47 protein-coding genes and 8 pseudogenes (1 of these 55 cut by a window edge) are annotated in these 50482 nt (G+C 46.6%); 20 read left to right on the plus strand and 35 right to left on the minus strand.

Annotated elements, in window-relative coordinates; all coding sequences use genetic code 11:
- From K5I40_RS18845 to K5I40_RS18855, 3 genes are all read left to right on the plus strand, one after another.
- A protein-coding gene (locus K5I40_RS18845) for a general secretion pathway protein GspB (RefSeq protein ID WP_223075242.1) crosses the window boundary here: on the plus strand, positions 1–517 show its 3' portion. 35 nt of this gene lie to the left of the window's left edge; 517 of the gene's 552 nt are visible here — the last part of the coding sequence; the start codon falls outside the window, past its left edge; the stop codon is at positions 515–517.
- Positions 518–519: 2 nt separating this feature from the next.
- The gene (locus K5I40_RS18850) at positions 520–1365 is read left to right on the plus strand and encodes an A24 family peptidase (RefSeq protein ID WP_251929756.1); all 846 of its coding nucleotides are present in this window, start codon (positions 520–522) and stop codon (positions 1363–1365) included.
- A 242-nt stretch (positions 1366–1607) separates the two neighbouring features.
- Entirely contained in the window at positions 1608–2954 is a 1347-nt protein-coding gene (locus tag K5I40_RS18855) for an ISNCY family transposase (RefSeq protein WP_223075243.1), read from the plus strand.
- Here K5I40_RS18855 and K5I40_RS18860 read toward each other — a convergent pair.
- Positions 2951–5935 carry a Tn3 family transposase gene (locus tag K5I40_RS18860; RefSeq protein WP_223075244.1) on the minus strand — a complete coding sequence of 995 codons (2985 nt, stop codon included), beginning with the start codon at positions 5933–5935 and terminating at the stop codon, positions 2951–2953. The genes K5I40_RS18855 and K5I40_RS18860 overlap by 4 nt on opposite strands.
- A 159-nt stretch (positions 5936–6094) precedes the next feature.
- On the opposite strand from K5I40_RS18860, the gene K5I40_RS18865 reads away from it, so the two are divergent.
- The gene (locus K5I40_RS18865; protein ID WP_223075245.1) at positions 6095–6673 is read left to right on the plus strand and encodes a recombinase family protein; all 579 of its coding nucleotides are present in this window, start codon (positions 6095–6097) and stop codon (positions 6671–6673) included.
- Positions 6674–6803: 130 nt separating this feature from the next.
- Here K5I40_RS18865 and marA read toward each other — a convergent pair.
- From marA to K5I40_RS18880, 3 genes and pseudogenes are all read right to left on the minus strand, one after another.
- Positions 6804–7183 (minus strand): annotated as a pseudogene (gene marA, locus K5I40_RS18870) (MDR efflux pump AcrAB transcriptional activator MarA).
- Between the two features lie 160 nt (positions 7184–7343).
- Positions 7344–7843, minus strand: a pseudogene (locus K5I40_RS24170) (DUF1993 family protein).
- A 173-nt stretch (positions 7844–8016) separates the two neighbouring features.
- Entirely contained in the window at positions 8017–8694 is a 678-nt protein-coding gene (locus tag K5I40_RS18880; protein WP_223075247.1) for a nitroreductase, read from the minus strand.
- A gap of 308 nt (positions 8695–9002) precedes the next feature.
- Here K5I40_RS18880 and K5I40_RS18885 point away from each other — a divergent pair, with 308 nt between their 5' ends.
- Positions 9003–9872: a LysR family transcriptional regulator gene (locus K5I40_RS18885; RefSeq protein WP_223075248.1), complete on the plus strand. Its 870-nt coding sequence runs from the start codon at positions 9003–9005 to the stop codon at positions 9870–9872.
- A 199-nt stretch (positions 9873–10071) separates the two neighbouring features.
- Here K5I40_RS18885 and K5I40_RS18890 read toward each other — a convergent pair whose 3' ends face one another.
- Together K5I40_RS18890 and K5I40_RS18895 are read right to left on the minus strand one after the other, a co-directional pair.
- Positions 10072–10482 (minus strand): hypothetical protein, encoded by a 411-nt coding sequence (locus K5I40_RS18890; protein WP_223075249.1) that lies wholly within the window; start codon positions 10480–10482, stop codon positions 10072–10074.
- A gap of 670 nt (positions 10483–11152) precedes the next feature.
- On the minus strand, positions 11153–11359 hold the full coding sequence (locus K5I40_RS18895; RefSeq protein WP_223075250.1) for a helix-turn-helix domain-containing protein: 207 nt from the start codon (positions 11357–11359) through the stop codon (positions 11153–11155).
- 100 nt (positions 11360–11459) lie between these two features.
- Between K5I40_RS18895 and K5I40_RS18900 the strand changes: the two genes are divergently transcribed.
- The 3 genes from K5I40_RS18900 to K5I40_RS18910 all read left to right on the plus strand — a co-directional run bounded on the left by K5I40_RS18900 (position 11460) and on the right by K5I40_RS18910 (position 14296).
- Positions 11460–12029, plus strand: a complete 570-nt coding sequence (locus tag K5I40_RS18900; RefSeq protein ID WP_223075251.1) for a hypothetical protein — start codon at positions 11460–11462, stop codon at positions 12027–12029.
- Positions 12026–13435: a DEAD/DEAH box helicase gene (locus K5I40_RS18905; protein ID WP_223075252.1), complete on the plus strand. Its 1410-nt coding sequence runs from the start codon at positions 12026–12028 to the stop codon at positions 13433–13435. Before K5I40_RS18900 ends, K5I40_RS18905 begins: the two co-directional genes overlap by 4 nt.
- A gap of 501 nt (positions 13436–13936) precedes the next feature.
- Positions 13937–14296: a hypothetical protein gene (locus K5I40_RS18910; RefSeq protein ID WP_223075253.1), complete on the plus strand. Its 360-nt coding sequence runs from the start codon at positions 13937–13939 to the stop codon at positions 14294–14296.
- A 2368-nt stretch (positions 14297–16664) separates the two neighbouring features.
- Here the strand turns inward: K5I40_RS18910 and yecR are convergent.
- The 20 genes and pseudogenes from yecR to K5I40_RS19005 form a co-directional block, all read right to left on the minus strand.
- A complete protein-coding gene (gene yecR, locus K5I40_RS18915) occupies positions 16665–17021 on the minus strand; it encodes a YecR family lipoprotein (RefSeq protein WP_223075254.1) in 357 nt (118 codons plus the stop codon).
- A 26-nt stretch (positions 17022–17047) separates the two neighbouring features.
- On the minus strand, positions 17048–17560 hold the full coding sequence (locus K5I40_RS18920) for an Ail/Lom family outer membrane beta-barrel protein (protein WP_223075255.1): 513 nt from the start codon (positions 17558–17560) through the stop codon (positions 17048–17050).
- Between the two features lie 64 nt (positions 17561–17624).
- Positions 17625–17891: a hypothetical protein gene (locus K5I40_RS18925; RefSeq protein ID WP_223075256.1), complete on the minus strand. Its 267-nt coding sequence runs from the start codon at positions 17889–17891 to the stop codon at positions 17625–17627.
- Positions 17892–18415: 524 nt separating this feature from the next.
- A complete protein-coding gene (locus tag K5I40_RS18930; RefSeq protein WP_223075257.1) occupies positions 18416–18934 on the minus strand; it encodes a hypothetical protein in 519 nt (172 codons plus the stop codon).
- A 336-nt stretch (positions 18935–19270) separates the two neighbouring features.
- Complete coding sequence (locus tag K5I40_RS18935; protein ID WP_223075258.1) at positions 19271–19741, minus strand: hypothetical protein; 471 nt, start codon at positions 19739–19741, stop codon at positions 19271–19273.
- A 99-nt stretch (positions 19742–19840) separates the two neighbouring features.
- Entirely contained in the window at positions 19841–20110 is a 270-nt protein-coding gene (locus K5I40_RS18940) for a hypothetical protein (protein WP_223075259.1), read from the minus strand.
- Between the two features lie 99 nt (positions 20111–20209).
- Positions 20210–20743: a hypothetical protein gene (locus tag K5I40_RS18945; protein WP_223075260.1), complete on the minus strand. Its 534-nt coding sequence runs from the start codon at positions 20741–20743 to the stop codon at positions 20210–20212.
- A complete protein-coding gene (locus K5I40_RS18950; RefSeq protein WP_223075261.1) occupies positions 20740–21060 on the minus strand; it encodes a hypothetical protein in 321 nt (106 codons plus the stop codon). Before K5I40_RS18950 ends, K5I40_RS18945 begins: the two co-directional genes overlap by 4 nt.
- Complete coding sequence (locus tag K5I40_RS18955; RefSeq protein WP_223075262.1) at positions 21057–21443, minus strand: hypothetical protein; 387 nt, start codon at positions 21441–21443, stop codon at positions 21057–21059. Before K5I40_RS18955 ends, K5I40_RS18950 begins: the two co-directional genes overlap by 4 nt.
- Positions 21443–21718, minus strand: a complete 276-nt coding sequence (locus tag K5I40_RS18960) for a hypothetical protein (RefSeq protein WP_223075263.1) — start codon at positions 21716–21718, stop codon at positions 21443–21445. The genes K5I40_RS18955 and K5I40_RS18960 overlap by 1 nt, the downstream gene beginning before the upstream one ends.
- Positions 21715–22173 carry a hypothetical protein gene (locus tag K5I40_RS18965; protein WP_223075264.1) on the minus strand — a complete coding sequence of 153 codons (459 nt, stop codon included), beginning with the start codon at positions 22171–22173 and terminating at the stop codon, positions 21715–21717. The genes K5I40_RS18960 and K5I40_RS18965 overlap by 4 nt, the downstream gene beginning before the upstream one ends.
- A 185-nt stretch (positions 22174–22358) precedes the next feature.
- A complete protein-coding gene (locus tag K5I40_RS18970; RefSeq protein ID WP_223075265.1) occupies positions 22359–23000 on the minus strand; it encodes a hypothetical protein in 642 nt (213 codons plus the stop codon).
- A gap of 160 nt (positions 23001–23160) precedes the next feature.
- Positions 23161–23532: a hypothetical protein gene (locus K5I40_RS18975; RefSeq protein WP_223075266.1), complete on the minus strand. Its 372-nt coding sequence runs from the start codon at positions 23530–23532 to the stop codon at positions 23161–23163.
- A 44-nt stretch (positions 23533–23576) separates the two neighbouring features.
- Complete coding sequence (locus tag K5I40_RS18980; RefSeq protein WP_223075267.1) at positions 23577–23816, minus strand: chaperonin; 240 nt, start codon at positions 23814–23816, stop codon at positions 23577–23579.
- 323 nt (positions 23817–24139) lie between these two features.
- Positions 24140–24271 (minus strand): hypothetical protein, encoded by a 132-nt coding sequence (locus K5I40_RS23955; protein ID WP_255589005.1) that lies wholly within the window; start codon positions 24269–24271, stop codon positions 24140–24142.
- Positions 24272–24615: 344 nt separating this feature from the next.
- The gene (locus tag K5I40_RS18985; RefSeq protein ID WP_223075268.1) at positions 24616–24957 is read right to left on the minus strand and encodes a hypothetical protein; all 342 of its coding nucleotides are present in this window, start codon (positions 24955–24957) and stop codon (positions 24616–24618) included.
- Between the two features lie 5 nt (positions 24958–24962).
- Positions 24963–25355, minus strand: a complete 393-nt coding sequence (locus K5I40_RS18990; protein ID WP_223075269.1) for a hypothetical protein — start codon at positions 25353–25355, stop codon at positions 24963–24965.
- Positions 25339–25536, minus strand: a complete 198-nt coding sequence (locus K5I40_RS18995) for a type II toxin-antitoxin system Phd/YefM family antitoxin (protein ID WP_223075270.1) — start codon at positions 25534–25536, stop codon at positions 25339–25341. Before K5I40_RS18995 ends, K5I40_RS18990 begins: the two co-directional genes overlap by 17 nt.
- Positions 25537–25542: 6 nt before the next feature.
- Complete coding sequence (locus K5I40_RS19000; RefSeq protein ID WP_251929754.1) at positions 25543–25797, minus strand: hypothetical protein; 255 nt, start codon at positions 25795–25797, stop codon at positions 25543–25545.
- 1080 nt (positions 25798–26877) lie between these two features.
- Positions 26878–27127 (minus strand): annotated as a pseudogene (locus tag K5I40_RS19005) (IS3 family transposase); the annotation flags it as partial.
- Between the two features lie 3503 nt (positions 27128–30630).
- Between K5I40_RS19005 and K5I40_RS19010 the strand changes: the two are divergent.
- Positions 30631–31272 carry a DNA-binding protein gene (locus K5I40_RS19010; protein WP_223075271.1) on the plus strand — a complete coding sequence of 214 codons (642 nt, stop codon included), beginning with the start codon at positions 30631–30633 and terminating at the stop codon, positions 31270–31272.
- A gap of 411 nt (positions 31273–31683) precedes the next feature.
- Here the strand turns inward: K5I40_RS19010 and K5I40_RS24045 are convergent.
- Positions 31684–31827: pseudogene (locus tag K5I40_RS24045) on the minus strand (IS256 family transposase); the annotation flags it as partial.
- An 823-nt stretch (positions 31828–32650) separates the two neighbouring features.
- Between K5I40_RS24045 and vapB the strand changes: the two are divergent.
- The 5 genes and pseudogenes from vapB to K5I40_RS19035 all read left to right on the plus strand — a co-directional run bounded on the left by vapB (position 32651) and on the right by K5I40_RS19035 (position 35021).
- Positions 32651–32881, plus strand: a pseudogene (gene vapB, locus K5I40_RS19015) (type II toxin-antitoxin system VapB family antitoxin).
- Between the two features lie 65 nt (positions 32882–32946).
- A pseudogene (locus K5I40_RS19020) lies at positions 32947–33176 on the plus strand (hypothetical protein).
- Between the two features lie 187 nt (positions 33177–33363).
- Positions 33364–33489 (plus strand): annotated as a pseudogene (locus tag K5I40_RS19025) (IS30 family transposase); the annotation flags it as partial.
- 1012 nt (positions 33490–34501) lie between these two features.
- A complete protein-coding gene (locus tag K5I40_RS19030) occupies positions 34502–34840 on the plus strand; it encodes a hypothetical protein (RefSeq protein ID WP_223075272.1) in 339 nt (112 codons plus the stop codon).
- Position 34841: 1 nt separating this feature from the next.
- Positions 34842–35021: a hypothetical protein gene (locus K5I40_RS19035; protein ID WP_223075273.1), complete on the plus strand. Its 180-nt coding sequence runs from the start codon at positions 34842–34844 to the stop codon at positions 35019–35021.
- A gap of 1432 nt (positions 35022–36453) precedes the next feature.
- On the opposite strand, the gene K5I40_RS19040 is transcribed toward K5I40_RS19035, so the two are convergent.
- From K5I40_RS19040 to K5I40_RS19065, 6 genes are all read right to left on the minus strand, one after another.
- Entirely contained in the window at positions 36454–36852 is a 399-nt protein-coding gene (locus K5I40_RS19040; protein ID WP_223075274.1) for a hypothetical protein, read from the minus strand.
- A gap of 1230 nt (positions 36853–38082) precedes the next feature.
- Positions 38083–38298, minus strand: a complete 216-nt coding sequence (locus K5I40_RS19045) for a hypothetical protein (RefSeq protein ID WP_223075275.1) — start codon at positions 38296–38298, stop codon at positions 38083–38085.
- Positions 38299–38412: 114 nt separating this feature from the next.
- The gene (locus K5I40_RS19050) at positions 38413–38859 is read right to left on the minus strand and encodes a hypothetical protein (protein ID WP_223075276.1); all 447 of its coding nucleotides are present in this window, start codon (positions 38857–38859) and stop codon (positions 38413–38415) included.
- 1645 nt (positions 38860–40504) lie between these two features.
- On the minus strand, positions 40505–40702 hold the full coding sequence (locus K5I40_RS19055) for a hypothetical protein (protein ID WP_223075277.1): 198 nt from the start codon (positions 40700–40702) through the stop codon (positions 40505–40507).
- A gap of 2238 nt (positions 40703–42940) precedes the next feature.
- Positions 42941–43342: a hypothetical protein gene (locus K5I40_RS19060; RefSeq protein WP_223075278.1), complete on the minus strand. Its 402-nt coding sequence runs from the start codon at positions 43340–43342 to the stop codon at positions 42941–42943.
- Between the two features lie 14 nt (positions 43343–43356).
- Positions 43357–43659 (minus strand): hypothetical protein, encoded by a 303-nt coding sequence (locus K5I40_RS19065; protein ID WP_223075294.1) that lies wholly within the window; start codon positions 43657–43659, stop codon positions 43357–43359.
- A 691-nt stretch (positions 43660–44350) separates the two neighbouring features.
- Here K5I40_RS19065 and K5I40_RS19070 point away from each other — a divergent pair.
- The gene (locus K5I40_RS19070; RefSeq protein ID WP_223075279.1) at positions 44351–44752 is read left to right on the plus strand and encodes a hypothetical protein; all 402 of its coding nucleotides are present in this window, start codon (positions 44351–44353) and stop codon (positions 44750–44752) included.
- Positions 44753–44988: 236 nt separating this feature from the next.
- On the opposite strand, the gene K5I40_RS19075 is transcribed toward K5I40_RS19070, so the two are convergent.
- On the minus strand, positions 44989–45168 hold the full coding sequence (locus K5I40_RS19075) for a hypothetical protein (RefSeq protein ID WP_223075280.1): 180 nt from the start codon (positions 45166–45168) through the stop codon (positions 44989–44991).
- 12 nt (positions 45169–45180) lie between these two features.
- Positions 45181–45546 (minus strand): DUF1870 family protein, encoded by a 366-nt coding sequence (locus K5I40_RS19080; protein WP_223075281.1) that lies wholly within the window; start codon positions 45544–45546, stop codon positions 45181–45183.
- Positions 45547–46170: 624 nt separating this feature from the next.
- Here K5I40_RS19080 and K5I40_RS19085 point away from each other — a divergent pair.
- The 5 genes and pseudogenes from K5I40_RS19085 to K5I40_RS19105 form a co-directional block, all read left to right on the plus strand.
- Complete coding sequence (locus K5I40_RS19085) at positions 46171–46527, plus strand: hypothetical protein (RefSeq protein WP_223075282.1); 357 nt, start codon at positions 46171–46173, stop codon at positions 46525–46527.
- A gap of 955 nt (positions 46528–47482) precedes the next feature.
- On the plus strand, positions 47483–47893 hold the full coding sequence (locus K5I40_RS19090; protein ID WP_223075283.1) for a hypothetical protein: 411 nt from the start codon (positions 47483–47485) through the stop codon (positions 47891–47893).
- Positions 47894–48228: 335 nt separating this feature from the next.
- The gene (locus K5I40_RS19095) at positions 48229–48567 is read left to right on the plus strand and encodes a hypothetical protein (RefSeq protein ID WP_223075284.1); all 339 of its coding nucleotides are present in this window, start codon (positions 48229–48231) and stop codon (positions 48565–48567) included.
- A 926-nt stretch (positions 48568–49493) separates the two neighbouring features.
- Positions 49494–49682 (plus strand): hypothetical protein, encoded by a 189-nt coding sequence (locus K5I40_RS19100; protein WP_223075285.1) that lies wholly within the window; start codon positions 49494–49496, stop codon positions 49680–49682.
- A gap of 50 nt (positions 49683–49732) precedes the next feature.
- A pseudogene (locus tag K5I40_RS19105) lies at positions 49733–50482 on the plus strand (hypothetical protein); the annotation flags it as partial.

Genomic DNA, 50482 nt, shown 5'->3' on the forward strand with positions numbered 1-50482 from the left:
CTCCCGACTGTCCGCCAGGCTGATCCTGGCTCTGGCTGGCGGCTGCGGCGTAATACTGGCGCTCCTGGCAGGAGCCGCGATCAGTTACGGCTGGCACAGCCTGCATAATCCGCCCGTGGTCAAAAAGGTGGAAGTAACTCACTCCACTCAACAGCCCTGGCGCAACCTTAGCCCAAAGGTGATCTTTAACGTGCAGCCCCTGACTGTCGAAACGGAAGAGTTTGTTCAGGAGGCGGAGCCAGAGGCTGAAGCGCCAGTTGCCGACGCTGAGTCTGAACACATAGCCGACCTTGCACAGCTTCCAGATGAGCTGCGCCGCCGCCTGCCTGTGATCAAGTACGAGGCGCATATCTATTCAAGCGAAACAGGTAGAAGTGTGATTAATCTTAACGGTACCGACTACTCAGAAGGAGCCGAAATCAGCGGCGGGGTGCGGGTGGAAAAAATTGAACCCGACAGCGCCATTTTCGCCTATGACGGACACCTCTTCCGTGTTGCTGCGCTGGCGGACTGGTGAACATGATGACACTAGTTGATATGGCGTACGCCTTTCCCGTCGGCTGGGTCGTTATGCTGGGTATTCTCGGGTTATTGGTCGGCAGCTTTTTAAATGTCGTTATCTGCCGTCTACCGGCGAGCCTTATGGCCCGCTGGCAGAATGAAGCCTGCCAGATCCTGAATATGCCGCAGCCTGTCCGGGCAACCTATAACCTCTGTTGGCCCCCTTCGGCCTGCGCGTCATGCCAGCGGCCTTTGCTGCGTCGCGATCTGGTTCCGGTGTTCAGCTGGTGCCTGTTGCGGGGGAAAAGCCGCTGCTGCTCGCAACCGATCTCCCGGCGTTACCCCCTGGTCGAGCTGGCCTGCGGGATACTGTTTGCCAGCGCCGGAATGCTCTGGCCCCCGGGTGTAAGGCTCGCGGCAATCCTGGTGTTACTTTCCATACTCCTGACGCTGGCGGTGATTGACGCCCGGACCCTGTTGTTGCCCGACGTCCTGACAATTCCGTTAATCTGGATCGGCCTGTTGGTAAATATTGACGGCAGCTTCGCCTCACTCCCTGATGCCGTTTGCGGCGCCGCCGTAAGCTATTTGATATTCAGCGGCCTGGCGCTGATGTTCCGGTACCTGACGGGTAAAGAGGGGCTGGGTGGCGGCGATGCCAAGCTGCTGGCGGCGTTTGGCGCCTGGTTTGGCTGGACGATACTTCCACACTTGGTGACAATTGCCGCTTGTGGCGCTTTAATCGCAGGGATCAGCATGCGCTTATTTTGGAGACGTTCTCTGACCCAGCCGATTCCCTTTGGGCCTTGGTTAATTATGGCGGGTGGGGTGTCTATATTTATGTCGTATGGATTCCCTGCATAATAATATTGTAACCTGGGAGATTATGGCAAAAAGAGGTAATCTCTTTGTTTGGAGTAAAAGAAATTTCTTTAAATGATTGATTATTATCATAATATTTTTTAATTTAACATAATCTTTGTTATGCGCATTGAAGGTGTAGCTCCCATATTCTAATGTCACTTTTAACCCATTTAGTGATGTCACTTTTTCTGGCATAAAGGATCTAATCCTCAGGCCATGGAGACATCAGGATGCTTGTGACCATGTCAGATAAAGAACTCAGCCGGATCAACGTCATTCAATCAGTTGTTGAAAAACGTATGCGCCGTCGTGATGCTGCTCATCAGCTTGCTTTGACCGAACGTCAGACACAGCGGTTAATGAACCGCTTTCGTGAGTCTGGCGCTGCAGGACTGGCAAATCTTCAGCGTGGACGCCCAGGTAATCACAGGCTTCCTGAGTCACTGAAGCTGCGAGTACTTTCGTTACTTCACGATCATTACAGCGACTTTGGACCAACGCTGGCCGCAGAAAAATTGCGCGAACGTCACGACATAACGGTGTCTGTTGAAACCCTCAGAAAATGGATGACGGCTGATGGGCTCTGGGTTCCTTACTCACGTCGCAGGCCTCGGGTTCATCAGCCCAGATACCGGCGTGACTGCCTCGGAGAACTGGTTCAGATTGATGGTTCCCCGCACGACTGGTTTGAAGGACGCGCCCCCAAATGCTGTCTGCTTGTCTTTATTGATGACGCAACCGGTCGCCAGATGCACCTCCGTTTTGGTGAGACTGAATCAGCCTTTGATTACATGATGGCCACCCGTGAGTATCTTGAGCAACACGGCAAGCCCCTGGCGTTCTACAGCGACAAGCACGGCATTTTCAGGGTCAACAATGGTGGTTCCACCACAACCGGTATCACACAGTTTGGTCGTGTACTTTCTGAACTTGGGATCGAGCTGATTTGTGCCAACAGTCCACAGGCTAAAGGTCGCGTGGAGCGAGCAAATCAGACACTTCAGGACCGGCTTATCAAGGAAATGCGTCTTGAAGGAATCAGTGGCATCGAAGCAGCGAACGCCTGGCTGGATACCTTTATCGCTGACTTCAATCGTCGCTTCGCAAGACCTGCAAAATACCCTAAAGATCTGCACCGATCCGTGGCTGAAAGCAACGAAGAGCTGGATGATATCTTTGCTTGGCAGGAACTGCGTAAGCTGTCTAAAACACTGACTTTCCGCTATGACAAGATGATATATCTGGTTGAACCTACAGAAGAAAACACCCGTATCGCTGGCGAAAAAATCACAGTCTACGACTATCCGGACGGTACACTGGCATTCAAATATGGTTACCGTTCACTCAAATATCAGGTGTTCGACAAACTGGAATGTGTCGACCAAGGGCAAATCGTTGATAACAAACGTCTTGGGGCTGTTTTAAAACTGGCGCAAAGCAAAATGGATGAACTCGAACGCGATGGTAAGCGTGATCGGAGCAAAAAGATGCCCAAGAGACGGGCTCAGGCAAGAGTTCAGGAACAACTCAGGGCGATTAATCCGGTTCTGATGGGGTCCGCTTGGAAAACGGAAAATATCCTACGCTAAGCCTGTTTTTTGTACAGACTGCTGTCTACTGAGCGTAACGAACGGTATTTCCCCTGTCCCAGCTTGAGGTTTGTTCGCCAAACGTAATCTCCGCTCAGGTTGATGTGTTCCCATCCCAGAGGGGACAGATGAGAAATCAGCTGGTCATTGAATGGGATCCCTTTTCGCTTCAGAGAATCTATAGCTCTTTCTATATATACCGTATTCCAGAGGGAGATCGCCGCAGTCAGCAAGGTGAGCCCACTTGCCCGATAACTCTGGTTTTCCAGTCCCCGATCTCTGATTTCACCCAGCCGGTGCATAAAGACTGCGCGCGCAAGGGCATTCCGCGCCTCACCTTTATTCAGCCCTGCCTGTACGCGTCGACGCAGGGAAGGATCCCGGAACCAGTCCAGCATAAACAATGACCTTTCGATGCGACCAATTTCCCTCAGCGCTTTTGCCAGACCATTTTGTTTCGGATAGCTGGCCAGCTTTTTCATCATCAGTGATGCTGTTACCGTTCCATGTTTTATAGAGCTCGCCAGACGTAGCACCTCACTCCAGTGGGTTTCAATGTCCTTTAGATTCAGGCTGGTTGTGGAAATAATTGACTGAAGCCCTGGATACAAATCGGATTTCCCATGAATAAACAGTCTCTTGTCATGAAGATCCCGGATCCTTGGCGCAAAAGCGAATCCGAGCAGATGCATCAGCGCGAAAACATGCTCAGTGAAACCTGCTGTGTCGGTGTAATGCTCTGTAATCTCCAGCTCGCTTTCGTGATACAGCAAGCCGTCAAGTACATGAGTAGAATCGCGCACGCGGCTGATGACTTTGGTGTAAAACGGGCTGTACTGGTCCGAAATATGTGTGTAAATCTGAACGCCTGGCTCCTGACCGTACTTCAGATTGACCTGACCCGCATAACGCCCATGACTGCCCACCCGAAAATTTTGCCCATCAGAAGAGGAGGTTGTCCCATCGCCCCATAATGCCGCCAGAGGCCGTTTTTTCTGGGCATTGACCAACTCAGCCAGTGCTGCTGAATAGGTTTCATCCCTGATGTACCAGGCCTGAGTGCCCTCAAGTGATGATTTGGTTGTTCCCGGACAGGATTCAGCCATTTTTGTCAGCCCAAGATTGATGCCATCAGCCAGGATGGTGGTCAGTAACAACTTTCTGTCTTTAGGTCTGACGTGATGATTTTTGAGATGAGTGAAATGGCGGGTAAAACCGGTCCAGCCATCCACTTCATCCAGCATTTCAGTAATTTTAGGATGAGGCAGCATGCCATAAACCAGATCGGCAAACGGGGATACTGCTGAAGGGACGCTGTTGTCCAGCGGGGTAATTTTCACGCCTTTGTCCGATATATCAACATCGGGCAAATCACCGGCCAATGCCATCGCATTAACTTCCTCCAGGCGCGATGCCAGAAGCGTCATACGGTTCTCGATGTATTCATTGCAGTCGGTCGGAATAGCAAGGGGTAGCTGGTTATTCAGGAGTGATTTTTCAAAATCACCAGATGGGATCAGATAATCATCGAAATTCCTGTAACGGCGAGATCCCTTTACCCAGATGTCACCAGAACGTAGGGCTCCCTTCAGCTCATTCAGCACGCAAAATTCATAATATTTTCGATCAATGCCGGAGGGCGTGATCACCACCTTTCTCCAGCTTTCCGGGATGAACCCGGTTGGCGCGGAAGGCGGTACTTTTCGGAGTTGTTTTCGATACATCTCTCTGACGATATCCAGCGCGTCACTGAGTTGCATTGCGGCGGGTGCCGCCATGAACTGCAACGCGGCCAGCATCCGGGGGGCGTATTTACGCAGCGTACTGTATTTTTCTGTGATCAGATGCAACGGGTCGAAGTTGTCCTTACGTGACAGGAACCGCGTCTCTTCCACGCTGTTGATGAACTCCTGCCAGGGAAGGACGTCTTCTATTGCGGCCCAGGGATCTTCACCGGATTCTCTGGCGTTCAGCAATGCCTGCCCGACGGTAACGTATTGCTTCAGCTTACTCTGAATCAGCTTTCCCGTTTGCTGAAGTCGCTCGGCCTGTGTGCGTTTTGCCCTGCTGAACAAACTGCCCAGAATACGCTCGTGCAGCTCAATAACTTCGTCTGTCAGGGTGGCCCTGGCTTCCGATATGACACAAACCAGCGTGGCATAACGGCGAACATCAGTGAATTTTGCCAGGTCACGGCTACTCATTTTCCTGCCTTCGCGTGCGAGTTTCAGGAGCCGGTTCTGGTGAACGGAAAACGCAATGCCGTCAGGCAGTGCCAGTGACTCAATCGAATTTAACCGGTCGATATGTTGCAGGACATTTTTACCATTAATTTTTCCCGGAGGCTGAAGCAGCCAGGCCAGCCGTGAAGATAGCTCACCCTCAGAGATCAGCAGACGATCCAGCGCCGCTTTATGTCTTGGCTCAAGTTGCGCGGTAAGCGCAGAAAAGACCGCTCTGTCTGCAAGAGTTGTTGCTTCGGCCAGGGTTCGCTCGACAACATCAACAGAAGGGAAAATCACCTTATTGAGTTGGAGCCAGGAGAGCATTTCCTCCGCAAGCAAAAAGCCTCTGTCTGTCCGCATAGCATGGGGATAAAGGTGGCGAATGCAGGTTTTTTGTAGCGCCCGGTTGAAGGGGGATAATTCCAGATAGCGGTAGAGTTCGGCCAGATGCTCCCAGCGGGTGACTTCTCTTGAGGCATACTCGGCCCACAAATCAGGCTGAATTTTCAAATGAGCCGCAAGCCGGGAAATAACTCCGCCGTGAGGGGACGTATTTTTGTCGGGAGGAAACCCTGGCCCTCGCAAATAGCAGAGTGAAACAGCAAAGCCCAGGCGGTTTGCGGGTCTGCGGTGTTTATTAATAAGCGCGAGGTCATGTTCACTCAAAAAGCACATACGTGTCAGAAGAACGTCATCATCCGGCACAACCAACAAGCGTTCTTTTTCTTCACTGCTGAGTATTTGTCTCCGTGGCATAGATGCTTCCTCTGCATATAATTTATTTTTGTTATCACTTTGCACTGACCGAAACTGGTCGGTTTCGTACACTACCTTGAGAATCTGTACGAAAATAGGGCAAAATGATTTCGTACATGCATTATAATTCGGACATCTATTTCGTACGGAAAGTTTCATATGTCACGAGTTTTTGCTTACTGCCGGGTCTCCACTCTGGAGCAAACAACTGAGAACCAGCGCAGAGAAATCGAAACAGCCGGTTTTGCTGTCAGACCACAGCGAATAATTGAGGAACACATCAGTGGGTCAGTCGCGGCCAGCGAAAGACCAGGATTTATCAGACTGCTTGATCGCATGGAAAATGGTGATGTACTGATTGTCACCAAACTTGACCGTCTTGGTCGTAATGCGATGGATATAAGAAAAACCGTCGAACAACTTGCAGTGTCTGACATTCGGGTACATTGCCTGGCGCTGGGTGGCGTGGACCTGACCAGTCCGGCAGGGAAAATGACCATGCAGGTGATTTCAGCCGTGGCTGAGTTTGAGCGAGATTTGCTGCTAGAACGTACGCACTCTGGTATTGTGCGGGCAAAAGCAGCCGGAAAGCGGTTTGGACGTCCTTCAGTGCTGAATGAAGAGCAGAAAACTACGGTGATTGAACGGATTAACGCTGGGATCAGCATCAGCGCCATTGCGCGGGAATTTAATACTACTCGGCAAACCATACTCAGAGTAAAGACTGGGCAGTCATGACCCTGAGTTCTCAACTGGACGGTCTGCTATGTACCAGGAGTGGACATTGGTCTAAAAAATTTACCTCAATAGCACTGGCTAGAACAAAGTCTGTCGATTTCATAATGCACGTCAATCATCTGCGGGACCATTAATTACAGTGTGTCAGAGGTAATAGATAGCGGCTTTCGCCATGTACGCTGTCGACCCTGAACTTATGTGGCGGCACGTCAAAATATTTTTTAAACATACGCGTAAGGGTTTGTTGCGATTCAAACCCATAACGTTCTGCCAGATACTGGACCGGCTCGTTGCTCTCTTTCAGCTTCTGAGCAATTACCGTTAGCTTACGACTGCGGATGTATTTCCCTAATGAAAAACCCGTCTCTTTTTTGAACATCCTTGCAGATGCCATTTTGAATAACCTGAACGCCTGGACACTTTTTCAAGGGAGAGCGGTGATTCCAGGTTATCTTCAATCCAGTCCAGAATGCTATGAATGGTAATGGCGTCATTATTGCGGTTGATCATCGCAACACCTCTTTCTGTTTATGACACTTCATGGAGTGAATATGCAAAAAACAATAACTAGATCTATTGATGAGTTTTTAGTATTTCAGCAGGGTATATCCAGTCCGGTCACGATATACCCATACGAAGTTTTAGAAATAACGGGTAGCGTGCTCGTTCATTATTTCAGAAACGGCAGGTGCCCAATATAATCCATTTTCCCGATCTGAACGCCTTTATGACGAAGGATCGCGTATGCGGTCACCACGTGGAAGTAAAAATTCGGGACTCCGTGCTGATAAAAGTAATCCTTTCCAATAAAGGCTCCGGCCCAGCCTGAAGGTGCAACGATTCTTTCCTCCCAGCCGTTAAAGTCGCCTTCTTTCATTGATGCTATATAGCCGATAGTCTTTTCAATGCGTACCTTAAGTTCCGGGATTGTTTTCTCAGTGTCTTCAAAAATGGTACTTGATTACCCGTCAGGACTGAGACGCTAAGCTTCGCCGTGTCACATGCCATTTGTACCTGGCGTATGAGCGGGAGCATATCCGGTGACAGACGGGCATTCAGAAGAGCTGCAGATTCAGATTTAGTTGCCTCAGCGTGCCTTTGTGCTTTATCAAGCAGGTGAGAAAGGGTGTGGAGCATTTTTATGAACTGTATGATCTGTTCGTACATCATATGGGCCCTTTTGTTAGGATCGTGGTTTACTGAAATTAAAATCTTTTCCGGCGACTATGCCATTGCCGGAATAAGGGAGTTCTAAAGAGTGTGAAGCGAACACAGGCTTACACAAAATTATTCCCACATACATCCATAGTTACGTGGGCTGCGGATCTCAAAAAGTACTTACGTTACTGATGAAATGTGACACTTTCCCCGAGGGAGGCTTTATTAATCCTGTATTGATTTGCAGGGTGAGTCATATCCGGATAACCGAGAGAGATACCGAATAGTAATTTCAATGACGGGTCTATACCGAGCTCTTTACGGATAGTTTCGCCATAAAAACCCAGACTGGTTTGCGGAACGCCACCTAAGCCATGAGCGGTCAGAGACAGCAGAAGAGTCTGGGCGTACATACCAATATCACCAGCCACACGAACGTTATCGCCCACTTCCGGCATAAAAAGCAGTGCAACATGGGGAGCACCAAAGAATTCCAGGTTACGGCGTGAAGCTTCACGACGCAGATCCTTGTCATCGCGTTTAACACCGATAGCCTGATAATAGGCTGCACCCTGTTCTTTATAACGTTCACGGTAGACGCCCGAAAAATCATTGATGCCAAAACTGAAGTCTGGCGTCAACTGCCCTGCATCATCCGCCGCGAGAATGGCCTTGCTAAGTGCATCCTTTTTTGAATCTGAGACAATATGCGTTTGCCAGGGTTGAGTATTACAGTTTGAAGGTGAATGCTGCGCATCCTCCAGTACCGAACGGAGAATGTCTTCCGGAACCGGATGAGGAAGAAAACTACGCATTGAATGTCGTTCACGCACGACATCCCGAAAAAGCATTGAATCAGACATTATGTGCCTCTTTTAGAATCTCTGTATCTGTCCGGAGACTGAAGATGCTGCCGGTCAAATGGATTTGAAAACAAAAATACCCGTATCTGTCGACATGACGAGCGGTGTAAGACCGTCGTACCTCATGGCCAGGTAGCCGTCATGAGATTAAATCGGTGCACTGCCCATCTGGCGAATGTTTACGATTTTGATGACACGGTTTTCATTTTCAGAGTCTGCAGAAAATGACTTAGTAGAAATTTAATTCTTTGCGAAATGGAATGGAATCGACAAAAATAAGAAATTGATTCTCAATAATGGAAATCATCATGGATTTTAACGCCACGAAATTGTTCATCGCAGTAGTGAATGCCGGTAGCTTTTCTGCGGCAAGTGACAGAACGGGGGTACCGATTGCCACGATAAGCCGGAAAGTGAATGAGCTCGAGCAGGGGTTAAACGTACTGCTACTGGAGCGTTCGCGGCAGGGGGTTAAACCCACCTATAAAGGGCAACAGTTCTTTGAACAGGCCCGTTTGGGTATTGAGTTACTGGAGGATGCACAAAAGTCCGTCACCTCTGCCCACACGCTACAGGGCAAATTACGTCTGTCTGTTCCGCCTAATTTCTCGCTTTGGTGGGATTTATTGATCGAGTTCCAGCAACAGTACCCTGATATCACTGTATTTTGTCATTCCGGTGAAAGGGTCGTTGATTTATTCGCGGATGGAATCGATGTGGCACTCAGACTGGGTGATCTGAATACGGATGACGTTATTGCTAAACCTCTTATAACTTTGAATACGTTGTTTGTCGCCAGCCCAGAGTTATTAGCACATTATGATACGCCTGAGACGCTGACAGAAATGGCTCGGCTCCCGGTTGCTGCCTGGGAGAGCCTGAATCAGGGGCTTTTTGAATGGAATTCGGGAACCGAACAAGTTAAATACAAACCTGTCTTTTCCTCTAACAATTTACAGGGACTCATGCATTACGCCCTGAGGGGTAAGGCGGTTGTCGAGTTGCTCGATTTTTCAGCCAGACCCTGGCTTGAAAGCGGAGAGCTGGTACAGCTTTTACCTCATCTTCCCCCGAAAAAAGTCACTTTACACCAGGTTTATGCACGGCATAAATATCCTTCAGCACTGGTGCGGGCATACCTGGAATTTTGTACAAAATGGGTGAAAAACCTGCGTTAAAATTGCGACAGCAACGTCTGCTGTTCACTCATAGCTGCCCGTCATGCCTGCTCAAAAAACAGGCTTAACGTAGGATATTTTCCGTTTTCCAAGCGGACCCCTCTGATCAATCCAGAGGAGTTCAGGGCCAGCTTAAAACGCTAGTCCCCTGCTCTTTTGGGTTTAAGAATTGAATTTATCTTGAGCGATTCACTGGTTACTATTTCCACCTTTGCTCTTCCAGTGAATCGAATTTCTCAATCACTTCCCATGGAACCAATTTCAACTTGTCCAATTCCTCTAAAATTTCTAACGCCTGAGATGTTGGAGGGGTAATGCACGGAAGCGTACTTTTAACCCAGTCAATTACGCGACACTTTAGCTCATCATTACTGGCTAAAAGCCGGTTCTGATATGCTCGGATATCACCGAGAATCACGTGCTCTGCCTGAGACTGGAAGGTGGTTCCAGCTTTGGGGTCATCCAGTTGTTCAAGCAACTCACAAAGCGCTTGTCGCGCACAACTTTCGCTCACTGGAGGGCGAGTTGTAAACCATAGTTCGCATATGGAATCAGGCAGAATGATTGTAGTTCTTTTTCCACTTTGCTTACGGAAGTAGTTAATTTTCACGTGTTTCTACCAGATAATTGATGATGAGTTAATATATACTCAAGTTGATATTTTGAGTCAATATATACTCATTGTCATGCCGTAGAAATCACCCATTCCAGTCATCCGGTGCCTAGCCTCATTATCTCCTCGCCTTTACCTCACTTAAGGTGACATTTCAAAACTGGGGAAATCGGGTGACTTTTTAAGCTTGCAATAACATGCACTGTAATAGCTAAATTGAGATGTCCGTATCTGACCAGATAGACATGTACGCGCTATAGTCTCACCACAGCGATCGCCGCTTTCTGAGGATGAGACCAATGACGGCATACGGAGTTTTTCTCGATGAACGATGAAACCGACTCCGGATACTGCAGGACGAGATTGACCGGCGTCTTACTACTCGTCTTGCCGATCTTGAAAGGCTTATAGAGCGGATTAACATGTATGGGGAAACTCGTACTTCAATCGTAATGTCAACACCAATAGCCGCCCAGGGTCTGCCGCCCTTTCACGCGCATAAGTTGACCGAAGGTATTAGCATGTAAGCATATGCGTGATGTAATGACACCAAGATCGTTGAACGCCAATTTTTATGCCTTCATCATTCGGGATATTTAGCATACAAGTCGTTAAATAAATTCGAATTTTTAATTAAAATTGAAGACATAACTATTTGAACAAGAAACTATGGCAGGAGGTCACGAACATCACATTGAAGCACCTCAGAAAATTGATACAGCTTCTCAAGCGTAATATTAACCTCACCACGCTCAATCCTTCCCACATAACTTCTATCTATTTCAGTAAGCAAAGCCAACTTTTCTTGAGATATTCCAAGAGCTTTGCGTTTTGCTCGAAGTTTTCTTCCAAAAAGAACAGATAAGTCTTTCATCTTCATCTCGTTAAAGAGAAGACTATCCAGGGTTGAGGATTTTAGTTCCACGGATTATAATCCGTTTTTATTACCTCAAGTCACTAATGTCGAGTTACTAATGTCCCAACTGAAGCACAAAAACTACTTTCAGATACAATTCGCATTATCTACCGATGACTTTGATGGCTTTACGGTTAAATCACTAAGAAACAAGCTATTACATCAAAATGATGAGGCCAGGCTTTATGCAGAAGATCGTAGAGCAATCTACAGAACCCTCATAGCTATGGTTAACAGTGGTGAACTACATAAGAAGGTAGCGCCGAATCCACAACAATCTACATTTCATAAAACGTCGCTCTTTATCCCAGAGCATACTATGGCTATAAAAGAACCTGTAATATTGTCAGACAAAAAGATTGATGAAAACTCGTCAGCTAATTTTGATACTTGTTCAGATAGAAGCTCAATCAAATACCTTGAGTCTCAGCTGAAGGAATATCAAATTTCATTGATAATAAGCGTTGGTGAATCGGAAGAATACAAATCCCTTTTCGCTCATCTCCCTGACATGCGATCTGAACTCGAAATGCTCTATATGAAATCACGAGAAAAAAGCTCCACGCTAATGGGGCAGATTACTGCTATCAATAATGTACTATCTTATTGTAAAAGCAGTTCTTTATGAAATTAAGACAATGGCAGCAAGATTGTGTCAACGATGCACTTAAAATTTACCAGAATGCGCGACATTTTTTGTGCCTGGCAACACCCGGCGCAGGCAAAACACGCATGGCAGCAGAACTGGCGTTTCGACTATATAAATCAGGAAAAATTGATTTTGTTCTCTGCTTTTCTCCTTCAGTTTCAGTGTCGAAGTCTATTCACGATACTTTCAGCCAACGTTTCGGTGCGCGTTTCGATGGTGTCATCGGCGCAGTGGGTTGTTCTTACACTTATCAAAGTCTGCTTTTCTTCAATGAAGATTTCTGGAGTCTGTTGAAGCTGAACCGCGTGCTGGTTATTTTTGACGAAGTTCACCATTGCTCTGGAACCTCTGTTGAAAACGCAAATAGCTGGGGCGAAGAGATTATCCTGAACATCCAGAAGCATGCTGCATTCACGCTGGCATTAACAGGCACGCCTTGGCGTTCTGATAAGGCCCCTATTGTCATGGCGCGCTACAGCGATCCTGAAGGACGAATTCAGTGTGACTTTGCCTATGGCCTGAAAGAAGCAACTCGCGACCAGGTCTGCCGAGTACCTAATATTGTTCTGGTTGATAATGAGCAATTAGTTGTCTCTGACAACGATGAAGAACAAAAAGCATTCAAAAATTTACAGGAATTACTGAGCCATTCCGACATCACTTATCAAGATGTCATTACTAATGACATGGCAATGAAACATGTACTCAATCTGGCGATTTCCCGGCTTGAATCTATCCGCGAAAAAAATCCGGAAGCCGGTGGGTTGATAGTGGCGTCATCAGTGCAACATGCTTTGCTCATCTTGCATATCCTCAAGGGCACCTTTAACCAGTCAGCAGTGCTTGTATCCTATAAAGACCCTAGGGCAGCAAAAACGATTGAACACTTCAGGACTAACTCGATACAGTGGATTGTCAGTGTAGGGATGGTTAGTGAAGGTACTGATATTCCAAGACTACAGGTTTGTTGCCATTTGAGTAGAGTTAAAACCGAGCTCTATTTCCGTCAAGTCTTGGGCCGAATTTTAAGAATCAGCAAATCGGCTAACCAGGAAGCGTGGTTATATACTTTTGCTGAACCAAAATTGACTGAATTTGCAAAGCGACTTAAAAATGATGTCCCTGAATGTGAAGTGATTTTTGAAGCTGTTGAGAAAAAAGATGATCATAATGTTCAAGGCCTCCCTCTTAACCGTCCCAGCTTAACACCATCTCACAACAGAGATTCTCAGCAGCTTATCTTCTCCTATAGTGACTCCAAAAACGACACAGTTATGGCAACTTCTCTTACGCTTTCCGAGCATTCAAATACTGAGGTGTTACAGTTCTTGGGGCGTTTCAGAGAAAAAATGGTAAATGTGTTTGATTCTCCATTTCAGACTTAATTAGCTTAAAGATGCCAATGAAGGCATACGGAACGGAGCTTTTCTCTAAAATCGATGTTAAGCGACTCAGGATCCTGCGCGACTTGATTAACCGTCGCTGCGGGCAACCCGGTAATCGCCATCTGATGCCTGGCCTCGCAGCTCGTGCACTACGCATTATCTTCGAATGTTACGCCGCTTTTTGTCCGACATTAGCCTGCATGAAGCTTGCAGAGGTTCATGATCTTTATCTGCCTAAAGAGACCGTGCGTCCGTTGATGACCCGGGCCGGTTTATGGATCTCTCGCAAGCTACGACCACCTCGTGTGCATCTGCCACGTCTGCGGCGTGCCTGCACAGGAGAGCTGATTAATGTTTTGGTTTATTGAACAAAAAGCCATTAACGTATGTAACCGTTCCGTTGAGCGTCAAACCCCATGCAAGTATCGCCAAATAGCGATAACGTTACGCCATCAAGCAACCTTTGCACCGGGGCGCGGAAGCTCCCCAACAGGACATAGCATGAGAACTAAAGCCATCATAGCTGCAACGATTCTCACCGCAGCAAGTACCGCAACAGCAACTCCTATAGCAACCAGCTATCTGTGCAATGACGGTACGTTCGTCCACATCAGCGAGCAGAACGGCAGACTGAACATTACATGGCGCGGGGAGAGCTATCCTATAACCCAGATCGAAACAATGATCGACGGTGCACGTCTTATGGGCGGCACGCCAGGGAAAATAGCAGTCGATTTCACTCCCCCGTGGCTTGATGGGGACACAACCGCAACGGCCACTATCGACGTGTCGAAGGTCGACAGCCCGTCAACCAGCCAGGATTGCCGACCAGACAAGCAATCCAGACATATGGACCTGTAACGCAAGGAGAGATGAAAACATCGACCGTCGGTTTGATGTTTGATGTTGGTTTTCCTGATACCAGCTTACGGTATGGAGGCGCCAGTCATTGCTGAATATGGCATAATCGTTAAGTGACGTCGTGACCCAGCGAAGTTGGCGGGCTGATATAAAATCCCCCCTCCCTGATAAGCCAAAACCCATTATCAGCAATACAGAACCTTCTGTACGCGGTCGGAGTGGTCACAACAAGGCGAAGCCGCAGTTGTGGCGTATCTCCGCGTTAGCGGCCCTTTGGGGCGCTTACGAGTGAGTACTCAAATTTCCCAGCGACACAGCGTACAGCAAAGAAGAATCTAGTTACAACATCCATAATTAATAACGACACAACTCCCGGGCTTCGCCCGGGGGCGGCGGCGCTTTTCAGGGTGAGCTTGGCTCAGGAGTTCCCGCTGTGCACGGAATGTGTCTGGGGTAAGGGATGGGCATTGTGGTTCAGGCCTACGCTGAAGTTTCAGGTATGAGAAGTACTAATATTTATTTGTATGTTGTAACTATTTTGAATCATTAACAGGTCTTTTAGGGGTCCGGTTGAACACTTCAACGGCTGCAGCTTTCAATAGAATGTTCTCTTCGCTAAGGGGATCAGGCTGTCGCTGGTCCTGTACACTACGCCCGCACTCACCAGTGGCGCAAGCCGTCGTTCGTCGGCAAGTACTAGTTCACGTTCTCCGGGTGCAAATACTGCTGGCCGTTCTGGCCTTGCCGCCATTTAATTTCATCAAATTTAATATTGATGCAATTAAATCTTTAGCGTGTTTTGTGGGTGAGAGCAAAAATGATAGTTTTTGTTAAAACTTACTTTCATTCGGTGCTATCATCCGCCTATCGACTGCAAACAAATTCCTGTGTCTGTGGTTGTGTGACTCTCCACGCGTCGCGGCGTGGGGAGTTTTTTATGGGCGCTATTCTGCAGCTGCGCGGTGCTCTCGGATTATAGCGCGGGTAGTGGTTAGCCTACGCGATCTCCGCCTGGGTGGACTCGTCGCGCTCGTAAAGCTTGATGACCTTCGCGTGCTTCCACGCCTGCGCCGCTCGGCCAGCGTAAAATCCTTTACTCTTCGCGACGTCTATTCCATGGCGTTGCTGTTGTGCTCGATGTAGTCCGGGTCGAAGTCTTCAGCCAGTACAACGGCGTGCGAATTGTTCTCCTTGATAAGCTCGATAGTCGCTACCGTTACGCCCATTTTTGCACGTAGGGTGTGGGGTCGGTGGGGGCTATTGCTGATGGTTGACTACATAAAACTCCGCCGGATTAATCCGGTCGGTTATACGTAAAAACCAGTGGGGACATTCACTACGTCACGTAGTGACAGGGTGGCCCTTGCGAGGAAAAATCGCCGCGTACCTCACGCGAAAAGCCTTTTTCGTCCTGCCATTGCGCATCATATCCCGTCGGCTGCGTTTTGGATGTGTTTCAACGCGGCCAGAAGATAGCTTCAAAGATGTGCCCTTTCGGGCACTGGAATTTTGTTTTGGCCTTCCTTGATATGTACTCGTCAACAAGAGCAATCCCGCGCCCGTCGGCCTTCAGCCTGGCCGCTTCGGGCGGGCAGTGATTCTTTTGGTCATGCGTTGACCTGCATTACTTCGACAATATCCAGGCCCCGTAGAAGCGCCATGCGTAGGGCTTCCAGCAAGTCGCGGGGCGCTGCGCCTTAGTCGCCTGCTGCTCAGCCTGCGTGATCTCGAGCCAATCTAAAACGTCGTGTTGATAGCAGTTAACTAAATGCGTTTTGAAGATGTCGCATACGGTATCACGGTCTGCCGTGAGGCGGCTTTGATCACGGCCAATCAGGGCCAGAAACGCGCGGGCGGCTGGCGTTGATAGCGCGAAGGGCAGGCAATGAAATATCTTTCTTTCTCAGTTCGTGGCGTACAGTACTGGCAATCATGGATACGGCTTCAACTTCTGCTTAAGTCATTGCAGCCGGGCCTGCGGCCTGCGGTTCCACCGACGAGCCTCCTCTTCATAGGTGTTGTAGTTGAAGACCTGCACGTCATATTTATCGCGGCTGGCTGCCATGGCCTGCGCTTCGCGAAAAGAGTTTGCGCGATTTAATGCGGTGTTGTTGTGCTCAAAGCGCCCGATCTCGTAAGGGGCTGAATGGGCAAGCTCTTTCCAGCATTTCCTAGCCTAAGCCGGCACGTTTGGTATTTTTCAGATCGGTAGGTGGATAGTCATTGTCGCGGTTACCTCTATCTGTATCCTTTCGATGAAGGCAAGATAACCGACATCGGATTTAATTGCGTTGATATTTTTAAAATTTGTGCAATTAAATTTATGAAGGGTACAAAAAAGCCCGCGCGGCGGCGGGCTTCAGGCGTGTTAGCTTTTGGTTACTGCTTCGGGCTGGCCGCCCGCACACTGGTAGACCTTCGAAAATACCGCCGTTACACATCTCATATATGGATCAGCTTTCAAGCATTGGATATTAACCATATTCGCGTCCAACTCTTGCGCGCTGGTATAGCCCCATACCTTGCAAGCCTGCTCTGCTTTCGGGTTGCCCGCTACAAAACTCGGCTGGTGATTATCCGCGCCGATCCCCATGACTTTATATCCCAGTGTTACCGTACCATCTGCGCGACTGGCATGCATGGTTCCCAGGGGGGATACCTTAGGGGCGCAACCGGCAAGTAATACGGCGGCTGCAATGATGGCGGCATTTAATATTTTTTTCATTTACTCGCGTTCTCTGACAATTCTATTTAGAAGCGCCAGCCAGCGCCGAGCACAAAAGTATTAATGTCTGACTCAAATACTTTTGTATGTTCATATGAGGTGTCGATAGTAAAGCCAGCAAACGGAGTAAATTGAATGCCTGCGCCATAAACAAAGCCGTTTTCATTCTCTTCCGCGTCGCCGTAATAGGTCGCCGCTTTAATTGTGCCTTTACCGCTGCCGATCATCACGTAAGGTTTCGCCCAATCGGTCACGGCATATGACGCGCCCAAGGCTGCGGAGAAGTATTCCCCCTTAACCTTCACCGGAATATAGCCGTTTATTGTTTCTTCATGCTCAGTCGCCGTGACTGACGCGATCAGGCCAAAAGGCGAATTATCAAAGGTGTAATTGTATTTAACGTTCACACCTTTTAAATCTGTATCCAGAGTTTTAACGTTAGTATTTGCGTAACCGCCTGTTATGGTGTGCTGTGCGGCTGCGGCAGTGAAAGAGGCGGCGGCAAATATTGCTGCTATAGTCAGAGATATAATTTTCATAAATCATTTCCTTATATAAAAAACCCGCTAACTGGCGGAAAAAAATAAATACTTTCACAAATAGTTAATGCAATAACGATTTCAATTTTTGGAGAGTTGGCACTAGAGGTAATAAATTCTTGCGGCGAAAAGGTTCAATACCGGCACGCTTGCAGTCGTGGCGGTATCCTTCCAGCGCATCGCGGGCGGCGATCTTCAGTTCTTTGCAGTCGCTGGCCATAAATCGCGCTTCGCCTTTGGTATTCAGGAAAACGCCACGCATCATTCCTATAATCGGATCATAGCGCACAGTTGCTTTGTGACCATCGATGTAAAGAGTGCTGTTTTTCATGTAGCGTTTTCCTTTTAAATTTTGCCGTCCATGGTGGCAATTCGTTACCTGCTATTTGGTCACACTTATACAAGTCACTTTCGTAACGGTAGTGATCCTACTCCCTACGGATTATTCTGAAAAGGTGTTTTTAAATTAAAGAAACTACGTTCCTTGTCAGGGTTTATTTACATGATGTAATAATATGTAACCACGAAAACGATTAACTGTGGGAAATAAAGCACGTACTGTGGCGGGCTTGAGAATTAATAACTTTCTTCACCTGACGCGTTATCAGCCTGTGCACATGCATACGGTTATCGGGTAATCGCGATCAGCCATACGCCGGATGAGCGCTTACAGTGCTGCCGTGTAAGCAGATCACCAGCGCACTTATCCCGAACGGCGGGCAGCGCTTCAGGGTTGCGGCAGTGCCTTAGCTATTAACTAGCCAGGCAACGTTAACGGCTAAGGCGGCGGCCGCTTCTATCTGTGAAAGCCAGACTTTAATGCGTGAGACGATCCCCATTACTTCACCAATTGCCCTAACATGATTTAGAAGCCAGCGCCGATGACCGCGCCCCCAGGATGCAAGTCCAGGTAGCAGGGTGGTCTAACGTTGCCGGTGATTGAAGAGTGTTTAACAGCTGTTTGCCATAATCCTTTTCGCGCCTGTTGTACATTTGCAAACGGCGCGAGGTGGCTTCAGCTGCTTTGACGTTTGCCAGCTCGTCACCTTCTAACAGCTTGAGCCCGCAACGCGCGGCCAGGTTGGCACGCATGACACTGCGCATCGGTTCAAAATAAAGGTGCTCCGACTGCCAGTAGTTGCCCTCGCTGTACAGCGTTTCGTGGTGTACTTCGTGAGAGTTCAGTTCCAGGGTCGCTAACACTTCGTGGCCCAGCGTGACTCCTTTGTGGCGCTCGGTGGCATCAATCGCGGCGATCATTGGCATCGGGTCGGCTTGGATAATCAGCACATCCCGCCGTCCATCTATATCGTCGTATTCTTTGACTGTGACAAAGTTTGCCTGTGCGTGAAGCATGCTATAGAACGCTTTCACTCTGGCTCGCCTCCGATAGCCTCATAAATGAGTTGCGCTTCTTCGTTCGCGCGGGGTGCACACGCCGTGATCTTGAACGTGTGCAACAAAGGCGCCCCAGTTAGCGGCGATGAAGCGATACACGCTACGACATAGCCCAGAATGAGCCAGCTAAAAAAGACTGATGATAATTCACCTATGATTGTTTAGTTACAGCGCGTTGTGCCAGAAGAGTCAGTGCGGCAAGTACAGGCTTGCGCTGCGGCTGCCATCATAAGTGCGGCTACTGCGCTAATGATTTTACGCTTCATTGCTTATGTTCCTGTGTCTGGTTAGCGTGTCCACTAGTGTTAAGGGTTACTCGTAGTCGTCGTCTTCTTCGCTGTCGTTGATCGCATTGCCTTGCAGGTCTTCGCCTTTCAGGCTGGCTTTGCCAACGTCGCAACCATAAGCGTAAGCGGCGTTATTCTCCGCGAATACGTCATGATCCTGGCCGATGTGGCTCAGTTGCTCTTTCGTGTAGCTCTCCAGGCGGCGGGTGCATAATTCCTCACCGTGCTTTTTGAGCGCGTCGCGTACGCCAATCTTGCACATCTTCAACGCGGCTTCTTCAGACGTGTTGTGTACGTTCGCCGCGAACATGCCGCACTCTTTTTTGAGGTGCGGGCTAAGCGCCGGTGCCGGTTTGGTTTCGGCCTTGCCGCCTGGCAAAGATAAGCCCGCGCCCAGACCTAAACCCCCGCCCGTACCGGTGCCGATATCCACGTCACCATTAGCTGCACAACTTGCCAGCACAAGCACTGCGGCGATAACTGCTAATCTCTTCATCTTCGGTTTCCTGTGTCTATGGTGTTGCGTTTCAAATATCCATTACATACACATTAGATATCTATTGTATATACAAAAGATATCCATGGCATATCTTTATTATTTCCGCCAGGCGTAAAACATATCGTGCATTAACACAGCTCCGGCGGCGGCTCGGAGGATGAACAACGGCAACAATGCGCCGAAAAGCGCCAGCCATGCCGCACCGAAAGCGCGGGTAAATTGGTTCTTGCTGCGGATCATGCGCACGCCTGGTTTGTTTATCGCCTTAATAGTCGCGGCGGCGATACCGGTCAGCGCGTCAAACATTGCCGATCCGGGGCGTAACAATAGCGGCGCTTTGTGCGCCGTCATTTTTGGTTTTTTCATAGTCTTCACATACTTTTTCAGGAGTTCTAACTTCTTCTCGGCTTCGCTCTCATCGTCTTGCGCGTCAGATAAAGATTGCGGTAAGACTCTTTATCCCTTTTAAGCCGCCTGGCCTCGGCTAACAGCTTGGCCGCCTTCTGCTGGCTCATGTTGGCGCCCTGGGGTAAAGTCGGCATGGTTGCCGCATCGTTTCCCTATGCAATGGATATATAACAGGCGCTGCACGTCGGCGGGGATATCCGCCCAGGCAACAAGGGTGATCCCCAGGCTTTCGTATGTCGCATCCTTCTGGCTAAGTGCGGCATTCTCCAGGCGGGTAGCGATGTTCACCGTGCTAAGGCGTCTTACTTCCCGCTCGAAAGCGTCGTAGTCGTTCAGCACATTATCGCGTACCCAATCCGTTAAGCCTCGTTGCATCTTCTCCGGGTGCTCAACAATTAACGTATGCCCCACGTATTCGCCCCGCATCGTGCGTGCGGCTTCAATGGCAGCTGCGGTAACGTTGCCGCTGAAGATGGTATAAGGCTTTAACAGGCGGGCGTTCGCGTGCGTCAGAATCCCGCGAGTGGCCGTCGGGGTAAAGCCGTTCGCTTGCGCGTATGCCATAACATCAAAAACTGTCTTCAGGTTCACCGGCGTTGCTCCGATTTGATTTCGTTATGCGCTTCACACATCAGCAATATGGCGGCGTGTTTCATTTCGCCCAGCTTGGCCGCTGCGGCGTTCGCCTGCCGTGAGATACCGTCCATAAGCTCGGGGCGGGTATCGAAAAAGTCGTAATGCTGGCGCATATACAAATTGCCTTCGAAGTTTGAAGGCGCGCCGATGGCGGCCAGGCGTAAGCCCTGCGGCGTTTCGCGACGTACCTCGCGAGGCTGCGTCAGCTGGTCAATGGTTGGGATCTCGCCAGGCTTAACGGCGGTTTTCTTCAGGGGGTAAATGATTTTCATTCTGTAAGCTCCTGCGTTAAGTGGCGCTGAATATCTGCCATTACGGCGGCGGCGTTCTGGCGCTGCTGCTCTATTTCATCAAGCCGGGTTTGAATTACTTCGACGGCATACTCCAGCGCATCGACATAGCTCAAAAAAACTTCATGCGCGGAGAAGGTGCAAAACACGCCCTCGCCGGTGAAGTCCTTCACGCCCGGCCCCATTACGATTACGCGGATTCCGTTCAGCTGCACGCGGCGCGTATAGCATTTGCTGATAAGCGCGGGCAACTCTGGCACACAGTTGGGGCGGGTCAGCTGTTTACGGATCACGTAAACCGTTTCGCCCGGAACGGGGCGGCGTGGCCGTGCTGCCGCCTGTAAAATATCGTCGGCGAGGCTCATTATTTTTTACGCTCAAAAATCACGACGAAAGGCACGCCCTGAAAAGTGCGTTCTACCGGTTTTGTTTTGTCGCCAATCTTCATTGAAAGGCCGCCGTTGTCTTTGATGATCTGCGAACGGATAACCGGGGCGACTTTGTGCCCGGTTTGCCGCTCGAATGCGCCTGCGCTTTCGTAGCGTGTGAAGGTCTTGCCGCCGTCGCGGCTGGCGTGCATGTAATTGGCGCGTCGAGCCATGATTTCCCCATCTTTCAGGGTGTAAAGTGCTTTAGTCATATGCCCGCCCTCTCCGCTTCCAGCACTGTCAGTGTCATTTCGTCGTCCAGGTGCTCCATTTCGTCAAGCTGCTTATATAGGCGGTTGGCTAACGCGTCAGACGCGTTTAATTTTCTAAGCGCATTTTCCGTCGCGCCGCCACGCGCGCCCAGCGATAGCACACTGCCTGCCGCCCTTATTAAGCGCCCCGCTTCTTGATCAGTCGCATACGGCTTGATAATGTCCAGTAAATTACCGACGGTATACACCGCATCCGAAGGGGCGTGGGTGATGGTTCCTTTTGTGCCGTCGGGGTCGGCGTTGGGATTGGCGGCGTACTCAAAGCTATCAAGCTGCGTTTGCATGTTAGATAGGCGGGCTTTCCATTCGGTAATTTGCTTTGTGTACTGGTGCGCCTGCGCGCCGGTGCTGATCAGAAGTGCGGCGACCAGCGCCGCTAGGGTGAAGCGGTTCATATTTATTTTCCTGTGTCTGTGTTAATTGCCCGCGTCGCGTGCGGGGTGTTACTTACTAGCCAAACAATTTTTTAAACGCGTTATCTTTGGGCTTTCCCAGTTCGATTTGCAACGCGTCGCGGTCGCTGCAAAATGTGGCTATCTCTCTGGCCTGCCCGCTTATGGTCGCGCGTAATGTCAGGCATTCAGCCAGGGTGGCGGTCAAGGCTTCCGCCGTCGCAATTCTGAGTGCGGTCACGTTTCCAGGCGGTCAACTGGCGGGCTAACTCCACTTTATCCTTCTCCTGTTGTAACAGGCGGTCATGTTGCTTGCCGTTTTCGCTGCTCAACTGGCGACGGCGGGTCGTCATTTCTATTAGTTCCGCGCGGGTCTTCCCCAGGTCTGCATACTTGGCGCGCTCGCGCTCTTCCGAACATGAAAGGCGCATTCTCATCTTATAATCGCCGTCGTTTTTGCTGCCACTTATCTTCTGTTTAAGGCGTGCGATCTCATTCAGAGCAGCTTTATGCAATGCTGGGGATACGCTGTTTGCTCGGTAGCTGCGTAATTCAGCTAACTGCCGTTCTAAGTATTCGACGTGCGCTGTGGCCTCGTCTGTACGCTCAAGATATTCGCCCGCCACGCTAAAATATTCCTCCCTGCGATTTTCAGCTGTCGCCAGTTTCGCCGCTAACTCCTTCCCACACTTTAACGTGGCTTTGTACTTGTCGATTAACTCGCACTCGCGCTTCGGGTCGATACTGCCGCCGCTTTTAACTTCGACTATTTCGACGCGGTGAATCGTGGAAAGGCGAATACCTGCGCGTTCTGCATAGGTAAACGCCATGCCAAACGAGTTATCGCTTCTTCTTTGCTGCTGTTATCCAGCGCTTTCGCTAAGAGTTTATCAGCCTTTGCGTTGCTCATTTTTCGCCCTTCCTGCGGAGTGGTGATATCTAACGTATATACCTATGATATCTTTTGTGTATATTTATCTGTGGTGATACTTAATATTTAGCGTGCTGGCATGCTTCAAATATGCGTAGCGCTTCGCTCGCTTCGTCGTGTACCACCAGTATCTCAGCGCGGCGGCGCTCCAGCTCGGCGGCGATTTGCGCTGCCTGCTGCACGACGTGGGCTAGTGCTTTGTCTTTGCCGCTAAAGAAGTAATACCGGCTGTTTGGAAGGGTTCTAACTTTGCCGTCAGGGCATAACAGGCGCATCCCTTTTGCGGTCGCGCCTAAACCGCCACATATGCTGATAAGGTCAGCGAAACGGGGCGGGAAGTCTTTATTGATAGGATTGCGGAGAACTACAAAAACCGGGGACGGCTCGACGTTATAAATGATCGCCGTGTCGTGGGTAGCCGTCTTGCTCATATTGGTAAGCCTCTTACTTTAAAAACCGCCTTCCGGCGGTCTTGTTACTTCTTCTCGTTCTGCTCCAGCTTCTCGCGAATGGCTTCAACGATGAAAGAAGAAAAGTCCAGGGTAGTTAAACCCGCTTTGCGCAATGATTCGTGACGGTAGAAAAAGTCAGCCGGTAGGTTGCGAAGAAGTTTAGGACGCATCGTAACGCCTTCTCTGCTCCTCGCGGTCTTCAACGGTGCGCCGTTGTCTACGCCCTGCGCTGCGGCGAAAATATCTACAGGTGGTTTTCTCATGTTGGGTACTCCAAAGATCTAATAATGCGGACCAGGTGGATATACATTATATACCTTTTATATATCTACATTATATCTTTTATACTTTTAAGCGCGCGGATTTTTTTGGCCAGCGCGGCTATCTATTTGCCCGCTTCGGTGTGCCGGGTCGTCAATCTCTTTGTTACGCCGCGCCCTTAGTCGTGGCTGTTAAAGTGATCCATGCCGTTGGCGATCACCGCGTTTAAGCGCTTTATGTGCCGCAAACATTCTAGAATCGTGTCGATTTTCGCGAGGTGCTTTTTACTGTGGTGCATATTGCACATGAGTAAATGCGCGCTCAGCTAGCGCCCGATTTTCTCGCTAACGTCGGTCAGCGACTGGTCAAAGATGGCCAGTTCGATCCGCTCGGTCGGCGTGCCTGCCGCCGGTACGATTATGACATCGGCAACGCGCCGCCTAGGCGTGGAATACACGCTACTACATGGCAAAGCTTCAATACCGAAGGCGTAATAAAAAATACCTGGGCTCGGCGGATAATCAGCTTTCATCGTTACGGTCGTATTGTGTGCTTCTTACATCAATCTTTGCGGGCCAGCGCCTTGTATATCTCTTTGCGGGTGGGTTCGTCTAAACCGTCCAGCGCGGCGGTAAGTTTCCGCAGTTGCTGGGTTATCGACTCAAGTTGGGCGAATCCGATTAGGGCGCACGCGCCACTGTTGCCGCTCCTAATAATCTTCACTGCCTGGCCTGAATCCGCAACGTATCGCATCAGTTCAGGCAGTGAGCGCCCCGCGTCTTGGTGGGTTAGTGTGCGCATTTAACTATCTAGTTTATGGGGTTTTATCGTTTCGCTGACGTCGGAGTCGTATATATTCACGCTTTGCGTGTCCGGCTTCAGCTTGCCGCTTCGGACTCCCTGCATAATATCGCCGATCATCGGGAAAAGGTTCTCTATGATCTCGAACATTTTAGGCGGTGTTTCCTGCGCGTGCGCGGCATCCATGTCGGTAAAAATTACGCCATGATCTGCGATCGTTCCTGTTACAGATACCTGCACTAACGCGCGGGTCTTCATCGGCATCAGATTATTCTCATGATCCGGGTCTACAAGGTTCACGCTGAAAACAAGTTTCATCGGCTTAGAGGCATGGCGCATCATCACGATTACTCCTGCTCTAACGGGATAACTTCGCCATCATTCAGCCAGCCAACGTGGCACGCTTTCGGATTTACTTCGAACTTGTCACCGGTGGCTGCGGTAACTAATACCTTGCCGTGCTTGCGCTCGAAACGCTTCGGCACAAAGCCGTTGATCCGCATTACCTTGCACTGGCTATCGGTGATTACCTCAAACATGTTGTTATCGCCGCCGGTGAATTTCTTCCCGGTGCGGTCTGCGGGGTGGCGGTTCGCGTCGTCAATATCGCTCAGCTCTGTTTTGTGCTCAAGCTGTAGCTGGCGGCGGTAGGCTTCGCTGATAGCGTGCGCAGGGGATACCATCGCTACGATAAGCGCGAATGTTGCTGCGGTGGTGGCTATCTTAAAAATCTTGCTCATGTTCTATTGTCTCATCGGGAATGCTCAGGGCTTCGCAAAGCTGCCGCCATGTATCGATACTGATCAATACAGCACGATGGCGGCCAGGGTCGACAATCTGCACCGGCGCGCCGGTCTTATCGACGCTCGCCAGTAACGCTGCGATCATGCGCGCGGCGGTCGCGTGGTTGACTGTCTGCACGGTCGATTACTCGTCGTCGTAATCGTCTTCGTGGTGCTTGCGGTGTTTGTGTGTTTCGGTGCCTTTCGGCCCGTAAAGCCCTGCGGCGTTTTCAAGCGCCTGTTTTTCAGCTGCGCCGTTGATCGTGGCCTTGCGGTTCTGCTCTGCCACGTAGCACGCATCGCGGCTTACGCCTTGCGATTCGCATTCATACATTCTTTCCGCCGATGAAGTACAACCGGCCAGCGCCATTACAGCACCTACAACTAACAATTTTTTCATAGCCCTGGTTCCTGTGTCTGTGGTTATTGGGTCATTAGCACGCAAGCCGCTTTGCCTTTTCGTGTTTTCCGGATAAGCCGTCGCGGTGGCTTCGCCGTGAAAAGGTAATGCGCCCTTGTTTAGCCAGAAGAGTACTTGAAGCCGATAAGGCTCCAGCGGTACACGCTCACGCGTCAGCGTTGTAGACGACTGCCCAGTTAATGCGCATATCTCAAGCCTAAAAAACGCCATCTTCGGCGGGCAGTTAAATAACAAAGCAATGAAAAAGTATGACTCTCACAACCTGAATAAATCGCAGTCATCGTCAAATCATCCGGGTCTGATACTGGGGCACGATTTGGAACAGTGTTTTGATCGCGATCACAAAAAATTTAGCTCTGCGTACTGTCGCTTTTTCGCAAGCCAGTCGCGGCGCGGCTTAGGTCCATATCCGCCTCCATACCTGGCCGAGTGGTTTAGGAGGATTCCGACGCCTCCGCCGGGCAGTCAGCACCTGAAGATGTAACACCAGTTTGCTCCCACGATATACCCGGTTGAACCGTTCGCATTGGGTGACGAACTGATGTCGGAAGGCATAGATTTTGCCCGACATTGTTTGCCCTGCTCGTTCCCTGGTTCCCACTGCATTTATGTGTACGCAAAACCATTATCAGAATATATTATCGTCAAGCCCCTGAAAAAATAAAATTATTGGCATGAAAACTATCAGGTAATGCATCATTCAGCTAAAGCCAACCGTTAATCGGTTCTCCTGTGTATCAAATGATGATCTGGGATCAAGATTGAAAGTACTGTAAAGCTAAGTTTGAAACAAGTAACCCTTTAGATGTGGGACTAAGGTTTCCATCTTTTTTCAGGCCATTCAATCCCTTGCCATATTTGAATAAGCTTAGCGTCTTTCGCTGTATCGGCGTATGTATTTACCATACTGAAGATCAACGCGTTATAGCCATGGTTGCTTAGTTCAGACGTGGACTCATGTTTAAGTTAGACTGATACTTTTCTTTGATGATAGAAACTGGATATATTTTTATACAAATTCCATAGGAATAAATTACCTGAGAAAATAAAGATACATCCGAGCCGGTGGTAATATTGGTTTTCATATTCAGTCAGTGGCATTAGATCACTCGAACCGAGTCGACGTCTAAAGCTATAAGACATCTCAATTTCATCAAAAACATCGCTAAGTACTTCTTTTCATATTCCGTTATGTCTTATTCTTTATCCGTTTACGTTTCAGTAGATGCAGAAACCCTGCAACCGCATTGTAGTGACAGTTACCGCGACGACTCATGCTACCTTCCATACCGTCTGATTTAATGAATGACTACGAACCATTGCTTGTATATTGACACTGTTGGACGCCGTTCTAAAAGTCAATTCGTTATCTGAGTACTTTTATTATTGCGTAGCTGTGCATAATCCCAGGAGGGATATAGCACTATATGAAACGAATCGCTTTCATTTTTGATATAACTCACCGACATAACTGACTACATATTTCTGTGATTTTGTATCGGTACATAATCATCCTATCGCCTAATAAAAAGAACTCTTTACAAATTAGTATTTCCACTTGCACTTTGAGGATGTGTAAAAAATACCTTTAGTAGTTAGTTTTAGTTAAACTTTACTTTTAAATTTATTTCTTCTATCACATAAATGAAGTTGAACAAATAAGAATCAACTCCCTGTTGCGAACCGGAAACCTGATAATAATAACGAAGCAGTTCAGGCATGTATTTCTATACACATATTGTGGAGACATTAAATAATATCTTATAGACCTAAGTGGAAAACTTTCGGACTGACACACCAGATCATCAGACATTATAACCTGCAGATGAACGATGCTAAAAACAGTACTCAACAATGAAGGTTCACCAAAGACAGTATATTCTATTTTTGAACACAGGTAATATTCCACATAGAACCGCCACATATAAGAATGTAAATCTTGAAAATAACCGGACATAATAATAAGTTTAATCAGACGAATAATTTGAGTCTCAATGATTTGCTCATGGAACAACCTAATCTTTGTAAGTTATAATCAATCAATAACTCACTAAATAATTTATCCCTATCGACTTCATTGAAGTTTAACCTAATAAAACCATCTACACCAGCGAGGTGTTTTAATATTTAACGGACCAGGAAAGATATTAACACGAAATCTGGCGCTGCCCTGCATAAGAATTGAGTATGTTGCAAAATTTTATCAAGCCGTGAATAATTATTTTACGACTACCTAGACTCAATGTGATTAACTGAGTTTGAGAAGAACTGGACTCGAGAAGATTATACAAACATCGAATCACTAACACTTCAACCTGTAAAACTTGGTTGAGTGTCTGTGGTAAATCGTGTTTTGATTCAGAAATCAACCTATATACACTCGACTTTTAGATTTGCATACTTAAGGAAACTCAAATGTGAGATAAACATTTTTTCAAGAAAAATATAGTTTAAAGACCCAAGACTTATTATTTTAAGTGAATTTTTAAGCCTTATCTTTTAACACTTTTAACCAATTAGTCAGATCAGTTGATTATGAGTAATCTCATTGCATGCAACACTCTTCTATTTCAACAAATACATGTGCTCAGAATACCTTTTATATGCCCATTTTTTAAATGAAAGTTATAAATCATTCACACTTACCATGTTCAACTTTTCATGAAAAAGTCGAACATGGTAACGTTATATTATGTTTAACTTTACCTCGAAAAGTCAAACATAAATACAGTGCTTATGTTTAGCTTTTAGCAAAAAAGTTGAACATGGACAAAATGCTTTTGTTTAACTTTTACCTAAAAAGTCGAACATGAAGAAATTTTCCATGTTCGACTTTTCGAGTAAAAGTGTTACAAGTATTAATCAAACTTTGATAGATATGCAGGGTGCTTAAAAAACTCACTTTTTAAATGCCACCATACACGCGCCACGCTTTCTCTACCATCACCATTGTCTAGCTGGTATCGACGATGAGCCTGAACTCTTCAAAATCATTTTTTAACCCATACAAAACACGTCTGGGCGAACTCCAAAACACCCTATACTCTATTAAAGCCGAAATCCTTAGTTTAAACTATTCAAATGCATTAATAATTCGTTGTAAATGTGGTACGGAGCATCAAGCAGAGAACATCAAAAGCATTGACAGCATGACAGATGAAGCTAGAAGAAAGTTCGACAATTTCTGGAAAATCAGTCAGGTTCTTAACAAAATCATAATTTCAGCCTCAGGTGTACAAAAACAATACGTAGTAAAGCAGAAAACTGGTGCGCTATGCTCCTCGAATTATACAAGTTGGAAACTCCAAAATAACTATCTACTGGGATCAATATGCATCGAAGTTTTCACGTACATCCAACTAAAATGAGTTTATATTCTATCAGTTGTTTTAAAAAATGTGCAGAGTGATAATGGTACTTATTTATTTAGCTTAACCAAACTCTGCCTTTTCAGATAGTCAATTGAGTATTTTCATAAACACAGTATCGAGAAAATTCAGAAAACTTAAAAAAATCGAAGGTGAGGATATCAAGTATGACTGCTTAGGCCCGAAAAAAAAGATGTTCTAAGGCTGTGAATAATATCAGCTATAAAATGGACACCCTTAACATTCTGATAATTATCATCTCTTAATAATTTAAAATCCCGATCCATTGAGATGAAAAGCAAATTAACCAGATTACTTCCAAGAAATATCCATTGAGAAAAGCCCTCATATAGATCCGTTCATGATCACTACAATACAGACGTAAAATCCGAATTAAAAAGATTATTTAAACCCATGGGTTTCAGAAAACCTCTCGGCAGATAAAGGTATTTATCCCTAATATTATGGAATATAATAATGGTGAAGATGAACAAGCTTAAAATGAGCTGGAGACGTTTTATACTTATGCTAATAAAAGATCAGGCGAGGGTTCCCTGAATTGCATACATTACCCTTCACACGATTAAACGTATACAGTCATTCAATAAATTAGTAATTTTATATCCTCATTGTGAAAAAAGTCTGATGCACAGATGCGCTTGGTTATTCCTGCGTCTATTAATAGTGATATCAAACCATCACTTATAAACTTTGAACTTACACCAACAAGAGAATTATTCGCTGAATCCAATTTATTCCGACTCCTGCAAACCATCATCTCAACAGCATTTTCTGTTTACTGTCATACTGGATTGATGTATGTACTGCGCTCTCCTATAAAAGATAGTTAATGTAGATCGCCGATCCGGATAAAAGCCTGCACGTGAAAGGTTTACCTATACACCGCATTTATATACACTCTTGTTTGCCATATATGGGACACTCTGACATTGGCATTATAATAAACTCCTCAACAAAAAAACCAGATTGTCCTGTCAAAATGAAATTTGAGTGGATGAAAATAATCTTAAATATTCAGTTAATATAGATTTATGGCGTAAATAGCACGTTCGTCTAGAAATACTGAGATTGGTTCATCAAGAGTGGAGCCTTGATAATATGCTAAGGGTTATACCCACTATACTTGGGTACGATTAAATTTTTGCTTACAGCGGTTAAGAGCTATAACAATCCAATTTAAGAGTATGGCACTTTCACCCTCGTAAAATACAAGCATCTCGTGTTCCGGTTGGAACACCCGGCCCACTTATGACCAAAAAACCATCAAAAGAGTTATTTATTTTTTCTTATAATGACATATGAAAAACTTTTATTATATCAACCTCTATTTAAACCTAGGCCTGGCCTTTAATACGCATTTAGCCTCATCAATTTGACGATTACTACAGTCAAGTATAAAGTAATAGTCAAACAGAGGTAATTTATGAAAAGATCCACAAAAGTAGGTCAAGAGCTGATCTCTACAGCACACCTAACCGGTTATCAGCAAAATCTTCTAAAAAGGATTAACAATATTGCCGTTTCGTTAATGCCCGAATTTGAGGATAAAAAACAGGCAATGGACGCCGTCACGCTGGATGATGGTTCCCTGATGCAACTCATTTGCTCCATTCAGATGGAAAAGAAAACGCGGGCGTCAGACCTTAAAATTTGTGAAGTGCGCCGTCGTCGTGAAAATCTGGAGGCATTTTACAATAGTCTGCAGGAACTCGGTGGCATCCTGAAAGTCTACGACGTGGCCCATAAACTGGGTGTTACACGTCAGGAAGTAATTTTCCGAGTGAAAAAGAAGCAACTCATTGCGTTTAAGCAGAATGCTGATTACATCTTTCCTGTTTTCCAATTCACTGATGACGGGTTAATACCAGGATTTAAGGAGATGATGAGTGCGTTTGATGCTAATACTCATTCACTGCTGCGTTTCGGTGTGCTTAAGGCCCCCATTCAACTCAGTGAATGCGTGTCTAAAACCCCGATTCAGATTATGCAGGATGGTGCAAAACCTGAGGAACTGGAACTTGCCATACGTTCGGCCAGATTATGCGGTAATCATGCTGCCAACTAAACTGATGCTGTGTAAGTGTAACACTCTGCCCGTCTTTTATACTATCTGTCTGAAGAAGCGCCCAACCATTATTGGATGCAGCCCAGATTGCTTACCATAGCCATGCTGAAGAAACGCTCAATATTTAATAAAGTCTTTCTCGAAGTATAGTCCATTTACCCGGGGAAATGCCTTTAAAACAGCACGTACCATCGATTAACGCCGGTATCAGCCCAGTCGGTCCGAAAGCTCATCATATGTCGGATATACAATAGAATATGAACTATGATAGTGGATAGTTAGGCCGAAACCTGGCACTTATCCACAGTAACAGGGTGGGATTAATAGCGATGAGTAATGAGGTAGGTATTAGCACGAATATCATCTGACTAGATTATGGTTCACAATCCATTTAGTTCGGTTTTCCGTCCATCTTTTACCAGAGCCATTTTTACGATTGGCTTCCACGTTCTGATCCGAATGAGAATCAAACCCAGTAGCGAGACCTGCTTCATTTCACGGTAAGGTACCATCCTTTTCGGTTAACGCTAGGTCGGACTGGAGCGGCTTAAGCACTTAATTAAATTCGAAGGGCTGGGAAATTTATCATTCTTTTGTAGTTGTTTTTTACTTCAACGAAACAGAATTTCTAACAGTCCCCGGTCTACTGTCTATCTTTAATGGTTTACTGCCCATTAATTACGGTCTACTGTCCATCTTTAATAGTTAACCGCCCAGTAATTACAGTTTACTGTTGACCTCTGATGTTTGACTGCCCCGAAGTTACGGTCCACAGTCCATCTTTGATAGTTTTCCGTCTATTTATTACGGCTCAAAGTCCATATTGGACATTACTGCATAGGATTAACAATAGCCCTCATATCCTTGTTTTACTGCAGCTTATAGGTTATTCTGTAGGTGTCTAGTCAAGCAGATGGTCTCGAGTTGGTTAATGTGCTGGCCACCAACAGTTGGATAGAATAATCGAGGCATCTTAGAAAGAGCCCATGGTATACATGGGCTCTTTCTTTCTTTTAAAAAATAACTAACCTATTTCACAGAAAATTCATCTATTATGCTGCTTCCGACTTCATGCGCTTCACAGTGTCATCAATAGTCTGCCTTCCGTTTTTACTCGTTAAGAAAATTTGCTACTAAATCAGTCTCTAAAGTTTTTCCTTCAGAGCGATTTCAAAGCCCCCAGCACTTTTTTGAGAAACAGTCGACTCTGATTACTCAGGCCTCAGATGAAGAAAAAATTAATTAAGGTATGCAAAGCATATTTGTGTGTCTCTTATGTGCATGTTTCAACGTTCCGTGAATATCACATTTACATGTATGCCCCACATCTGCACATACTTAACAAGTGCTTTTAAGCCAGCCATTCAGGAGAAATAATATGAGAACCGTATCAATATTCGAAAACGGCAATAATCGCGTCATTCGGCTGCCCCACGAATTGGATTTTGAGCGGGGTGCGTTAACTGGAAATCGTCCGTGAAGGTTAAAACATAATCCTTCGTCCCGTTCGCCCAACATGGGGTTCGCTTACTCAGCTCGAAAAGCCTACCAGGACTTTATGGTCAAGCGTAGTGATGTTGTCAGCGATGAAGATCGGTTTGACCTGTAATCAAGACCTATATGTTGGACACCAACATTTGCTCGTTCATCATGCGTGAGTACCCGTAAGCTGTCATTCAACGGCTAGAGCAGGTAGTACTGCGCAATCATCGCATCGTGATTTCGGCCATCATCTATGCCGAAGTGCGTTAAGGTGCGATCGGAAAGAAGGTATCCCTCCGCCACAGCCTGCTTGTCAAAGCTTTCTGTGGCCGTCTCGATGCAATCCTCGCAGGCATCGCGACGCGGTGGTTGCCGGACATGCCATCGCTGCCAGCGCCGAACTCGTGCCAAATATTCTGTGACAGTTTGAGCGTATGCCTGGCTTGTCTCTGGAAGACTCGAGTAACTGACGGCGGAAAGAATCTTAAAGATCGAAATGTCCGCTATGTGCTGTGGGTTCAACGGGTAGATGCAACGCTATTCTTAATCAGGGAGAACATTGCCATGAAACGAAGAACCCGGATTAACTACTCACCGGAACAGTAAGCGATTATCCGGGACAGATATAGGCAAGGTGATTCTATGCATGATATCGCCAGAATGTTCGACAGATAGTATTCTTCTATCATGCCCACTATCCCTCAGAGTGGTGCATACCGTGTCCCTGTTCAGAAGTGACACCCGCTAATGTTCAGTGCTTTCAACATCTCTGACCTTCAAGGTGAAGCGCGGCTCACTTTGCTTCAGTGGTGGTAGTTGATTACCACTAACTGTTAGATACAAGAGTGAAGTTTTTAGCTCTATGCCGCCGAAGTTAAAGAACGATGCTTCGTATGCGACGCAACTTGCCCTGCCCTTTCGGTAGGGACCTTTCCGCATATAGGCGATTACCCAGAACTGGATACTAAACCGTGGGATGTTATAGCCTCCAGTTACAGAGGCGGCAAAGATTCATCGGCGATAAAGTCAACGAAGGGCAGCGAGGCCCCGAACACTTGTAGCCAGTGGGAAATCAGGATCGACTGCGCCATACGACCTGCTGCGCGGTGTTCCGGAACCCGCCGTCTTTGATAACGCTTTCATAAAGGGCAATTATTTTTGCCCATGATTATCCTCTGGCAAGTAAACCCCGAAGGATAAGCCAGTCGATATCGATGATCGTAAACAATCAGGCGGGAACCACTTTTCGTAGAATGCTAACTTGCAGGCATGTTTCTGGCTACTTAGCCCTTACTTATTAATGATTAGATAAGTCTTAAACGAGAGTAATAGTTAACTAAAAGCGTTAAACGTGACGGATATCAAAATTACTGATCCTATAAAATTGGATATTCACGTCATTAACAACGAAGACAACGAGCAACTATGGCCAGCACGCCGGAGAAGGTACAAAAACGCGGAAAACCGTGGCGCAGGGGGGCCACCCTGACCTCTGAGGACATCGCCGCACGACAAGCGTCACCTTAATAATTGATTTCGCAAGAAAGGTTACCGCCAACTTCCACGAGGAATGCGGGCATCTCTGGCGCGTCATTGCAGGGGCAATTATTAAATCATCGAGCACATGCACGATATCCGCTGCAACCGCGCTACTTTGAAGCGCTTCACGTCGGTTGATGTCAAGCAGGGGTATCTCCAATACTCATGGAAAGATACGATATAAATTACTGTTTTAAAGGGTTTAGATATGGGGTATCTGGTTATCTCACGCTTAGTGCTTCTTTTAGCGTGGATTATTCCACCTGCGTTTGGTGCGTTTGTCCATGTTTGCCGCATCAATAAGCGCCGGGCCGCTGCGTATTGTGAACTGGACAAGCGTCTTAAGGCCAGCGGCGACTTACGCACGGTGAATCAGATTCTGTCTGCGTACGACAGAGCGCCGCATGGCGAGGACGAAGAAAACCGCTATTTGATCGAGAAGATAAATGTGGCAAAGACTAAGGGTCTTGTGAAAGATTGGTTCTTCACCTGGTCTGTCTTCCTGATGTTTTGTCTGGTCTTCCTTAGTTTCGAGCCAGACTTCTAATATGCAGAACGAAAAAGAACTGGAGCAAGAACTAGCGCGACTGCGTGAACAGGTAGAGCAGTTAACTGCAGATCGTGACTTCTGGGCCTTCGCTTATAAGGTTGCCGATTACCATCTAAAGCAGGAAGAAGCGGCGACGCTCAGCCGAAGCAAGACACGTCGAGAACCGCTCAAAGAATAACAGCATGCGGTGCGAGTTTTTCTTTCCAAAAGGAAACCATAAGAAGGAATACCATGATTACTAATGCCCTCGCATTAGAGGGTTGTGGCATTAAACATGCCATCACCCGTGCTGAGTCGATGAAGATTGCCCGACACGGAATTATTTTTATGGGATACCCTCAAGACATACATGATGAATAGGGACGATGTTATAAACGCCTGAGCAGTACGCCGGGCAAATTAGCACAATTCACATGCAACGCGACAATAAAGTATTAGATACCCATATCGAAAGCGGCAATGTGGAGTTTAACCAGGCGTTATGCGAAGATCTCACCAGCGCCGAGCGATTTGATTTACGAGTCGTTTAGAAATGCCCCGATAGATTTTAAATACTGAGGACTGAGCATAACCGTTAAAGACCCCGCTATGTTAAGGTAATCATGACGCTGAGCCACCCGCAGGCAATGGTGCAGGACCAGTTCGTGAAACGCATCTGCACACATTGACTGCGCAGAAGCGCGCCACCATAGCAGAAACAGTGCACTTTTCTATTGTTCTTCCCGCCGCATCAACCGGCGTTTTTTTAATGCCCATCGGAAAGGTATGTCTTAATCGGGATGTATCCTGTGATGCAACCGGAGGGTTCCGGTTAAACGAGCAGCACGTATTACCAGTTCCAGCTCTTGAGGTTTTACCCCACTCTGCATAATCTGGAAGGCGAAGGGCAAGCATCGCTAATAGTGATGGTCTCACGCAGGTGGCCCTGCCGGGGGCTTATTCCTTCGTTACCAGTACAGCCTGCAACAGCGCATAAAACCTAAGTGTAAGCAGAAACATAAAAAACCTTGCCATAACTGGATAAGGCTTGTTGCCGTTGAAGGGGATTAATCAGGTATCACAGACATAAGCTCGGCTTCTTTATCGGCCTACTGCAACGTGCGATCGAGCCGTACATGGTACGGTTGAACTCTACGTTTAGCCTACTGCGGATATAAATATTTTTGGCCTTTGTTGCCTAATTTCATAAGATATTGAGAATATGACAAGCCCTATATCCCCCTTTTCACGCCACTAGCTCAGTTAAAGCATTGCTCTGTGCAAGTCGAAACTTACGCTTATAACGTGCTTACTTAGGTTCAGGCAAAAGCCGGGTAAGAGGGAATATTATTGTCCCAAATATCACCCAATTTTTAAATCTCTGTTCGGGTTAGGGCCTGCCGATCACGCTCGCGTTGATCCAGTTTCTGAATACGATCGTATAATTCTTCGTTGCGGTTCGCCAGTTTCACAACAACGACGCATAGTCCGCTCACAGTAAAGCATAAGGTGATAATAAGTGCGATCATTTGCTGTCCACCAGTTCTGCCTGTGCTGCCGGAGCCATAAATGTTACCTGGGCTGCGGCTAAAAGAATGCGTTTCATCGTTCGTTTCCTGTGCCTATATTGGTTAATAATGACCTTTCTCGTCATAGATTTCGTCGTCGTCACCGTTCGGCTCAATATAGCCGCGGCCTATCACCTGCCCCGCGTCGTAAGCGTCAAGGAATAACTGGGCACGGTTGGCAGCTGGCTGGTCGGTAGCCTGCTCCACATCTTCCGCCAGAGTGTTCCGCTGGTAGGCTTCAATTAACTCGCTATTGTTTATCGCGTGTTCCGCTCCGTTCACGCACAACATCGCCGCGTGGGTTAAATCCGCCTCCGGCGTGTCCGCTGGAGTGCGGGTTGCCGCGATGTACATGCAACGGTTTGCGATCTGCTCATAAAGTGCTGTTGCTGACCGGTGCACATTGGCTTGTGCTGACAGTGCTAATAATGCTGCTACTGAGGCAATAATGAATGCCTTCATCTTAGGTGTTCCTGTGTCTGCTGCTTTGTTTATATCCCGCCGTAGGTGTCGCGTACCTTTGGTGGGTGGTGTATTTATATTGGATCGTCAATAAAGATCGATTTCAAAAAAGGCCATGGCGCATGCCGCGCTTCTGGTATGTGATAGAGTGTATCTTTCTGTTTACATTTTTTTACTTTACACTAATGGGATTGTGGAGCTTTGACTGATGTCATAATATCATTAACTATTTGCTGGCTACTGCTTGAGTTATAGTTGGTTGATGTAATTCTATTTACTGAGAGCTTGATATCATTCCAATCAAAATTTCGCATATTCTGCTTACTATGCGCTGTGTTCTGATGTCTGAGCGTCGCGATTTATACCAAAGCAGGTGCGAAGATCTGGTCGGCATAGCGTAACGATGCGTGCTGGCGAACTATCGTGCGGCGCTGGTCCAGGAACTGGCGCTCCTCTGCCGTCATCGGTCTTGTACGCTCACCGGCGGCGACTCTTCTCCTGGATTCGAGGGCGAAGGACTCCGGAAGGCTGGCGCGAAAGAGACTTATTGTGGACTTTATTCCTTTAAAAATGTACTAACCCAAATGTTGGATAGTTCAGCAGGTCCTGTTCGTTTAGTGCGCTCGTCTATTGTCTGCTCACGCTTCGCCGGTTGCCTAGGCTGTTCTTCGTCTGTCTTGATCTTCGGTATCATTAGAGCGAATTGCGCCCTATCATCCCTACTCTCTGCCGTTTCTATACCTGCTCCGGTGATAATCTGTGAGCGGCCTCAATTGCTACGACATCTTCAGCGTCATTCTTCTCCTCATATAGTCTTTAAGATCTGTGTGCGTTCATGTGTAAGACGCCTGGAATCGCTAACATCGGTAATGTTGATATGGAATCAAGAAATAAAGCCTTCTTTGTTGCAAAGTAACCGTCATTTCGACTGCCTGCTATGGCTAGTATATTTTCGATGTGCTCAATATCGCTTCATCAAAATTCATTCTGAAGAGTGTTTATAATACCTATGCACTTATTTTTATGGAGGGATCTTGCGGAAGAGAGCAAAAATGATCGTTTTTGTTAAAACTTAATTTCATTCAGTGATATCATTTGTACATCGACTGCAAACAAATTCCTGTGTCTGTGGTTGTGTGGCCCTCCATGCGTCGCGGCATGGAGGGCTTTTTATGGGCGTTATTCTGCCGCCTGGTTACTGTTCTTATTAAAGGTATGCACGTTCCTACCTTAGCATTCAGCTGTGACCTTATGTGAGCACTTAACGCTATTCCCGTCTTTAAGTAGTTCAAGCCAATCATACGGGGTCAGCTTGTCGGTGATTGACTTCAGTTGCTCCACACGGTGCGCTTCCGTGTCCGGATAAATGTTCACGGCGACGGCGGCAATTGCAAGCTCTGCCGCTTCGCGGATCTTACGGCGTAAGTTTTCGGTTTCGTATGCCATGCTGGTAGCTCCTCAAAGCTGAAAATCTAACGGCGCGTTGCGGAAATCGTCACTCCTGGTATGGGCCGCCGTGGCCGGGCTGCCGTCTGCAATATATCGTCGGCAAAGCCCACTCTACTCTTCTCCTAAACTAGTTGACCCGAGCTCGTAGCTCAGGCGCATAAGCTCGTTTAAGCCCCGGTTTAACGCAGCCTCTTTCATCGGTGTGCTATTCTCCGGGGTTAGCTCGGCATACATGCGCTTATAATCTTCTTCGTCGTCGGTCAGGCTCATAACCTTATCGGCGATTTTAAACATTTCTCGCGCATCTGCATCGCTGGCATCGGGCTTTATAGTGGCCAGAAGGCGGGCAACTGCTTGAGCCGTGTTCGCCGGTTTGCAAGTCGTCAGATGGTCAAGGTCGTTTAGGCTGCATTGCACATCGCGAATAGTTTTTTCCGCGCTCTTGAGGCGTGTTGTCCAGCTGACGATCTGCTCAGTGTACTGGTGCGCATGCGCGCCAGTGCTTATCAGAAGGACGACGGCCAGCACTGTCTGCTTGATAGTTGGTTTAATGCTCATTTTCCTGTGCCTATGTTAATTACCCCGCATTCGCGGCGTCGATGCCTGCCCCTCCGGCACGCTTATTCCGCCGCGCTATAACCTAATCTCGCGCAATTGGAGGGCTTGAATTCGCCTTTGCGGCCTGGTATAGATGGCTCTCAGCTTTATACTCTGCGTGCTCCTGGTTTACCGCTACTCTTTTGCGCGCTTAATATGGCGTTGTACTTATTAACTATCAAACCAGGTTAATGTCGCCGCTCTTCTTCACTTCGACAAACTCGATAGGGTAAGTTGTGGAAAGGCGAATGGCCTGTATGAGACAGTCGTCTTTATCGCTTCTTCTTTGCTGCTGCCATCCAGTGCTTTCACTAAGAGTTTCCAATCTTTTGCGATAATCATTTCTTCATTATTCTTGAAGATAGATATTTTTTGAATATATAAGATAATTTTTATATATCTTTATTTATGCTGAAACTTAATATTTAGCATCCTGGCCCGCTTCGATAATCCATAACGCTACGCTCGCTTGGTAGTATACTGTCATGACCATAGAGCGGCATACGGTAAAAAGATCAGCAAAGCGGGGCGGAAGGTCTGGGCTGATAAGGTTGCGGAGAAGTTTGGGACGCATTGTGATTCCTTTTCTGCTCGTGTTGTCTTTAATGGCGCGCCGTTACCTTTGTCCTGTATTGCGGTTAAAACTACAGGCGGTTTGCTCAAATTGGGAGCTCAAGGGATATCATAATGCGGGCCTGTCTGTCGCATGTGAATATCATGTCGACAACATACTACACGAAGCATGTGTCGTCATAGCTCAATAGCTATAACGGCAAACGCTCCAATCCCCAAAAACGCACTAAAACTTAAATACTTTTATGAATATTCTAATCCTACACAGGAAACATCATAACCAAATTCGTGGTTGTAAGCCTTCATAGTTTACTAACGTCATCCTTTTCATGCGCTATCGCATATAAAGCCATCGTTAAACTCTTGATTGATATCTATGGTATATACTATGCATATCCGTTGTTATTAAAATAATATATTTCAAGAATTCAATAACCAGAGCGGATTTTCTGATAAACGTGCTCTGCAGGCACAACATCTTTCATTGTTTACATCTCATTACGTGCATCTTATATCAATCTTTACGGGCTAACGCTTTGTATATCTCTCTACGGGTGGGTTCGTCTAAGCCGTCCAGCGCGGCGGTAAGTTTCCGTAGTTGCTGGGTTATCGACTCAAGTCGGGCGAATCCGATTAGGACGCACGCGCCATCCTGATAATCTTCACTGCCTGACCTGAATCGGCAACGTATTGCATTAATGCAGGCAGTGAGCGCCCCGCGTCGTGGTGGGTGAGTGTGCGCATTCAACTATATAAATTATGGGTGTGACCATTTTGCCGGTTTCTGGGCCGCATAATTTCATACTGCCATTACCGACCCCAGCTTGCCGCTTCTTGCGCATTAAATCATCATGCAGTGCATCAATAGACCAGTACATGAAAAATTTAAACATTCTGGCGGTACGTTCTGCACATGTGCGGTATCCATGTACGTATAGTTCACTCCTGCTCTAGCGGTGGGGCCGGGCAAATCGCATGTGCGGGCGACACCATCGCTACGATAAGCGCAAATGTCGCAGCAGTAGTAACAACTTTAAAAATCGTACTCATGTTCTTGTGTCTCGTCGGGAATGTTCAGGGCTTCACACAGTTGCCGCCAGGTATCAATATTGATCAACACAGCACGGTGGCGGCCAGGGTTTACAATTTGCACAGGTACGCCGTATTTATCGACGTTCGCAAGCAGCGCCGCGATTACACGCGCGGCAGTTGCGTGATTGACTGTTTGCACGGTAAATTACTCGTCGCCGTAATTGTCATAGTAGTGTTTGTGATGCTTGTTCGTTTCGGTACCTTTCGGCCCATAGCACGCATCACGACTAATACCCTGTAATTCGCATTCGTACATTCTTGCCGACGATTAAGTACAGCTGGCTAGCGCCATTACCACGCCTATCACCAACAATATTTTCATAGCCCTCGTTCCTGTGTCTGTGGTTATTTGCTCATAAACATGCAAGCCATTTGCCTATTAGCGCTCTCAATTTAAGCCGTCGCGGTGGCTTCACCATGAAAAGATAGGGCATCTATTGGTACTTGATGCCGATTAGGTTCCAGCGGTGCATGCTCACAGCGTCAGCGTTATAGACAACTGTCCAGCTTATGCGCATGTTGCAATCCTAAAAACCCGCCATCAACGGTGGGTTGATAAAACGTTAACAAAGCAATGAAAAAAATGTTTTGCACAATCAAAATGCTGTTTCAATTATTCGTTACTAATATTGAGGCACGATTTGAGCTAATGTTTTGATCACGATCACAAAAAAATAGCTCTATAAATAGCTATATTTATGCTACCCAAGCACAGTGCGGCTTAGCGGTCATTTTCGCCAACATACACGCTACATGCTTTAGGAGAAATCCGATGCCTCGGTGGGCGGGCCAGTTCAGAAATGTAACACTTCTCGCGCGCGATACATGCAACTACAAAGCCTGTATGCCGAGGACTGGTTGAAGCGCTAATTTGCGTACGTTGATAGTATAATTGCAACCCTTGACAGAATAACATTTCAGCCTGGTTAACATGAAACAACGAAGCACGCCCGGATACTGGGCCGCAGGCTGAGAAAAATGATAGTGACTAGCCCGGAGCGAAAATATGTTTTAGAAAGCTTCCTGAAACGGTTATGCGGCACGATATCAGCAATGTGCCGAAACCAAACTGCCCTAAAGCGATAATAAATATGGCTGCGTTCAGTTTTTACAACAACATCAGCACAGAGAGTGTAGGTATCGTAACCATAGGAAAAAAAGCATCTTACTCAATTGGCTCTAAACCAGTCCTAAAACCCAGTACTCTTAAATACTTAAAGTTGCCACGCAAATGAAAAGGCCCCGCACAAATGCGGGGCCTCTACACAAGCCAGTAACCGACAAGGAACCAACGCATGCGGGGCAAACTATAGCGTAAAATACAATCCCAGGAAACCCACCTGAAGCGATTACTCTGTTTTTTGGGAATGTGTATTCCTATGGCGTGCATTGTATAGGATCCTGACTTTGAATTAATTTATGTTCCTCGATTATCCTTTCCTACTTGTAACTCGCCCCCTTTATCCTGCTTCGTCTGCACGATCGAAACAGCGCAAATTCGTAGGCACCTACTGACATGCGATTGCACACTTAGTAGGCAATAAACTTATCTTTGCGGGTCCTTTTAACTACGAAAGTGTAACCTTCCTGCCTGTTTACATTTAGTTCATTAATTTGGTTAATGATGTGCCATAGGTATAGCTTTCAGGCGGTTCTGTGATGTCTGATAACACCATCACGTCATGGAAAACAGGAAATTTCACCTTGAAAATTCTGCCTTACATTCTGATAATTAATTGCGTAGTTCATACTTCTGTGCTCCAGACATCAATTAAAACAACAACACTGACTCTATCAATAAAAGCAGTGACATACTTAATTATTTATAAGATTAATTATAATAAACGGGGATGAAAAGGCAAATCAGAAAAGGATAGAGACACTAAAATGTATCAAGTTAATAAGTAACACCCGAATATTAACTCTTAATGATATATCAGAAGCGGAGGAAACATGACTAATTATCATATATGCGATTATCAACAGTTTTAAAACCAATTTACGACCGTATGATCAGTATTTCGGATTGCGCTTTTGAGTTCTAGCGAAGTGTCTAAGCGTCAGATTGGTAAATTCTCTTAAAACAGCGACCTGATGTATTTAACTCCGACTTACGAATGCGTAATAAGAATAATTTGAGAGAGTTTTAGCCAGAATAGCATGTCTTACTTTGACATCATATCAGTAGTAAAGGCAACGCAGTCCTGTTGTAATGGGTAATAAAAATGCAATTGATATAATGAACAAAAATATCGATTATTTCATTCTAGAATTACATTCCTCGAATAAGTCTCTGTCAGAGCTCAAGACTTAAAAAAAGCGGCCTTTAGACCGCTTTGACTACATCGTCCCTCAATCAGGGCATTTCGTGGAGTCGTTATTGCGCTTTCAGGATGCCAGAATTGTTGTCCTTATCCATCCAGGTCATGTCGCAGGAACCATCCGGGTTTTTCAACACGGAAATTGTCGCGCCCATAGCGGTCTTGACTTCTGCCATATCGGACTTAACGTGCTTGATTCCTTTCGGAGCAAAACCATTCACCTTCTTAACGTTACATTTCGCGTCGGCCTGAACTTCGATAATGCTGTCAGAATAAGTGTGCAGACCTTTATTATTACCCTTTGTCGGCGCGGTATGGTTACTGTTCACGTCATCCTGCTGGGTTTTGTGCTCGCGTTGCAATTGGCGGCGGTATGCTTCGCTGATCGCATGTGCTGGAGAAATTGCGGTGATGGTCAGCGCTGCAGCGAAGCAAGTCATAATATATTTAGCTTTCATATGGATTCCCCTAGTTACCATTGATCGTTATCGTTATCGTAGTTGTCATCATCATTCGCCTGGCGATGTTGGTGATGCTCTCGCTGTTGCTGTTTCTTTCCGTAAGTTTCAGTGCCTTTCGGTCCGTAAAGGTCAGAAGCGTTTTCCATGGCCTGTTTCTCTGCAGCACTGTTAATGTTGGCCTTCCGGTTTTGTTCCGCAACATAGCAGGCGTCACGACTCACGCCTTGCGCTTCGCATTCATACATACGTTCAGCAGAGGAAGTACAGCCAGCCAGCAGCACTATGGCCACCAGTGGGGCAAATTTGCATTTCATTGTGGTTCCTGTTTGTCGGTTTGTGACCGCTGCAATGTAAGTCAGCGCTCATCAGGGAAAGTTGATATTAGTCAAAAAAGCTGATCAGATTAATCCACTATTAACCATATCTAACCAACACAAGAGAAAAACAGGCATTGAAAAGGATAATAAAAAATGTTTAGACGGCCATTGGATTTTTTAGCGCCCAGATTGAATCATTAACCTCTTTCTCGCCAGCAATCACGCTTTCATCATTAATTTTTGAGAGGATGTGAGAAATGTATAAATTTCTCAACTCAACTCATTAACATGACAGTATTTTGCATCATTATTTTGTTCCTTAACCTACTTCAGCGAATTTTGTTTACCCTTTCAACAACCATTGAAACGGTTGCAACTTCCCGCAGTTCAGACATTTCCGTTACATATCCTGACTATTTATAAAGAAATAGATAAGATTTATTTATGCCAATTAAGAGGTAGCAAACATCTATTGATATACCAACGCCCTTTATTCCTCTTTAAAAACAGAGGCATTTCTATAACCTAATATTTTAAACATATTTAATTGATATAAAATTCCTCATCTTTTCTCGTGACAACGGCACCAATCAAAAAATATTTTTACAGAAAATTAACCTATATCACTAGATAAAATGCAGCAAAAATGGTAAAAAAGGAATCGACCAACCAAGAGGAATAAGACACCATGGAAAGCACCCCTGGGGATGACACCACCTTTGAGGCGGAGTTTTATCGCCGTGTCGAGTCGATTAAGCAGCGAGCCAAAGAAGCGGGTACAAATATTACCCAACTTTGCAGGATTGCTGGCGTTAGCCGCACCACACCTGAGCGCTGGGAAAAGCGAGTTCCTAAATCCATTGGCATCCTTGATCTCATGTATCAGGCGCTGAAAGATATAGAAGTTGCAAAGCAGGCAGAGGATGAAGCATTTCAGAATCTACCAATCCGCGAACGACAACGGATCAAGGCACAAGAAGAAGAAAAACAGCGAGAAGAAGAAAGACTGCGCCGCGAGCGACGAAATGAATCCAGGCGCCTGAACAGACATCGTGGAAAGGATGCTATCAGTATGGAAGACGAAGACTAAGTTACGAAACGCAACGAATTTCTGTCCCCTGCTCAATTTTCAGAGTGCTAAAGAGAAGTTCTAATTGACGCGCACTACTCGATTATCAGGATGATGCCGTAGTCTGGCAACATCCATAACGATAGCGTGGGTACTGAATTTTAGCGCTCGTTAAGAGTTCTTTGAATATCTTTTTGAGAGGGCAATATCATCCGCCGAGAACATAATTATGTTCTCCAGCGGATTGATAGCAAGCATTACATCCCGCGCACTTCCGGCGATTTCAGTGGACGACGGGGACTGTATACAACGTCTCGAACCACGATGAAATTTTCCTTGATCCAGCGAGTAACCGCTTGCGGGTTAGTCCCTTGAGCCTTGGCAAACAGGGACTGATTGCCACCATAATGAATGGCAATATAATCTTTAACGGGCATGATTATCCTCCATTAATAAAGCACTATTGCGTTTTCAAGATACAGTGAGCTTTTGACAGACATATCTATACGCCATTCGAGTAAATCCGGCAGTCCAGTTTCCTGCTGGAACTGCTCGAATGACTTAAAAAAAGGCACGACCTGCCTGCCATTACCCTGCTTACGGTATTCACCCGCCTCAGCACGCATCTGTTCAAGTAAAGAAGTCCGCCGCTGTAATAACCCCTGCATCTTTGATTGAATAGCTACAGGGATGCCACTGCGACCCGATTCATAGTACCGCCAGGTGCGCGCTTCAACATTGCCTATCAACTTCGCAGCTTCATTCACTTCAAGGAATAGAAGCTTGCGACAGGCCAATAATTCTAAATTGTTCATTGTTCCCTCATTTCATCCCACAATTTTGATTAAGCGCGCTGGGACCATTTGTCTAAAGAGTAGCATTAAAATGTACTCGTTAGATGATACCACCAGAGAACAAAGCATAAAAGTAATAAAGTAAGGGATGTAATGCCCCATTCTATGGGGCATGTCACAATATCTTTACTCAACCTGTAAATACCACCCATGCTAATTATCGCATGCGTTAACGTTCCCCATAGGGAACAACACTTTAAGTAAACAATATTGACATTCACATAAATTAAAAAGTTCTTTTCATCTATCGAAAAACACAATGAATTTCGTTAATCTAACCCCTAACATATACTGCATAAAAGCAGCTGATATTATGTTGAGTTCGTACGCGGTTGCAGTGGCCAACCGCTTGTGGCGTTTCAGAAAAGGCTGGGGGATTCTTGAATCGCTTACCACTCCCCACCCCTGCAATGACAGGCTATCTGGTGTCATGAAGGACGGGTGAGTTTGTGGTTCAAGGTGACTGTAATACTGTTCCTGAAACATCGGTTACTGCACTGATCAGCACCAGGAAGACTATTTGAGCGGCTGACCTAAGAATAAACAATAGGTTTTTAAGGGAACATGTAGGAATGGATGTTTGATATGGAAACACTGCGTATGGAAGCCACCTGTGGCATCGTAGCGAAGCTGGCTAATGAGGGTATTACTTACCGTCATTACCGCATCTCCCAACATGCTATACAGCGGTTTACAGAACGTCTTCGGGTGACCATTGACAAAATTTTTCCGGCGCTGGATCGCGCTGTTATCGCAGACGCGAGGCAAGCGAAGGATCACCGAGTGATGGACCAGATTAAGCGCGCAGAGCGCCAGGGCGGATACTGCTTACTCGATCCAGATACTGAAACATACTTTTTCATCGCGCTGGGGGCTGGTAAGTACCACACCATTTCGACGGTAATGACTTTTGCGTTATTGACCTACACAGAGAGAAAATGAAGCCCCAGACTTTTGGAACTACTGGGCTCAAGTAGAACGTGTCTTACTTCCCGGTGAGGCCTTGTCGCAGGCCCCCAGATTGACGCCGTCAGACCACCATCAGTAGCGCATCCAGTACCAGCTCGCACGACAGTGTTTGTGTCATCGAACATCCCACCACATTACGAGCCAATGGATCCATTACCACTTCCAGACAGACCCATCAGATTCTTCAGAGCATGGCCCATTAATCTTATCCAACTCAAACGCATTAGTGTTTTAGTAACATATTTTATTGACGTAGAAGAACACTCCCTTTTACTATGTTCCAATAAAGACGCATTATAAATGACATTTCAATGCAATACATGGAACATTGCTATTTTTAAATTCGAACTTTTCCCCGGTAAGATTACTGAAACTTAATTTTTTACGCTCGCGCCGAATTAATCAACACACTGATAATTAAAGAATAAAAATTTCATATGGCAAATAATTGTTACTACGCTGTTAAAAATACAAAAACATTGAAAAATACTTGTTAAATATATAGGAAATAACATGGCGGGCATTAATCATCATGGATAACCAGTTTACGTCAAATGAAAGCATCTTTTTTGATAAACAAAGAAAGGATAAATCATGAAAAACATTATCTACACTCGTTTAAGCACTTATGCGAGTTACGGCAAGATGCAAACTATAAGTCACTATGTGGGCGATAATGCGGTCGTTCCACCGTGCATGAAATATGGCAACTGACGACCCGCAACTAATGAATATCGGCGAACTTATTACAACTTACATTATCTTGACAATCATGTGGTTAGTGTGTTGTTGGATTATGCACGGGCATAAAACCACTTCGTTCTTTATTGCGGCGTCTATTGTGTCCCTTTACTGGCTATTCGAATTACTTTGTAAGCCAATACTCAGCCACGGCGTTGATATCGTTTATACGTGGATGGAATTCTAAATGTCTTTACTCACTCATGAAGCAAGTCAGGCCATCGAATGGCTGCGTGTGCACATACCCAACTGTTACTGGGAGCAATTTCGGGATGAAATGGAAATGGCTATGAGCGAAGTGCTCAAGCGTTATGGATTAGATAAAGAACTTTTTGAAGGCCTTTCTGTAGATCGTTTGATTGCACGCCGCTTGCCCCTGATCCCAAACAACCTTCCGGCGCCAGCATTCACAAGTGTGCGCGCGACAGTTTATCAGGGTGATTCTGGCGTGTGGGCCCTGGATGGAAAGGGTAATACCTGGGAGCAGAATGGGTTCGGAGGATGGTTACCTTCCTCGCTTACGCTGGAACAGGTGAAAATTAAAAGTACAACATACAACACCGAAGTCATCAAAGTAATGACCCGCGATAGCGACTGATAAGCTGGACTGATTTATGAGGCATAACACCAGTGACCGACAAAAGGAACAATAATGACTTTAATATTTAATAAACGCTACACCATCGGGAGTCTGCTAATAGCACTCCTGCTTTATAAGTGCAGCGGAGCGAATGAAGATGAAAGGTATCAGAATGACCGTTACAGGCGCGCGGCTATGATGCGCGTTACCAGGCGAACCAGGACGCAGTAAGTCGGGGCCAGCCTGCACCTTATTCGTCTGTGGTACAGTTGCCTGCAAATCAGCCGATTAGCGCCAACATCACGCAGTCAACTGCAGTTCGAGATGATAGTGGTTTCTGGCAAAACTTGCTGATGGGTCAACTGTTCAGCAATATTCTTACCCGCGATCCGCACAGCTATGTACGGCGTTATAATAATGATAGCAACGAAAAGTACCTTACTAATACGACGAAAGTGCTGGCCGAAGATAATCTTCACAAATCAGATATCAAATCTACGCCTGCGCCACTAAATATTTCGCATCCGTCAGTGACTGCTCGTAGCTACAACCTCGCACCACCTGCATCCAGCGCCATGAAACAGCGCAAATGGACCTCCAACCTAAAAAAGGGCTGGGGCAGCTCCAAACCTAAACCCTCAAGCTACAGCTATAAATCTACTGGCTACCCCTCCAATAGAAGCCGTCACTGATATACCCGGGGGCAAAAGCCCCTGTTTAAAGTCCCTGCATCGCGCTGTAAAGATGCTGGAAGTGAGTTCTTGTTTAGAAGCCCACGCCTGCCTCTATTATTGCCAATGTCAGGTGTGACGCTGGGATGATCCTCCCTCCCCTCATGCATCATGTTTATCCGCCCTTATGGTGCAATGTGTGAATCCAGACCTAACCTCAAAGATAGAAGTTTATAAACTTTATAAAATAAGTCAGCTCAATCTTATTGACTGAACGTGCTTGGACATGCGTGTGGGTTGTAAAAGACATGCTGGCTACTACGCTATGCCAACAAACATCAGTTCCCTGTCTTATGACACAGGCAGACATATATTCGTCGTGCCATTATTCAGGCGTGAGCAGAATTCACACCTCCACCCCCTCATTTTCAATGCACGAAATCCGTATCATCTTAAAGAATATTATTCATATGTATCAAACACATGAATGAAAAATCAGATGCGCAGTAGTTACCCCCCTTAAACGATAGAATGAATCTGCCCGAGGATGGCTTGCTTTCGTACTGCAAGATTGAGCCATTACTCGTCTGTTGAACTCATCTCCGCACGAAATGATCAAATCGTTTTCAACCTGTAAACATCATTGTTCCATTAATGCAATCTATACTAAAAAACATAAATTAAACCAACATTTCAATTCTTCTCTTAATAGCCATTTAATCCATATTTTTAACAAAATTATCTATACGAGCTTTCATTTGAAATCCGCTTACATCAATAACTTACGTTAGTTTGTATAAAAATTTAAAGTTTTTTTTAAGCAAAAATAATGGCTTATTAAGGAATGCATTGTTTATGCAAAAAAGCCGCTTGATGACATTACAACGTTACGCGTAATATTTATTTCGCTCCATAAAAGAATACCCACCCGAACCAACGAGGCATTTATGAGTAATGCAAGCGCAGCAAGGGCGGGCTTATCGGCAAACGCTTCCAGTGAATGGGTCGTGTTTACCGGGAAACTGCCACAAGAGTTAAAAACGAAGCTGAAAGTGGCTTCGGCCGCCCTGGGGCGTAGACAGCAGGAGATCGTCGCCGAAGCCGTTGAAAAGTGGCTGGCGAAGCAAGGACTTTAGAAGTTAGTAACCGACAAACAAAAAACCGACAATAAACCTTTGAGGATTGTATGAAACAGAACGTAATTGCTGCGCTGGTACTTTCAGCGCTAACTGCCCCAGCCTTCGCTACACCTGTTAGCAATGCGCAGCAAGCGGTTGATAAGGCACAGGCAACTTTCGATAAAGCCACCGGTGCTGAAAAAGACTATGCAGGCCGCAAACTCCAGCAGGCGTTGGACCGATTGCAAAATCTGTCTATCGAAGCCGCTGTACGTGATGCCGCTCACCGCATTACGGCTGTTCCAGCTCCCGCTTTAGCTCCCGAGGCAGTTCCAGCCGCGCCGATTGCTACTCCAACCAAAACACCTGAAGCGACTCCGGCTGCTATCCCAACCAAATTGATCGCGCCGACTGTTGTTACACAGTCTACCCCGTTCAAATCACCAAGCGCACCAGCTGCACAGCTGGTACCACAAATTCCGACGGCTGTTGCACAGGCAACTCCGACTAAGGTCCCGACTTTTGTTAAGCCTGAATACGTAGCGCCTAAAGCGCCGGTTCAACAGACCCCGGCCAAAGCGCCAAGCGCACCGGTTATCAACACCCCGGATCCGCTGACCAAAGCTGGTTACGTTGCACCTGCGTCCAAAGCGCCAAATGCTCCGGTTATCAGTGCGCCTGCGCCACTGACCAAAGCAACCTCCGCGACGCCAGCTCCGCTGACCAAAGCCGCATATGCTGCGCCGGTGGCCCCTTCTCACCTGACTGAGCAGGCCACTCCAGCAAAAGCCTCTGATGTGGTGGCTCCGGCAACCCTG

Origin of the sequence: Leclercia sp. LTM14, assembly GCF_023736175.1 — a bacterium.
GTDB classification, from domain to species: domain Bacteria; phylum Pseudomonadota; class Gammaproteobacteria; order Enterobacterales; family Enterobacteriaceae; genus Enterobacter; species Enterobacter barmai.

Excerpts from the sequence above, each read along its gene's own strand:
- K5I40_RS18850 (WP_251929756.1), top strand. The coding sequence starts at position 520 with ATGATGACACTAGTTGATATGGCGTACGCCTTTCCCGTCGGCTGGGTC.
- K5I40_RS18855 (WP_223075243.1), top strand. The coding sequence starts at position 1,608 with ATGTCAGATAAAGAACTCAGCCGGATCAACGTCATTCAATCAGTTGTT.
- K5I40_RS18860 (WP_223075244.1), bottom strand. The coding sequence starts at position 5,935 with ATGCCACGGAGACAAATACTCAGCAGTGAAGAAAAAGAACGCTTGTTG.
- K5I40_RS18865 (WP_223075245.1), top strand. The coding sequence starts at position 6,095 with ATGTCACGAGTTTTTGCTTACTGCCGGGTCTCCACTCTGGAGCAAACA.
- K5I40_RS18880 (WP_223075247.1), bottom strand. The coding sequence starts at position 8,694 with ATGTCTGATTCAATGCTTTTTCGGGATGTCGTGCGTGAACGACATTCA.
- K5I40_RS18885 (WP_223075248.1), top strand. The coding sequence starts at position 9,003 with ATGGATTTTAACGCCACGAAATTGTTCATCGCAGTAGTGAATGCCGGT.
- K5I40_RS18895 (WP_223075250.1), bottom strand. The coding sequence starts at position 11,359 with ATGAAAGACTTATCTGTTCTTTTTGGAAGAAAACTTCGAGCAAAACGC.
- K5I40_RS18900 (WP_223075251.1), top strand. The coding sequence starts at position 11,460 with ATGTCCCAACTGAAGCACAAAAACTACTTTCAGATACAATTCGCATTA.
- K5I40_RS18905 (WP_223075252.1), top strand. The coding sequence starts at position 12,026 with ATGAAATTAAGACAATGGCAGCAAGATTGTGTCAACGATGCACTTAAA.
- K5I40_RS18910 (WP_223075253.1), top strand. The coding sequence starts at position 13,937 with ATGAGAACTAAAGCCATCATAGCTGCAACGATTCTCACCGCAGCAAGT.
- yecR (WP_223075254.1), bottom strand. The coding sequence starts at position 17,021 with ATGAAAAAAATATTAAATGCCGCCATCATTGCAGCCGCCGTATTACTT.
- K5I40_RS18920 (WP_223075255.1), bottom strand. The coding sequence starts at position 17,560 with ATGAAAATTATATCTCTGACTATAGCAGCAATATTTGCCGCCGCCTCT.
- K5I40_RS18925 (WP_223075256.1), bottom strand. The coding sequence starts at position 17,891 with ATGAAAAACAGCACTCTTTACATCGATGGTCACAAAGCAACTGTGCGC.
- K5I40_RS18935 (WP_223075258.1), bottom strand. The coding sequence starts at position 19,741 with ATGAAGAGATTAGCAGTTATCGCCGCAGTGCTTGTGCTGGCAAGTTGT.
- K5I40_RS18940 (WP_223075259.1), bottom strand. The coding sequence starts at position 20,110 with ATGAAAAAACCAAAAATGACGGCGCACAAAGCGCCGCTATTGTTACGC.
- K5I40_RS18950 (WP_223075261.1), bottom strand. The coding sequence starts at position 21,060 with ATGAAAATCATTTACCCCCTGAAGAAAACCGCCGTTAAGCCTGGCGAG.
- K5I40_RS18955 (WP_223075262.1), bottom strand. The coding sequence starts at position 21,443 with ATGAGCCTCGCCGACGATATTTTACAGGCGGCAGCACGGCCACGCCGC.
- K5I40_RS18960 (WP_223075263.1), bottom strand. The coding sequence starts at position 21,718 with ATGACTAAAGCACTTTACACCCTGAAAGATGGGGAAATCATGGCTCGA.
- K5I40_RS18965 (WP_223075264.1), bottom strand. The coding sequence starts at position 22,173 with ATGAACCGCTTCACCCTAGCGGCGCTGGTCGCCGCACTTCTGATCAGC.
- K5I40_RS18970 (WP_223075265.1), bottom strand. The coding sequence starts at position 23,000 with ATGGCGTTTACCTATGCAGAACGCGCAGGTATTCGCCTTTCCACGATT.
- K5I40_RS18975 (WP_223075266.1), bottom strand. The coding sequence starts at position 23,532 with ATGAGCAAGACGGCTACCCACGACACGGCGATCATTTATAACGTCGAG.
- K5I40_RS18980 (WP_223075267.1), bottom strand. The coding sequence starts at position 23,816 with ATGAGAAAACCACCTGTAGATATTTTCGCCGCAGCGCAGGGCGTAGAC.
- K5I40_RS18985 (WP_223075268.1), bottom strand. The coding sequence starts at position 24,957 with ATGATGCGCCATGCCTCTAAGCCGATGAAACTTGTTTTCAGCGTGAAC.
- K5I40_RS18990 (WP_223075269.1), bottom strand. The coding sequence starts at position 25,355 with ATGAGCAAGATTTTTAAGATAGCCACCACCGCAGCAACATTCGCGCTT.
- K5I40_RS19000 (WP_251929754.1), bottom strand. The coding sequence starts at position 25,797 with ATGAAAAAATTGTTAGTTGTAGGTGCTGTAATGGCGCTGGCCGGTTGT.
- K5I40_RS19010 (WP_223075271.1), top strand. The coding sequence starts at position 30,631 with ATGAAAAGATCCACAAAAGTAGGTCAAGAGCTGATCTCTACAGCACAC.
- K5I40_RS19030 (WP_223075272.1), top strand. The coding sequence starts at position 34,502 with ATGGGGTATCTGGTTATCTCACGCTTAGTGCTTCTTTTAGCGTGGATT.
- K5I40_RS19035 (WP_223075273.1), top strand. The coding sequence starts at position 34,842 with ATGCAGAACGAAAAAGAACTGGAGCAAGAACTAGCGCGACTGCGTGAA.
- K5I40_RS19040 (WP_223075274.1), bottom strand. The coding sequence starts at position 36,852 with ATGAAGGCATTCATTATTGCCTCAGTAGCAGCATTATTAGCACTGTCA.
- K5I40_RS19045 (WP_223075275.1), bottom strand. The coding sequence starts at position 38,298 with ATGGCATACGAAACCGAAAACTTACGCCGTAAGATCCGCGAAGCGGCA.
- K5I40_RS19050 (WP_223075276.1), bottom strand. The coding sequence starts at position 38,859 with ATGAGCATTAAACCAACTATCAAGCAGACAGTGCTGGCCGTCGTCCTT.
- K5I40_RS19060 (WP_223075278.1), bottom strand. The coding sequence starts at position 43,342 with ATGAAAGCTAAATATATTATGACTTGCTTCGCTGCAGCGCTGACCATC.
- K5I40_RS19065 (WP_223075294.1), bottom strand. The coding sequence starts at position 43,659 with ATGAAATGCAAATTTGCCCCACTGGTGGCCATAGTGCTGCTGGCTGGC.
- K5I40_RS19070 (WP_223075279.1), top strand. The coding sequence starts at position 44,351 with ATGGAAAGCACCCCTGGGGATGACACCACCTTTGAGGCGGAGTTTTAT.
- K5I40_RS19075 (WP_223075280.1), bottom strand. The coding sequence starts at position 45,168 with ATGCCCGTTAAAGATTATATTGCCATTCATTATGGTGGCAATCAGTCC.
- K5I40_RS19080 (WP_223075281.1), bottom strand. The coding sequence starts at position 45,546 with ATGAACAATTTAGAATTATTGGCCTGTCGCAAGCTTCTATTCCTTGAA.
- K5I40_RS19085 (WP_223075282.1), top strand. The coding sequence starts at position 46,171 with ATGGAAACACTGCGTATGGAAGCCACCTGTGGCATCGTAGCGAAGCTG.
- K5I40_RS19090 (WP_223075283.1), top strand. The coding sequence starts at position 47,483 with ATGTCTTTACTCACTCATGAAGCAAGTCAGGCCATCGAATGGCTGCGT.
- K5I40_RS19095 (WP_223075284.1), top strand. The coding sequence starts at position 48,229 with ATGGGTCAACTGTTCAGCAATATTCTTACCCGCGATCCGCACAGCTAT.
- K5I40_RS19100 (WP_223075285.1), top strand. The coding sequence starts at position 49,494 with ATGAGTAATGCAAGCGCAGCAAGGGCGGGCTTATCGGCAAACGCTTCC.